Annotated in this window: 62 protein-coding genes (2 of these 62 running past the window's edge); 37 read left to right on the top strand and 25 right to left on the bottom strand. The window is 66.6% G+C overall.

The window, feature by feature from the left end:
* Positions 1 to 522, top strand: the 3' portion of a protein-coding gene (locus ACFQZV_RS07375; RefSeq protein ID WP_378750193.1) for a type 1 glutamine amidotransferase domain-containing protein. The gene continues 27 nt to the left of window position 1, outside the view; 522 of the gene's 549 nt are visible here — the last part of the coding sequence; its start codon lies beyond the left edge, outside the window; the stop codon is at positions 520 to 522.
* 69 nt (positions 523 to 591) lie between these two features.
* Here ACFQZV_RS07375 and ACFQZV_RS07370 read toward each other — a convergent pair whose 3' ends face one another.
* Entirely contained in the window at positions 592 to 1086 is a 495-nt protein-coding gene (locus tag ACFQZV_RS07370) for a hypothetical protein (RefSeq protein WP_378750195.1), read from the bottom strand.
* A gap of 183 nt (positions 1087 to 1269) precedes the next feature.
* Here ACFQZV_RS07370 and ACFQZV_RS07365 point away from each other — a divergent pair, with 183 nt between their 5' ends.
* The 3 genes from ACFQZV_RS07365 (at position 1270) to ACFQZV_RS07355 (ending at position 3433) form a co-directional block, all read left to right on the top strand.
* The gene (locus ACFQZV_RS07365) at positions 1270 to 1782 is read left to right on the top strand and encodes a DUF421 domain-containing protein (protein ID WP_378750197.1); all 513 of its coding nucleotides are present in this window, start codon (positions 1270 to 1272) and stop codon (positions 1780 to 1782) included.
* Between the two features lie 74 nt (positions 1783 to 1856).
* The gene (locus ACFQZV_RS07360) at positions 1857 to 2240 is read left to right on the top strand and encodes a hypothetical protein (protein ID WP_378750199.1); all 384 of its coding nucleotides are present in this window, start codon (positions 1857 to 1859) and stop codon (positions 2238 to 2240) included.
* Positions 2237 to 3433, top strand: coding sequence for a saccharopine dehydrogenase family protein (locus ACFQZV_RS07355; protein WP_378750201.1), 1197 nt, complete (start codon positions 2237 to 2239; stop codon positions 3431 to 3433). The genes ACFQZV_RS07360 and ACFQZV_RS07355 overlap by 4 nt, the downstream gene beginning before the upstream one ends.
* Positions 3434 to 3495: 62 nt before the next feature.
* Here ACFQZV_RS07355 and ACFQZV_RS07350 read toward each other — a convergent pair whose 3' ends face one another.
* The 5 genes from ACFQZV_RS07350 to ACFQZV_RS07330 form a co-directional block, all read right to left on the bottom strand.
* Positions 3496 to 4383 carry an aldo/keto reductase gene (locus ACFQZV_RS07350; RefSeq protein WP_378750203.1) on the bottom strand — a complete coding sequence of 296 codons (888 nt, stop codon included), beginning with the start codon at positions 4381 to 4383 and terminating at the stop codon, positions 3496 to 3498.
* Positions 4380 to 4706, bottom strand: a complete 327-nt coding sequence (locus ACFQZV_RS07345; RefSeq protein ID WP_378750205.1) for an ADP-ribosylglycohydrolase family protein — start codon at positions 4704 to 4706, stop codon at positions 4380 to 4382. The genes ACFQZV_RS07350 and ACFQZV_RS07345 overlap by 4 nt, the downstream gene beginning before the upstream one ends.
* Positions 4707 to 4748: 42 nt before the next feature.
* Positions 4749 to 5402: an alpha/beta fold hydrolase gene (locus tag ACFQZV_RS07340; RefSeq protein WP_378750207.1), complete on the bottom strand. Its 654-nt coding sequence runs from the start codon at positions 5400 to 5402 to the stop codon at positions 4749 to 4751.
* 9 nt (positions 5403 to 5411) lie between these two features.
* Positions 5412 to 6182, bottom strand: a complete 771-nt coding sequence (locus ACFQZV_RS07335) for an EI24 domain-containing protein (protein WP_378750209.1) — start codon at positions 6180 to 6182, stop codon at positions 5412 to 5414.
* An 88-nt stretch (positions 6183 to 6270) separates the two neighbouring features.
* Entirely contained in the window at positions 6271 to 7542 is a 1272-nt protein-coding gene (locus tag ACFQZV_RS07330) for an MFS transporter (RefSeq protein ID WP_378750211.1), read from the bottom strand.
* A gap of 162 nt (positions 7543 to 7704) precedes the next feature.
* On the opposite strand from ACFQZV_RS07330, the gene mdlC reads away from it, so the two are divergent.
* From mdlC to ACFQZV_RS07315, 3 genes are all read left to right on the top strand, one after another.
* Positions 7705 to 9360: a benzoylformate decarboxylase gene (gene mdlC, locus ACFQZV_RS07325; RefSeq protein ID WP_378750213.1), complete on the top strand. Its 1656-nt coding sequence runs from the start codon at positions 7705 to 7707 to the stop codon at positions 9358 to 9360.
* Between the two features lie 102 nt (positions 9361 to 9462).
* Positions 9463 to 10419 (top strand): class II glutamine amidotransferase, encoded by a 957-nt coding sequence (locus tag ACFQZV_RS07320; RefSeq protein WP_378750215.1) that lies wholly within the window; start codon positions 9463 to 9465, stop codon positions 10417 to 10419.
* Between the two features lie 52 nt (positions 10420 to 10471).
* Positions 10472 to 11761, top strand: a complete 1290-nt coding sequence (locus ACFQZV_RS07315; RefSeq protein WP_378750217.1) for a recombinase family protein — start codon at positions 10472 to 10474, stop codon at positions 11759 to 11761.
* On the opposite strand, the gene ACFQZV_RS07310 is transcribed toward ACFQZV_RS07315, so the two are convergent.
* Positions 11758 to 12486, bottom strand: a complete 729-nt coding sequence (locus ACFQZV_RS07310) for a hypothetical protein (RefSeq protein WP_378750219.1) — start codon at positions 12484 to 12486, stop codon at positions 11758 to 11760. The genes ACFQZV_RS07315 and ACFQZV_RS07310 overlap by 4 nt on opposite strands.
* 273 nt (positions 12487 to 12759) lie before the next feature.
* Between ACFQZV_RS07310 and ACFQZV_RS07305 the strand changes: the two genes are divergently transcribed.
* The 11 genes from ACFQZV_RS07305 (at position 12760) to ACFQZV_RS07255 (ending at position 21792) form a co-directional block, all read left to right on the top strand.
* Positions 12760 to 13053 carry a hypothetical protein gene (locus ACFQZV_RS07305; protein WP_378750220.1) on the top strand — a complete coding sequence of 98 codons (294 nt, stop codon included), beginning with the start codon at positions 12760 to 12762 and terminating at the stop codon, positions 13051 to 13053.
* 177 nt (positions 13054 to 13230) lie between these two features.
* The gene (locus tag ACFQZV_RS07300) at positions 13231 to 13446 is read left to right on the top strand and encodes a hypothetical protein (RefSeq protein WP_378750222.1); all 216 of its coding nucleotides are present in this window, start codon (positions 13231 to 13233) and stop codon (positions 13444 to 13446) included.
* Positions 13443 to 13805 (top strand): hypothetical protein, encoded by a 363-nt coding sequence (locus tag ACFQZV_RS07295; protein ID WP_378750224.1) that lies wholly within the window; start codon positions 13443 to 13445, stop codon positions 13803 to 13805. Before ACFQZV_RS07300 ends, ACFQZV_RS07295 begins: the two co-directional genes overlap by 4 nt.
* Entirely contained in the window at positions 13802 to 14119 is a 318-nt protein-coding gene (locus ACFQZV_RS07290) for a hypothetical protein (protein WP_378750225.1), read from the top strand. Before ACFQZV_RS07295 ends, ACFQZV_RS07290 begins: the two co-directional genes overlap by 4 nt.
* Complete coding sequence (locus tag ACFQZV_RS07285) at positions 14116 to 14841, top strand: bifunctional DNA primase/polymerase (protein ID WP_378750227.1); 726 nt, start codon at positions 14116 to 14118, stop codon at positions 14839 to 14841. Before ACFQZV_RS07290 ends, ACFQZV_RS07285 begins: the two co-directional genes overlap by 4 nt.
* Positions 14838 to 16073, top strand: a complete 1236-nt coding sequence (locus ACFQZV_RS07280) for an AAA family ATPase (RefSeq protein WP_378750229.1) — start codon at positions 14838 to 14840, stop codon at positions 16071 to 16073. The genes ACFQZV_RS07285 and ACFQZV_RS07280 overlap by 4 nt, the downstream gene beginning before the upstream one ends.
* Positions 16070 to 16267, top strand: a complete 198-nt coding sequence (locus ACFQZV_RS07275) for a hypothetical protein (RefSeq protein WP_378750230.1) — start codon at positions 16070 to 16072, stop codon at positions 16265 to 16267. Before ACFQZV_RS07280 ends, ACFQZV_RS07275 begins: the two co-directional genes overlap by 4 nt.
* A 198-nt stretch (positions 16268 to 16465) precedes the next feature.
* On the top strand, positions 16466 to 17041 hold the full coding sequence (locus tag ACFQZV_RS07270; RefSeq protein ID WP_378750232.1) for a hypothetical protein: 576 nt from the start codon (positions 16466 to 16468) through the stop codon (positions 17039 to 17041).
* 369 nt (positions 17042 to 17410) lie between these two features.
* Entirely contained in the window at positions 17411 to 18100 is a 690-nt protein-coding gene (locus ACFQZV_RS07265) for a recombinase family protein (protein WP_378750234.1), read from the top strand.
* Positions 18101 to 18165: 65 nt separating this feature from the next.
* Complete coding sequence (locus ACFQZV_RS07260) at positions 18166 to 21174, top strand: Eco57I restriction-modification methylase domain-containing protein (RefSeq protein ID WP_378750236.1); 3009 nt, start codon at positions 18166 to 18168, stop codon at positions 21172 to 21174.
* A 174-nt stretch (positions 21175 to 21348) separates the two neighbouring features.
* The gene (locus ACFQZV_RS07255; protein ID WP_378750238.1) at positions 21349 to 21792 is read left to right on the top strand and encodes a hypothetical protein; all 444 of its coding nucleotides are present in this window, start codon (positions 21349 to 21351) and stop codon (positions 21790 to 21792) included.
* A gap of 114 nt (positions 21793 to 21906) precedes the next feature.
* Here the strand turns inward: ACFQZV_RS07255 and ACFQZV_RS07250 are convergent, their stop codons facing one another.
* Positions 21907 to 22128: a helix-turn-helix domain-containing protein gene (locus ACFQZV_RS07250; protein ID WP_378750240.1), complete on the bottom strand. Its 222-nt coding sequence runs from the start codon at positions 22126 to 22128 to the stop codon at positions 21907 to 21909.
* Positions 22129 to 22198: 70 nt separating this feature from the next.
* Here ACFQZV_RS07250 and ACFQZV_RS07245 point away from each other — a divergent pair, with 70 nt between their 5' ends.
* The 3 genes from ACFQZV_RS07245 to ACFQZV_RS07235 are packed head-to-tail and all read left to right on the top strand — an operon-like array spanning position 22199 to position 23991.
* The gene (locus tag ACFQZV_RS07245; protein WP_378750242.1) at positions 22199 to 22693 is read left to right on the top strand and encodes a hypothetical protein; all 495 of its coding nucleotides are present in this window, start codon (positions 22199 to 22201) and stop codon (positions 22691 to 22693) included.
* Between the two features lie 18 nt (positions 22694 to 22711).
* Complete coding sequence (locus ACFQZV_RS07240; protein WP_378783295.1) at positions 22712 to 23077, top strand: LysM peptidoglycan-binding domain-containing protein; 366 nt, start codon at positions 22712 to 22714, stop codon at positions 23075 to 23077.
* Positions 23078 to 23130: 53 nt separating this feature from the next.
* Positions 23131 to 23991 (top strand): hypothetical protein, encoded by an 861-nt coding sequence (locus tag ACFQZV_RS07235; protein WP_378750246.1) that lies wholly within the window; start codon positions 23131 to 23133, stop codon positions 23989 to 23991.
* Between the two features lie 35 nt (positions 23992 to 24026).
* Here ACFQZV_RS07235 and ychF read toward each other — a convergent pair whose 3' ends face one another.
* Positions 24027 to 25097, bottom strand: a complete 1071-nt coding sequence (ychF, locus tag ACFQZV_RS07230; RefSeq protein WP_378750248.1) for a redox-regulated ATPase YchF — start codon at positions 25095 to 25097, stop codon at positions 24027 to 24029.
* Positions 25098 to 25201: 104 nt separating this feature from the next.
* Between ychF and ACFQZV_RS07225 the strand changes: the two genes are divergently transcribed.
* Positions 25202 to 25798: a 3'-5' exonuclease gene (locus tag ACFQZV_RS07225; RefSeq protein ID WP_378750250.1), complete on the top strand. Its 597-nt coding sequence runs from the start codon at positions 25202 to 25204 to the stop codon at positions 25796 to 25798.
* A 14-nt stretch (positions 25799 to 25812) separates the two neighbouring features.
* Here ACFQZV_RS07225 and ACFQZV_RS07220 read toward each other — a convergent pair whose 3' ends face one another.
* Positions 25813 to 26418: a GyrI-like domain-containing protein gene (locus ACFQZV_RS07220; RefSeq protein WP_378750252.1), complete on the bottom strand. Its 606-nt coding sequence runs from the start codon at positions 26416 to 26418 to the stop codon at positions 25813 to 25815.
* Between the two features lie 74 nt (positions 26419 to 26492).
* Here ACFQZV_RS07220 and ACFQZV_RS07215 point away from each other — a divergent pair, with 74 nt between their 5' ends.
* The gene (locus tag ACFQZV_RS07215) at positions 26493 to 27776 is read left to right on the top strand and encodes a DNA recombination protein RmuC (RefSeq protein WP_378750419.1); all 1284 of its coding nucleotides are present in this window, start codon (positions 26493 to 26495) and stop codon (positions 27774 to 27776) included.
* 5 nt (positions 27777 to 27781) lie between these two features.
* On the opposite strand, the gene ACFQZV_RS07210 is transcribed toward ACFQZV_RS07215, so the two are convergent.
* The gene (locus tag ACFQZV_RS07210; RefSeq protein ID WP_378750254.1) at positions 27782 to 28006 is read right to left on the bottom strand and encodes a UDP-N-acetylmuramyl pentapeptide phosphotransferase; all 225 of its coding nucleotides are present in this window, start codon (positions 28004 to 28006) and stop codon (positions 27782 to 27784) included.
* A 106-nt stretch (positions 28007 to 28112) separates the two neighbouring features.
* Positions 28113 to 29102 (bottom strand): class II fructose-bisphosphatase, encoded by a 990-nt coding sequence (gene glpX, locus ACFQZV_RS07205; RefSeq protein WP_378750256.1) that lies wholly within the window; start codon positions 29100 to 29102, stop codon positions 28113 to 28115.
* A gap of 193 nt (positions 29103 to 29295) precedes the next feature.
* On the opposite strand from glpX, the gene fbaA reads away from it, so the two are divergent.
* Complete coding sequence (fbaA, locus tag ACFQZV_RS07200; protein WP_378750258.1) at positions 29296 to 30327, top strand: class II fructose-bisphosphate aldolase; 1032 nt, start codon at positions 29296 to 29298, stop codon at positions 30325 to 30327.
* Here fbaA and ACFQZV_RS07195 read toward each other — a convergent pair whose 3' ends face one another.
* The 3 genes from ACFQZV_RS07195 to ACFQZV_RS07185 all read right to left on the bottom strand — a co-directional run bounded on the left by ACFQZV_RS07195 (position 30328) and on the right by ACFQZV_RS07185 (position 32577).
* Positions 30328 to 30927 (bottom strand): MOSC domain-containing protein, encoded by a 600-nt coding sequence (locus ACFQZV_RS07195; protein WP_378750260.1) that lies wholly within the window; start codon positions 30925 to 30927, stop codon positions 30328 to 30330.
* Between the two features lie 67 nt (positions 30928 to 30994).
* Positions 30995 to 31540 carry a DUF6264 family protein gene (locus ACFQZV_RS07190; protein WP_378750262.1) on the bottom strand — a complete coding sequence of 182 codons (546 nt, stop codon included), beginning with the start codon at positions 31538 to 31540 and terminating at the stop codon, positions 30995 to 30997.
* The gene (locus ACFQZV_RS07185; RefSeq protein ID WP_378750421.1) at positions 31537 to 32577 is read right to left on the bottom strand and encodes a 4-hydroxy-3-methylbut-2-enyl diphosphate reductase; all 1041 of its coding nucleotides are present in this window, start codon (positions 32575 to 32577) and stop codon (positions 31537 to 31539) included. The genes ACFQZV_RS07190 and ACFQZV_RS07185 overlap by 4 nt, the downstream gene beginning before the upstream one ends.
* Before the next feature lie 99 nt (positions 32578 to 32676).
* On the opposite strand from ACFQZV_RS07185, the gene xseA reads away from it, so the two are divergent.
* The 7 genes from xseA to ACFQZV_RS07150 are packed head-to-tail and all read left to right on the top strand — an operon-like array spanning position 32677 to position 39116.
* The gene (gene xseA, locus ACFQZV_RS07180; RefSeq protein ID WP_378750264.1) at positions 32677 to 33984 is read left to right on the top strand and encodes an exodeoxyribonuclease VII large subunit; all 1308 of its coding nucleotides are present in this window, start codon (positions 32677 to 32679) and stop codon (positions 33982 to 33984) included.
* Between the two features lies 1 nt (position 33985).
* Positions 33986 to 34225: an exodeoxyribonuclease VII small subunit gene (locus ACFQZV_RS07175; protein ID WP_378750265.1), complete on the top strand. Its 240-nt coding sequence runs from the start codon at positions 33986 to 33988 to the stop codon at positions 34223 to 34225.
* Positions 34225 to 34875 (top strand): DUF4245 family protein, encoded by a 651-nt coding sequence (locus tag ACFQZV_RS07170; protein WP_378750267.1) that lies wholly within the window; start codon positions 34225 to 34227, stop codon positions 34873 to 34875. Before ACFQZV_RS07175 ends, ACFQZV_RS07170 begins: the two co-directional genes overlap by 1 nt.
* Before the next feature lie 32 nt (positions 34876 to 34907).
* Entirely contained in the window at positions 34908 to 35519 is a 612-nt protein-coding gene (locus ACFQZV_RS07165; RefSeq protein ID WP_378750422.1) for a carbonic anhydrase, read from the top strand.
* Positions 35520 to 35552: 33 nt separating this feature from the next.
* On the top strand, positions 35553 to 36947 hold the full coding sequence (locus ACFQZV_RS07160) for a class II fumarate hydratase (RefSeq protein WP_378750269.1): 1395 nt from the start codon (positions 35553 to 35555) through the stop codon (positions 36945 to 36947).
* A gap of 46 nt (positions 36948 to 36993) precedes the next feature.
* Entirely contained in the window at positions 36994 to 38463 is a 1470-nt protein-coding gene (locus ACFQZV_RS07155) for a sensor histidine kinase (RefSeq protein ID WP_378750271.1), read from the top strand.
* On the top strand, positions 38460 to 39116 hold the full coding sequence (locus ACFQZV_RS07150; RefSeq protein ID WP_378750273.1) for a response regulator transcription factor: 657 nt from the start codon (positions 38460 to 38462) through the stop codon (positions 39114 to 39116). Before ACFQZV_RS07155 ends, ACFQZV_RS07150 begins: the two co-directional genes overlap by 4 nt.
* A 63-nt stretch (positions 39117 to 39179) precedes the next feature.
* Here ACFQZV_RS07150 and ACFQZV_RS07145 read toward each other — a convergent pair whose 3' ends face one another.
* The 4 genes from ACFQZV_RS07145 to ACFQZV_RS07130 all read right to left on the bottom strand — a co-directional run bounded on the left by ACFQZV_RS07145 (position 39180) and on the right by ACFQZV_RS07130 (position 43478).
* Positions 39180 to 39851, bottom strand: a complete 672-nt coding sequence (locus tag ACFQZV_RS07145; protein WP_378750275.1) for a hypothetical protein — start codon at positions 39849 to 39851, stop codon at positions 39180 to 39182.
* 140 nt (positions 39852 to 39991) lie between these two features.
* The gene (locus tag ACFQZV_RS07140; protein ID WP_378750277.1) at positions 39992 to 41347 is read right to left on the bottom strand and encodes a PhoH family protein; all 1356 of its coding nucleotides are present in this window, start codon (positions 41345 to 41347) and stop codon (positions 39992 to 39994) included.
* 174 nt (positions 41348 to 41521) lie between these two features.
* Positions 41522 to 42640 carry an aminotransferase class V-fold PLP-dependent enzyme gene (locus tag ACFQZV_RS07135; protein WP_378750279.1) on the bottom strand — a complete coding sequence of 373 codons (1119 nt, stop codon included), beginning with the start codon at positions 42638 to 42640 and terminating at the stop codon, positions 41522 to 41524.
* Between the two features lie 52 nt (positions 42641 to 42692).
* On the bottom strand, positions 42693 to 43478 hold the full coding sequence (locus tag ACFQZV_RS07130; RefSeq protein ID WP_378750281.1) for an isoprenyl transferase: 786 nt from the start codon (positions 43476 to 43478) through the stop codon (positions 42693 to 42695).
* Between the two features lie 165 nt (positions 43479 to 43643).
* Here ACFQZV_RS07130 and trhA point away from each other — a divergent pair, with 165 nt between their 5' ends.
* A complete protein-coding gene (gene trhA, locus ACFQZV_RS07125; RefSeq protein WP_378750424.1) occupies positions 43644 to 44333 on the top strand; it encodes a PAQR family membrane homeostasis protein TrhA in 690 nt (229 codons plus the stop codon).
* A gap of 13 nt (positions 44334 to 44346) precedes the next feature.
* Here trhA and ACFQZV_RS07120 read toward each other — a convergent pair whose 3' ends face one another.
* Entirely contained in the window at positions 44347 to 44664 is a 318-nt protein-coding gene (locus tag ACFQZV_RS07120) for a hypothetical protein (protein WP_378750283.1), read from the bottom strand.
* 77 nt (positions 44665 to 44741) lie between these two features.
* Between ACFQZV_RS07120 and ACFQZV_RS07115 the strand changes: the two genes are divergently transcribed.
* Both ACFQZV_RS07115 and greA read left to right on the top strand, forming a co-directional pair.
* On the top strand, positions 44742 to 45134 hold the full coding sequence (locus tag ACFQZV_RS07115) for a DUF4307 domain-containing protein (RefSeq protein ID WP_378750285.1): 393 nt from the start codon (positions 44742 to 44744) through the stop codon (positions 45132 to 45134).
* Positions 45135 to 45203: 69 nt separating this feature from the next.
* A complete protein-coding gene (greA, locus tag ACFQZV_RS07110) occupies positions 45204 to 45695 on the top strand; it encodes a transcription elongation factor GreA (protein ID WP_378750287.1) in 492 nt (163 codons plus the stop codon).
* Positions 45696 to 45707: 12 nt separating this feature from the next.
* Here the strand turns inward: greA and ilvA are convergent, their stop codons facing one another.
* Positions 45708 to 46955 (bottom strand): threonine ammonia-lyase, encoded by a 1248-nt coding sequence (gene ilvA / locus ACFQZV_RS07105; protein WP_378750289.1) that lies wholly within the window; start codon positions 46953 to 46955, stop codon positions 45708 to 45710.
* Positions 46952 to 48166 (bottom strand): AI-2E family transporter, encoded by a 1215-nt coding sequence (locus ACFQZV_RS07100; RefSeq protein WP_378750291.1) that lies wholly within the window; start codon positions 48164 to 48166, stop codon positions 46952 to 46954. The genes ilvA and ACFQZV_RS07100 overlap by 4 nt, the downstream gene beginning before the upstream one ends.
* Positions 48167 to 48242: 76 nt before the next feature.
* Between ACFQZV_RS07100 and ACFQZV_RS07095 the strand changes: the two genes are divergently transcribed.
* From ACFQZV_RS07095 to ACFQZV_RS07085, 3 genes are all read left to right on the top strand, one after another.
* A complete protein-coding gene (locus ACFQZV_RS07095) occupies positions 48243 to 49562 on the top strand; it encodes a winged helix-turn-helix domain-containing protein (RefSeq protein WP_378750293.1) in 1320 nt (439 codons plus the stop codon).
* A 9-nt stretch (positions 49563 to 49571) separates the two neighbouring features.
* Positions 49572 to 50477, top strand: coding sequence for a hypothetical protein (locus tag ACFQZV_RS07090; RefSeq protein ID WP_378750295.1), 906 nt, complete (start codon positions 49572 to 49574; stop codon positions 50475 to 50477).
* Between the two features lie 222 nt (positions 50478 to 50699).
* Positions 50700 to 53147: a CocE/NonD family hydrolase gene (locus tag ACFQZV_RS07085; protein WP_378750297.1), complete on the top strand. Its 2448-nt coding sequence runs from the start codon at positions 50700 to 50702 to the stop codon at positions 53145 to 53147.
* A 101-nt stretch (positions 53148 to 53248) separates the two neighbouring features.
* On the opposite strand, the gene ACFQZV_RS07080 is transcribed toward ACFQZV_RS07085, so the two are convergent.
* The 3 genes from ACFQZV_RS07080 to ACFQZV_RS07070 form a co-directional block, all read right to left on the bottom strand.
* Positions 53249 to 54139 (bottom strand): M48 family metalloprotease, encoded by an 891-nt coding sequence (locus ACFQZV_RS07080; RefSeq protein ID WP_378750299.1) that lies wholly within the window; start codon positions 54137 to 54139, stop codon positions 53249 to 53251.
* A 29-nt stretch (positions 54140 to 54168) separates the two neighbouring features.
* Positions 54169 to 54738 carry a LemA family protein gene (locus ACFQZV_RS07075; protein WP_378750301.1) on the bottom strand — a complete coding sequence of 190 codons (570 nt, stop codon included), beginning with the start codon at positions 54736 to 54738 and terminating at the stop codon, positions 54169 to 54171.
* 82 nt (positions 54739 to 54820) lie between these two features.
* Positions 54821 to 55465: the final stretch of a D-arabinono-1,4-lactone oxidase gene (locus tag ACFQZV_RS07070; RefSeq protein WP_378750303.1), read on the bottom strand. It continues 666 nt past the right edge of the window; only the last 645 of its 1311 coding nucleotides appear in the window; its start codon lies beyond the right edge, outside the window — the gene reads right to left on this strand; it ends in the stop codon at positions 54821 to 54823.

The following is a 55465-nucleotide window of genomic DNA, read 5'->3' as shown; positions in this document are numbered from 1 at the left end:
GCTTTCCTTCTCACTGACGGATTCGAAGACAGCGAACTGACGTCGCCGTGGACTGCGGTCGTCCAAAGCGGCGCATCCGCCACGCTCGTCTCACCGGCCGAGGGCCAGGTGGAGGGAAAGAACGGTCACGTCCAGGCGGTCGATCTCGCCTCAAGCGGGGCCGTTGCCGACGACTTCGACGCACTCGTCCTTCCGGGCGGTGTCGTCAACGCCGACCACCTTCGTCTGGATGAGGCTGCCGTCGCTTTCACGCGCGACTTCTTCGCTCATCACAAGCCCGTGGCAGTCATCTGCCACGGCGGGTGGATCCTCACTGACGCCGACGTGCTGCAAGGCCGAACGGTGACGAGTTACCCGAGCCTGAAAACCGACCTCCGAAACGCAGGTGCGACATGGGTGGATGAAGAAGTGGTCGTCGACCAGGGACTGGTCACGAGTCGCACTCCGGCCGACCTTCCGGCGTTCAACGCAAAGCTGATCGAGGAGGTCGCGGAAGGAGCCCACGCGGGCCAGACCACGTGAGCCGGTGCGGGCGGGGCGATCCGAGCGCTCCGCCCGCCGCTCCTGCAACAGGGGTGAGCGCGAGTGTGGTCAGAGGTGATGTTGCATCGCGATCGAGCGAATCGACTGGGCGGTCAGCTCCGGCCAGGACAGGGCCAGATCGCTGCGCTGTGCGACCGGGGCGCTCACGGCGGCGCCGATGCGCTCACGCAGGAGCTCCCCGTTCTCGCATCCGGTGATGTCGATCGCGACGACGTCGACGTCACGTCCCAACTCACGCTCAAGCGCGACGTGAAGTTTCATCGCAAGACGCGCGGCGTTGGGCAGGCAACTGCCCGGGGGCATCGCCCCGCGGTGTGTGTAGGGGATGAAGAGGTGCACCAGTCGATCGTCCGCACGCGCGATGCCGCTGACGTCGGCGAACGCCTGCCGCAAGTGACGTTTGACCGCGGTGCGAGTGGCACACTCGCCGAGGTCGATCCCCCAGACGAGGGCGCGTGGTGCAGCCGTGGCCTCGGCTTGATCGACGGTGAGTTCCGTGAGTGCGGGCAGATGGTCGCCCCGCACGAGAATGTCGGATGACATCGGCGGTATGTTCCTCCTCGATCACCGACCGGATCGCGTCTTTCCTGCTCGATCTGCCCGCATCGGGCGGCAAACCGCATCTGAGCATACGCCTTCCCGAAGCCATCACGGATCACCACACCACATCGCGATCCCGCCGCAAGCCCATGGGCGGTTGCACGGCCACGGTCTATCGTTGCGGGCATGTGGTTCGACACCTGGTCCGACGTGCTCCGCGTGCTGCTCGTGGGGGTCGCCGCCTACCTGTCTCTGCTCGTCCTGATCAGGATCTCGGGCAAGCGCACGCTCGCCCAGTTCAACGCGTTCGATCTGGTGGTCACGGTGGCCCTCGGTTCCACCCTCGCGACGATCCTGCTGACCTCCGACGTCTCGTTCGTCGAGGGCGCCGTCGCCCTGGCGCTGCTGCTGGGGTTGCAGGTACTCATCGCCTTGGCAGTGACGTTCTCGCGCCCTCTCCGCCGGGCGATCACCGCACAACCCACACTGCTGGTCTGGGAAGGGCGACTGGATGCATCGGCGATGCGTGCTCATCGAGTCTCGCGCGGTGATGTGCTGCAGGCGATCCGGCAGGGTGGGCACGGCGATCTCGCAGACGTCGGTGCGGTCATCCTCGAGAGCAACGGCAGGATCAGCGTCATCGCCGCAGGAGCCATCGGCGATGGATCGAGCCTCGAAGGACTCCTCCCTCACGAGTGAGCGCGGGCTGTCAAGCCCCGTGTGCGAGCGGAGACGACGCTGCACAGTGGAGATGGCAAGAGAGGAGCGCAGGAATGAACGATTCACGCCACGACCCCCACGGCCCCGCCCGACTGCCGGATGAACAGCCGCCCGATCCGACAGACCTACGCAACCAGTCGGCCTTGCAAGCCGGCTCGACCCGCCGCTGGCTCATTCCCTCTGCGGTGCTCGCCGTCGTCACGATCGTGCTGTTCTGCCTTGCCTTCCAGCTACAACCGGTGCTTCCGCTCGTCGGGATCGTGTTCGTCATGGGGATGTGGATCGCCATGTTCGTCGTCGCGCGCAAGGGGGGTCGCGGTGTGCGGACCAACCGCATACTCGCCTGGCTCATGGGCGGTCTCGCTGTCGGTGCGCTCCTGGTCGCGATCGGCATCTACCTCGTCGAAACGCTGAGCACGCTCTCGGGGCCCTCGTGAGCAACTCCCGCGACCATGACATCGTCCTGCTGGGTGCAACCGGGTTCGTCGGCAGGTTCACGGCCAGTCACCTGGCACGGTCGGCTCCGCGGGGAATGCGCATCGCGCTCGCGGGGCGTTCCACCGAGCGACTGCGACGGCTGGCTGAGGAGCTCGGTATCGACTGGGAGCTCATCGAGGTCGACACGTCCGACGACGTCGCGGTGACGCGGTTGGCAGAATCCGCGTCGGTCATCGCCACGACGGTCGGGCCCTACCTGCGGTACGGCGTGGCGGTCGCCGAGGCCTGTGCGCGCGCAGGAACCTCCTACACCGACCTGTCAGGTGAGAGCGTTTTCGTCGCGCGGAGCATCGCCGGCAACCACGCCGCAGCCGCCGACACCGGGGCGCGTCTCGTGCACTCGTGCGGTTTCGATTCCATCCCGTCCGACCTCGGCCTCGGCTTGGCGCATGCCGCCGCCGGCGGGGTCCCCCTGGTCGCCGCGACGTTGCGCGTCCGCTCGCTGCGCGGCGGCGTCAGCGGAGGCACGATCGACTCACTGAGACAACAGATGATCGAGGCGGGATCGGATGCCGCCGCACGACGCATCGTCAGCGATCCCTACGCGCTGACGCCCGGGCCGACTGTGCGACTGCCCTGGCGCGCGGGCAGTGGGTGGGGCAAGGAACAGGGACGGTGGCAGGCGCCCTTCGTCATGGGGCTCTACAACCAGCAGATCGTGCAGCGCTCGAATGCATTGAGCGGATGGAGTTACGGCCAGCTGTTGCGCTACCGCGAGGTGGTGTCGACGGGGCGCGGACCGGCCGGCGCGATACGCGCGGCCGCGGTCACTCTGGGAACCGGAGCACTGGTCGGAGCACTGTCCTTGCCGCCGACGAGGGCTCTGCTCGATCGTGTGTTGCCTTCCCCGGGCGACGGGCCCGACCAACGAGCTATCGCGAACGGACGCTTTGCAGTGGAGATCGACGTCTACCCGGTCGAGGGAGAGCCCGTGCGCGCCCGCGTGGCGGCCCCCTATGACCCGGGGTATTCCGGTACGGGCATCATGCTCGCCGAAGCCGCACTGAGCCTCGCCTCTGACGATCTGCCGGCCCGGTCGGGCGTCCTGACGCCGATGGTCGCGATGGGTGAGCACCTCGCGTCACGCTTGCGCACAAACGGCTTCACGATCGATGTTTCGCCCCTCGCCTGATCGACACTCGCGACGGCATCGACGCGCTGAGCCGACGGCACGTCGATACGGCGGCGTGAAGGTCAGTCGAAGATGCCGACGGATTCGGAAAGTCGGACGACCTCTTCCGGCGAGAGGTCGAGCTCGGGGGCCCGCGCCGAATCGATGATCGATGCCGCCCGTCGCGCCCCGGGAATGGGGATCACGTGGGGGTCGAGTGCCAACTCCCACGCGAGGACGACGCGCTGCGGGCTGACGCCGTGTCGCTCGGCGAGCTCGCCGAACACGGGGTACCGGTCGCCGACCTGTCGGGCTCCTCCACCGGTTCCACCGAGGGGGCTCCAGGGCAGGAACGCGATGCCGTGGGCGCCGCAGTATCGGAGTTCGTCGACGCTCCCCGGGTGGCGCGGAGAGAATTCGTTCTGCACGCTCACGAGTCGGTCGCCGAGGACGCTCTGAGCGAGCGCGATCTCTTCGACGCTGGCGTTGGAGATGCCGACGGCGGCGATCACACCGTCGTCGTGAAGGCGCGCGAACGACTCCATCACGTCGCCGTAGAGGCGCGTGCGGTCGGGGCGGTGGTACTGGTACAGGTCGATCGTCTCGACGCCGAGGTTCTCACGCGAGCGATCGGCCGCGCGCCGAAGATAGTCGTCGGACCCGTCACGTCCCCACACCTCACCGTCGCTGCGGGTGATGCCACCCTTCGTCGCAACCAGCACCCGCGAGGCATCCCCGTTCCAGGTGCGAAGGCCCTCGGCGACGACGCGCTCGTTGTGGCCCATCTGGTCCCAACTCGGGGCGTAGCAGTCTGCCGTGTCGATGAAGGTGACGCCCGCGTCGAGCGCCGCATGCACCGTGTCGATGGCCTCGTCAGCGCCGGGGACCTGGTTGTCGTTGTTCATCGACAGCGGCATCGCCCCGAGGCCTATCGCAGACACAGGGCGGCCGGCCAGCGTGCGCTCGATCATGGTTTTCCTCTCGTGGGTGACGATCCATCTTCGCAGTCCGACGACGCGACAGCGCCGTTCCGCGCGGCGAGACCCGCCCGCTGCGCGAGGGCATCGAGGATCGGCATCGCCATCGTCGTGTCATCGGTCCACTCCCCCGCCTCGTGGCCGAAGACCCCGACCCCGAACTCGGGAACGATGTGATCCGCCAGCGCCGGGCCGAACTCGTACTGCGAGCCGAGCGCATCTCCGGCAGCCATCCCGACGACGGCTCCGATGGCGCGGTCCACCTGTGAGTCGCTCGGGCTCAGCGAAGACCGTATGGGACAGTCATCCGTCGTCATGCGGCCATGATGGCACGCGCATCGGACACAAAGCGGAGGGGCTCAATCCCAGTCGAGGTAGTCCTCGATCGCCCACGACGTCGCCACCACATGCGTGGCCGGAAAGAAATGCGCCGCGTGTTCGACGTCGACGACGCTGACCAGGTCCGGAGCAGAGGCGCGCAGGGCCTCGCCGTTGGCGGGCGGCAGGACGTCGTCATCCGCTCCCTGCACGACAAGCACGGGGACGTCCGCGGCGACGGTTGCCGGGACAGCCCATGCCGCGCGCTGCATATCCGCGATTCCGCCGTCGAGGAAGCGAGCGGCAACACCGGAGAGGTCGGGCTCGGCAGGCGCTTGAGCCTCGACGCCGAGCAGCAGGACGCCGTTCACACGATCGTGGTGGTCCAGGGCGACGACGCGGGCGACGGTTCCACCGAACGCATGCCCGCCGACCCACGCATCGGCGATGTCGAGGTGGTCCATCAGATCGACGACGTCGCGAGCGAGGTCGTTCATCGTGACTGCGGCATCCGTGGCACGCCGCGAACCGACCCGCACGACGCGGAAGTCCTCCTCAGAGACCGAATGCGCGAGCCCCCCGAGGTACGTCGGATTCAGCCCGGCACCCGCGATGAGCACGAGGGCGGGACCGTCGCCTTCCACCGTGTAGGGGATCGCGCGGCCATCGGGTTCGAAGATCTGCGTCTCGCTCACCCCGGAATCCTATCGATCGTGCTGACCTGACGCGTGCGCTGCTGCGCCGGTCACTCCCGCATCCGGGAGCGAGCGCGCGAGCAACGTCGCCCCGGCGACGGCAGCGGGCATCGTGACGATCGCGCCGAGGGGCACGAGGAAGCACAGCTGAGTCGCGACGCCGAACCCGAGGACGCGCCCCCGCCGAGCGCGACGCATGGTGCGGCGGGTCCGCCGGTCGATCCCGCGCGCGGTCAATGCCCGTGAGGTGAGTTCGTCTGCGAGGATCCATCCCGTCAGGAGCACGCCGATGGTGCCTCCGACGACGGACCCGACGACGGGGATGAACCCGAGCACCGCTGCGAGCAGAGCCACCAGCACGCCCCGGACGATCAAGCCCGCCCCGTCACGCACTGCGCGCCAGAACCCGTACTCGGCATCGAACTCGGTGTCGCCATGGTCGGCTTCGACCACCCGCCACACGCGTTCGTAGAACGGATCGCCGATCGTGAGGCTGAGCGCCGTGAACGACACAGCGACGAGTGCGAGTGCCGCCCCGAAGACGGCGGTACCGGCAGTGATCCGCGCGATCGTCACCCACACCGGTGCCCATCCATCCGCGAAGGGCGTCAGCGCTTCGGCGACCGAGGGCAGGAAGGCGGCCAACGTGATGAGACCGGCGAAGAACACCACCCCGACGATCGCCGCGGGCACGAGTCCCCACGCCATGACCCCTGGATGCCGACGCCATTGCGCGAACCCGCGCCCCAGCATCCCGACACCCACCACGAACTCCCGCACGGCGTCAGCCTACGATGCCCTCCGAGATGATGCGGGCTCGCCGAGTGCCCCAGGCCGTCGCCTGCTGCATCGATCACCCCGCGGAGGATCACCCGGGAAGGGGCCGCCTGCGCAACAGCGGAAGCCGGACGAGCATGGCCACCAGCATGATCCCGGCTGCCAGTGGCGGGAGGGCTCCGTAGCCGAGTGCGCCGGCGAGGAACGACGGTGCGATGGCACCGACGATCGCCCCCGCGGCGACGGCACTGTTGAACAGCCCCATCGCGGACCCTTGTCCGTTGAGCGTCAGTTCGGCGGCGAGCATTGTCGCGCCCACGTAGTTGAAGGGGTATCCCACGGCAACGAGCACCAGCCCGGCCGGTCCGAGGAGGTGCTCGGAGGGAAGATGCCACAGCCACGTGGCCGTCATCAGCAGGAATCCTGCGAGGGTGATCACCATCCCCAGCGCCAGCGCCCGTGCGGCGGTCGATCGCGCGGCGAGCACACCGGCAACCGGATACAGCAGCGCACCGGCCAGCGAACCCACGAGGTAGAAAGTCGCGGTCGACGACGGTGGCACGTCGAAGGCATGCTTCATGATCAACGGCATGACGTTGAGAATCGTCTGCACGGCGACCATCGCGAGCAGCCACGTGAGCAGGAACCGCCCGAACGGGCCGCGCAGTTCGGACGCGAGCCCACCGGAAGGGTGAGGGGATGCCCCAGCCGGCTGATCGTCCGCGACGGAGGACTTCGCACCGGGTGCGAGCGACGGCGGGCCGGCGACGGGCACCCGGTGATGCCCCGTGTTGTTCGGAGCGCTCAGATGAGGCAGGCCGAATCGACCCAGAACGACGCCGAGCGCGATCACCGCTCCACCGACGTACCAGCCCATGTCGACGTTGCCGTCGGCGAAGACGGCACCGATGGCAAGCCCCACGACCTGGCCGAGGCCGAACGTCAACCGGAACCAGCCGATGCGTTCATCCCATTCCGAGGGCGGGTGCCCTTCGACGATGAAGACACTGCCTGTTGTCTGGGCCGCCCCCGCCGACACACCGGCGACGAGCGCGGCGACGATCCACCACACCAAGGAGTCGGCGAGGCCGAATCCGATCGCCGAGACCGACATCGCGGGGAACGCCGCGAGGAAGACCACACGCTGACGTCCGGTCCTGTCGGCGTACGAACCGATGACAGGGGCGGTGAGTTGACCGACGAAGAACGCGGAGATCACGACGGCGACGGCAACGGGGCCCTGGCTCTCGACGCTCAATGGGATCAGCATCGGAACGAGGGCGTTGACCAACAGACCTGCCAGCGCGTACGCCGAGTACCAGGGTGCGAGCCAGCGCGTGGCTCGGCGAAGCGGAGAAGTCATCGCACAGCATCTTCGTGGGGCGAAGGGAGCCCCGCAAACCGCCGACCGGCGGGGGCGAGGCCCGATGGTGTGATGAACGCCGCGCCAGAGGCACTCGTGGAAGAGTGGAAGTCCGTCCGGCCGCGACCGGGCATCCGCTCCGTAATCGTGAAGGAGATCGACGTGAGCCACAGTCCCGTGCGCACCGTGAGAGCCGCGACGTTCGACCTCTTGCGAGACCTGCAGATCACGACGGTGTTCGGGAATCCCGGCTCGACCGAGGAGACGTTCCTGAAGGAGTTCCCGGCCGATTTTCGCTACGTGCACACGTTGGCAGAAGCCTCGGCGGTCGGTGCGGCGGATGGATATGCCCAGATCACCCGTCGACCTGCCCTGGTGAACGTCCACACTGCCGCGGGCCTGAGCAATGCGATGTCGAACATCATGACCGCGTCCATGAACCGCACTCCCCTGATCATCACCGCGGGCAATCAGACACGCGAGATGCTGCTGATGGAACCCTGGCTCACCAACGTCGAGCCCACGGAGTTGCCGAAGCCGTGGGTGAAGTGGAGCTATGAACCCGTTCGCGCAGACGATGTTCCGGCCGCGTTCATGCGCGCGTATGCCATGGCCACGCAGGCACCCGCGGGGCCGGTGTTTCTGTCCGTCCCGCTCGATGACTGGGATCAGCCCTTCGACGGCGAGGTCATCGCACGCTCGACCTCGACGCGCTATGCACCCGATCCGGATCGCATGGCGGAGTTCGCATCGCGCCTGTCGGCAGCGAAGAACCCGGCATTCATCTTCGGGGCAGCCGTCGCTCGGGGTGAAGGGTGGGAACACGCGGTGCGCCTCGCCGAGAAGCTCGAGGCCCCCGTGTGGGCGGCTCCCGCATCCGAGCGCGCTCCGTTCCCCGAAGACCACCGCCTCTACCGGGGTGGCCTGCCGTTCGCCATCGGTCCGCTGAGCGAGAAACTCGATGGGCACGACCTCGCGATCGTCATCGGCGCACCGGTGTTTCGGTACTACCCCTATGTCGCGGGAGACTACCTCCCGGCGGGGCTGACCTTGCTGCACGTCTCTGACGACCCGAGTGAGACGGCGAAAGCACCGGTCGGCGACAGCACCGTCGGTGACGCGGTGCTCGCCATCGATGCGCTCATCGACCTCGTCCATGTCCCCGCGTCCCGGGCGACGCGCGACGCCATCGAAGCGCAGCCGCACCGGCTCGCCCCGCATCCGCCCGCGACCGCCGTGTCGGGGAGTTCCGCTGACGCGACGCCGCTCACCGCGCAGCGACTGTTCGATGTGCTGCGCGAGGTGTCTCCCCCGCAGACCGTGCTCGTCGAGGAGTCACCCTCGAATCTTGCCGAGTTGCACACAGCGTGGCCTGTCGTGCGACCGGACTCGTTCTTCACGATGGCCTCGGGCAGTCTCGGGTTCAGCTTGCCGGCTGCTGTCGGTATCGCTCTGGCCGAACGTGAGCGAGACGCCCCGCGCCCGGTGCTCGCTGTCATCGGAGACGGGTCGTTGCAGTACTCGGTGCAGGCGCTGTGGACCGCCGCGAGAGAACGGCTCCCTCTCGTGGTCGTCGTCCCCTGCAACGCGGAGTATGCGATCTTGAAGGCGTTCGCAGATCTCGAACAGACGCCCGGTGTGCCCGGCCTCGACATCGCCGGTATCGACACGGCCGGCATCGCACGAGGCTACGGATGCACGGGGGTCGACGCCGCGACGGAAGACGATGTGCGCGCCGCGGTCGACGAAGCCTGGAAACGCCCAGGACCCACCGTGATCGCAGTTCCGATCCAGCCGACGGTCCCACCCCTGGTCTGAGCGAGGCGCTTGGCACCCCACCGAGGCTCCGCCGAACTGCTGGCCGCAGCACCGGCTCCGAGCAACGAGGGTAGGGTTACGGCAGCCCAACGAAGGAGACCCATGTGCCGCGTGCTCGCCTACCTCGGTCCTGAGACACCGCTGGAGAACCTTCTCCTCAGGCCAGAGAACAGCCTGATCAACCAGGCACTCGATCCCGAACGGCACCCTGAGCTCCAGTTGGCCGGATGGGGATTCGGGATCTGGGGCAAGCACCTGCTGAAGCCCGAAGAACCCTTCATCTATCGCCGCCCCATGGCGGCCTTCTACGACGACAACGCCAGCCGGATCATCCCCAGCCTCCAGGCCAGCACGATGCTGGCGCATGTGCGAGCCGCGGCGTACAACTCGAAGGTCGTGATGGCCGACGAGAACTGCCACCCGTTCTCCTTCGAGGAGACCCCGTGGATCGTCGCCCAGAACGGCTACCTGCCCAACTGGCAACTCCTGCAGCGCGAGCTGCTGCAGCACTGCGAGGATCGGTATCTCGCACAGATGCGCGGGAACACGGACACCGAGTTCATCTACGTGCTCCTCCTCTCGCTGCTCGAGGGTGACGGCAACGAAGACGTCCAACGAGCGATCGAGAAGCTCATCGAACTGATCGCCCAGGCCATGAAGGACCTCGACCTCGGCGCTCTGACCAAGCTGAAGATGGCCCTCGTATCGGCCGACCGCATCGTCGGTATCAACGTCGGCCTCGGTCACCACGGGGAGACCAGCCCCGCCGGCGACTGGGAGGAGCTGCGGAAGTCAGCCCCCGACAGCGACGACTTCGCGCTCTCGATGCTCCTCGAGCCGATGTACCTGCTGATGGGGCGCAACTTCGACCACGATGCAACGACCTACGACTTCGAGGAGTGCGGCGAAGATGACGCGACCGGCGTCATCTTCGCCTCCGAACCCCTGACCGAGGCTGACGACTGGTCGCAGCTCGAGTTCGGCGAGATCGTCTTCCTCGAAAAAGACGGGGAGCGCATCACCAGGACCATCAACACACTGAACGTCTCCGCGCGCTAGTTGTTGAAGCGGAACTCCACCACGTTACGTTACTGTGCGCCATTATGGGTACATGCCCAAGCGCGCCGCTCTGTACCTCCGTCAGTCCAAGTCCGATGATGAGGGAATCGAGCGCCAAACCGAGCGCACGACGGCACTCGCTACGGCTCGCGGCTGGCAGGTTGTGGAGACGTTCATAGATGATGACGTCACGGCGAGCAAGCCGCGCGGGCCGAAGACTGCGTGGGGGCGCATGCTGGCCGCGTCCGAATCCATCGACGTGGTGATCGGCGTGGACCTCGACCGCGTGGTGCGCTCCACTCGCGACCTGAACACCCTGATAGACCACGGGCTGATGCTGGCCACGGTTGACGGCGAGATTGACCTGACCACGGCTGACGGGGAGTTCCGCGCGTCTATGTTGGCAGCCATCGCCCGGTTCGAGGTACGCCGCAAAGGCGAGCGCCAGTCTCGCGCCAACGCACAGCGCGCCGCCAAGGGCGGGGTGCCGAAGGGCGTGCGATTGAAGGGCTACACGACCGACGGCAAGCTGCTCCCCAAGGAGGCTGACACAGTGCGCGCACTGTTCGACGGCTTCAGCACTGGCCTGACACTGCGCACGCTGGCCCGCGACTACGACCTGACACCGAGTACGGTGCGTACGATCCTGACGAACCCTCGCTACGCTGGCCGTCGGATGTACAAGGGCGAGGTCGTAGGCACGGGCGACTGGGAGGCCATCGTGACGGAGGAGCTGTTCGACAGCGTAAACCGACGCCTTGCTGACCCCGCTCGCAAAACGAACCGCACCGGCAGCACGGCGCGTAAGCATCTGGGCACCAGCTTGTTCCGCTGCGGTGAGTGTGACGATCACCCCACGGTGCGCACGGCTGGCAGTGGTGGCCGGTACACCTGCCCCGCATGCCGGATGAATCGTACCGCCGCGCCCATCGACGACTTCGTGCTACGGCTGGCGGAGGCGCGCCTGACGCAACCGGATGCACTGGCAGCCCTCACCCCTGATTTGGACACCGACCCGCTGCACAACGAGCACGCCGCCCTGACAGAGCGCAAGGCCACACTCGCGGGCCTGGTGGCTGACGGCACAATGACCCGCGCCGACGTGAGGGATGCCGTTGAGCGGCTGAATGCACGGCTGACTGAGATTGACCGGGCGCTGGCAGGTGCTGATCGTCCAGCCGTGATGCTCACCGAGGACGAGCAGCGGGCAGGCGTGGCAGCGCTGAACCTGGATCGGCAGCGGGCGCTGATCGACGTCTTAATGGGGGTGCACCTCGTGCGCGTGCCGCGTGGCAAGCGGGGCTTCGACCCTGACACAGTGCAGGTGCTCTGGAAGGGCTAATCTGCGGGCGTTTCCGTTTCAGCAGGCTCCTGCGGGAGATCCACGACCAGCCCGTTCGGTCCATACCAGCGGACCTCTCCAGTCGTGAATGTCACCTTGCCGACCAGGCGAGCGCTGAGCTGCCACTCGGAGAGGTCGGGCTCGTCCTTCCCCTCCGGCTTGTAACCCCAGACGCGGCGCTCTTCTCGGCGCACGTCCGGAGCGGGAAAGTGCGGCGGCACAGGGTCGCCCTCGCTAACTGCGCACAAGGACCGTCGTACGTACTCGATGTAGTTCAGCAAATCGCTAGCGTCGCGCCGTCGCAGGTCTTCAGTGCGCTCCTCTTGCTTCGACTGGTTGAAGCGGACCATCCAAGTCAGTGCATCCCATCGCTCGCGCAGTTCTTCGGGAAGAGCATGCGCATGAGTGGACGCCGCTTGCAGCAATGCAGAGGCGCGCCCGTTTCGTTCCCGGTGAACGTCCGCCGTTGCAGCGATTCGCACGAAGGCTGCCGAGCGGTCCCCATCGTCGCGGTTGACCGTCACGAAGTCCGCGAGTGCCGCAATCAGCTGGTCAGCCGCGAGTGTTCGCCGACGCTCCTGGTCCGCGCGCTGCGCTTCGCGCCGCTCCCCCGCCGCAAGGTCGGTCTCGTGCTTTAGGACCTTGGCTGTCTGTCGCGATCCCACCCATGCGGAGAGAGCGCCACCCACAATCGCACCCAGGAGAGCAGCCAACATCTCAGTCATGATTAGGACGATAGCCAAGGGCACGGACAGCGCTCGTCGGCCGCGCGGAGTTCTACGCCGACCCGGGCGACCTACTACCACCCCGCCGACCCCACCTAGCGCCCCGGCACCCCGGTCGGGCAGGCAGTCGCTGGCGTCGGTCAACACGCCGAGGCGCAAGAAATTCTTGGCGGGAGATATATGTCGGCTGACCGGAGAATTGCCCCAGAAAGCGCCGATTAGCGCTGATTTCCCCGATTTCACGACGGCCTGGGGGTGCGTAGCATTGGCCACATGCCAAACGTCCCATTCGTCGTCAAGGTCATCTGCAAAGGCACCGCCCAGCAGGCGCACCCGAAGCGACGCCTTGCCCGCTACCAGTGGGCTGAGGATGAGGGCGTGTGGGTCCGTGTGGACCAGCACGGCTCCGAGGGCGACTGGTTCCCGTATGTCACAGCTCCTGGGCTAAAGGCAGCACCGCGCACGACGCTCATCTGCCCCACCTGCGAGCAGCAGCATGTCTACGATCACGACACGTTGCAGGCCATGCTCCGGCAGGGGGCAGGCGACGGCGCGCTTGTCCTGTAGCATCGGCAGCAGCTTCACAACTTCACACCGCTGGTGATCGGCGGCATATAAGTCAGGGTCACATTCCAAGGCATTACAGCCGGTGAGCGCCGTCCTACGAGGCGGACACATTCCCGGTGCCTAGACCACTCGGTCGAGCCCTCAGCGGGGTCTTCGCATTCCGCATGAGGAGACCCCGTGGCTACCAAGCTACTCACCCCGCATCAGGCGGCTGGCCCCGTGGCCGTCGCTGTCCGCCTCAAGGACCCCAAGGCCGAGGCCGTCGCTCGCCGTAACCTGGCCGAAGCGAAGATCGCCGCTGCCATTGAGAAGGCACTGGCGGTCGCACCCCCGCTCAACAATCAGCAGATTCACCGGCTGACCGCGCTGCTGCGGACCGGGGGTCAGCGATGAGCGCACGTAAGCCGTGGACCGTGGAGGCGGATTACCCCGGCAAGAAGACGCTGACCGAAGCCGAGGCGACGAGCCACCTGCGCCACGGTCCGAAGCTGGCATGGTTCATGCCGTGGCTGCGGGAAACCCCGCTGCGGTTCCTGGGCATGCGCAAGCGCGGCGGATACGGCTACGCGCACGTCTCCGGCGGCAGCGAAGGCCCGTACAAGATCGACGTCCGCACGTTCTGGGACGAAGAAGGGCTGCGCTGGGGTCTGGACACCCTGCACGGGCTGCGCGGTCACTGCACCGATGATTGTGACGGCCTCTATTACTGGACGCCCGACACGGTCGTCTCGGGGCCGGTGATCCGGCCATGAGCGCTCTCAATGACAAGCGCATCCGAGTGATGCTCGGTGACGGCAGCATCCAGCGCGAGGTCGTGCGCCGACTCGCAACCGTCCTCGCCAAGTACCCCGCCAACCCTGCCGACTGGTCCGCCGTCCACGAAGCTCATGTGCGCCTCGCGGTGACGGTCACGCTGAAGGCCATCCATGACGAGTTGGAGGCCCGCCCCGGCTTGACCTACGACGAGAGCGTGGCGCTCGACGCGTTGCTGGGGCAGCGCTGGATCAACTCGGTGATGACCCGTCTGCGCGAGCTAGGGGCAATCGTGCGGGAGGCGACGTCATGAGCCGCATGCTGCGCGCCGCGCTGGACCTGGCTGCCGCCGGATGGGCGGTGCTCCCGATTGACGGAAAGCGCCCCATTACGGAACACGGGCACCACGACGCCACGACCAGCCCAAGGCAGATTCGTGAGTGGTGGCGAGCCGGCGACTGGAACGTCGGTTCCCCCGTGCCCGAGAACGTGGTCGTGTTCGACATCGACCGGCGTAATGGTGGCTCGCGCCGTGCTCTGGAGCGTGCAGCCGGGGTTCCGCTCGCGCGCACCCTGACCACGAAGACCGGATCGGGCGGCTGGCACCTGTACTACGTGCGCCCGTGGGAGCGCGTCACCGGGACGAAGCTGCCCGCCGGTATCGACTTCAAGGCGAACGGCTACATGGTGATGCCGCCGAGCATCCACCCCACCACGGGGCAGCCGTACAGGTGGAACCGCCGACCGATCGCACACATGTCGCTCGAGTTGGCGCGGCTGGTGCTTGAGACCCCTACTGAACGCGAGCGCCGTGAGAACGGCACCTACGACATCGGCGGGCTGCTCACTTGGGTGCGCGCATTGCAGCCGGGCGACCGTCACAACGGGCTGCACTGGGCCGCGCGCCGCGTACACGAGTCGGGCGGCACCGCACGCCACGCCGAACAACTGATCGAGGCCGCTGAGGACATCGGCTTCACCCCGTCCGAGGCCCGCCGCGTGGTGGAGTCCGCAGAGAAGGGATCACGAAAGTGACCGCCAGCAAGACCCCGAACAGGCCTGCCCGTAGGCGTCGGCCCATACCCAAGGTCACCAGTGAGGCCGACCCCACGTTTGACGACGGCGTTGCCGAAGCGATCACGAACCCCGCGCCGAAGAAGGGCAGCGACCTGCTAAAGCGGACGTTCCCGAAGCTCGACTGGATCGTGCCGGGGATGGTGCCCGACGGTTGCCACCTGCTGATCGCCGCGCCGAAGATCGGCAAGAGCCTGCTCACTCTCGACCTCGCGATTGCCTGCGCCGAGGGCGGCAAGGCGTTGGGCGTGCTCAAGGTGCGACAGCGCCCGGTGCTGGTGCTCGATCTGGAGTCGGGCGAGCGTCGGCTTCAGAACCGGCTGGCGTCGCTGCTCGGTGATCGGGCCTTGTCGGATGCGTTCGAGTACCACACCGACCCCGACACCGCGCTCGCGGTGCTGCATACGTTCCTGGAGCGGCACAAGGGGCGGTCGCCGCTGGTGATCCTCGACACGCTCTCCGGCGTGATGGGCAGCCGCCCCCGCGACATGACCCAGTTTCAGCATGAGAAGACCACCCTCCAGCCGCTGCAGAAGCTGTGCGCGGACGACCCCGGCGCGTCGATCATCGTCGTGCATCACAACCGCAAGTCCAAGGAGGGCGACAGCGTTGATGCTTCGTCGGGCACGCACGGCCTGACTGCCGCCGTGGATGGGATCATCGCTCTGAACCGCCCGGAACGCCGCGAGCCTGCCGCCACGCTGATCTGCGAGCTGCGCGACGTGGAAGGCGACGAGTACGCGATCCTCCTGGGGGTCGATGGGTGGGCGCTTGACGGCCGGACCCTGGAAGAAGCCCGCCGCAACGCGATGGAGCGCCACCGCCAGGAGAAGGTCGCGAAGCAGGGTGACCTCGGCACCGAGCTGATGGACCTGCTGCGCCTGCACGGCCCGATGACGCCCGCCGTGGCGTTCGAGGTCTACTCGCGTGACCCGAAGGCGACTGCCACCAAGCAGGGCATCCGCAATGCGCTGTCTCGGCTGCATCGGCGCGAACTCGTCTCCAAGGACGACGCGGGCAGGTACGCGCCAATGGGTGTAACCCCTGAGTTGCCTGAGTTGCGAGTTGACCCTGCACGCGCCGGTAACCCCCCAGATGTCAGTACCTCTGATGTGTGTGATGTGGGGGCCAACCCAACTCAGGCAACTCAGGGAACCAGTACCAAGCGCACGACGCGCAGGAGGCGGCGATGAACCGCCGCGAGCGCCGAGCACTGGCCAAGGCTGCACGTCTTGATGCGCGCGCCGTTGATGCTGCCAAGGCGTATCAGTGCCCCGACTGCGCTTCCAGCACCCGCCTGCAAGTGGACGAGCACGGCGTCACGCACCTGCACGTCTTCCACGACGACACGTGCCCCTGGCTGACATCGAGGGGTGGCACGAAGTGACTGAGACCTCTGCGGCTGTGTGGCCGAACCCCGAGCACCAGCGGTGGAAGAGCCGACGCCAGATGTGCGCCGCACTCCGCCACGGAACGTGCGATCCGCCAGGTCTCTGAGACCGGCAACCACTAATCACCTGAAAGCAATCAGCCCCCGCCGACCGGACGGCATCCGGCATCCATCCTCGAGAGTAAGGAACACATCATGACCATCAAGAGCACCCCGCTCAGCATCGAGAACGAGCTCAAGGGCAAAGTTGAGGGCTTCCACGCCCGCGCCAACGCGATCAAGCAGACGTACCACGAGCAGCGCCAGGATATCCTCAAGGACGACCGCCTCAACGACGCCGCCAAGACCGGCGATCTGGCCGCACTGGCTGACGCCACCAGCACGGAACTCAAGGCGATCAAGGCCGAGCAGATTAGCTACGTGGCAGGGCTGCGCACGCGGCTGGAGAAGGAGCTGGCCGGTAACCAGCCCACCGACGCCAGCTCGGTTCTGTTGCGCCGCGATGCCAGCGAGCGCGCCCGCAACATCGAGGACGAGCGCACGGCACTGGCCGCGCTGCAAGACGCCATCGCGAACGACGACGCCAGCATGGCGCACGCCATCGGGGCCAAGGGTCGCCGCTCCGGCTGGTTGAACGTGTCCGAGGCGTGGCAGTCAGCTCACCCCGGCACGGCTGGCGTCGCGGAGGCCCTCGACTATGTGGAGGGCTACACGACGAGCGGCGCATACAACCTGGCGAACAGCATGTCGTTCAGCGACCCGGCTGCGTAAGCCTCACGAGCGGGCGGCAGGGTCTTTCTGACTCCTTTCAACCTGCCGCCAAGTGCTGGGAGTTGTGACCCAGCGCCCCCGACCCCTGGCCGACCCGCATAGGCCCGGGGTCTTTGGGGTACTTGGGGGTCGGCCCAGCCCTGCCGTTCGGCCCAGCGACCGTCTAGGCCCGAATGCGCCGATGACCTACCCCAGCGCGTGCCCGCTGCCAGCGGCAGGGCCACGGCACATCCCGTGACCGGTACTCAATCGCCGTCTTGCGACAAGGCAGCCCTTCCGGCTAGCTTGCTCAAACTCGAATGCATGTTCGATGCACGCCCTGCAAGGAAGGTTCCGCACCATGCTCAACAGCCCGAAGGAGCAGCACCGATGACCACGATGATCGGCTATCTGCGCGTGTCCACCGAAGAGCAAGCCAGCAGCGGTCTCGGTCTTGATGCGCAGCGCGACACCATCCAGCGCTACGCCACGGCGCACGGTTGGAATGTGCTCTGGTACGAAGACGCGGGCCTCAGCGCGAAGTCGCTCGCACGCCCCCAGCTACAGGCCGCGCTCGATCGGCTGGATACCAGCCCTAAGCGCCGCGACGTCGACGGCATCGTGGTGGCCAAGCTGGACCGCCTGAGCCGTAGCGTTGCCGACTTCGCACGAGTGCTGGAACTGGCCCGCTCACGCGGCTGGGCGCTCGTCGCCATCGACCTGGGAGTGGACACCAGCACCCCGACCGGCGAGCTTGTGGCTAACGTGATGATGTCGGTAGCCCAGTGGGAGCGCCGGGTCATCGGTGAGCGCACCAGCGCGGCGATGCAGGCAGCGAAGCGCCAGGGGCGACACATGGGCCGAGTGTCGGTACTCTCATCCAGCACTGGTGCCCGCTTGCTAGCGCTCAGGGCGACGCACACACTCGCCGCGACTGCCGCGCAGTTGGAGGCCGAGGGCCACAGGACCGCCTCAGGTGCGGCGTGGTCGGCGAATACAGTCGCGAAGGTGCAGAAACGCCTCCGTGCCGCTGATGCGTTCTCTCCCGAGGAATGCGACACTCTACCCGCGACGGCGTAGCGGTTGCGAATCATGTATGGGTTCTTGCGAAGCCCTGCGGACTCCGGCTCGGCTATTCTGCCAGGATGGCCAGTCTTTTCGGTGAATTTCAGTTGCGCGAGCTAGCGGCCGATCTGCCGATCCCCGATCTGGCCGACAGAATCGCGATCCTGAAGACATGGCAGAACGACTACCACAACGGCACGTTGAAGTCCGACAACGAAACGTCTCGGGAGCAGGCGTACAACCGGGACATATTCGGAAAGGTGCTCGGGTATGTTGACAAGCCCGCGTCGCCCTTCAGCTTCGAGGCGAAGTCGTCAACCGACACAGGACAGATTCCGGATGCTCGGATCGGGTGGTTCGACTCCGTGGCGCAAGAACAACGAACGATCGCAGTGGTCGAGCTCAAAGGTGCGTCGATCTCGCTGGATAGACCACAGAAGAACCACGGCAACCTGAGCCCCGTGCAGCAAGGCTTCAAGTATCGCCCCCAGTATCGGGGTTGCGAGTTCGTGATTGTCAGCAACTTCTTTGAATTCCGGCTCTACAACGACAATCAGCTGGACTATGAGGCCTGGACGCTTGACGACCTCGTGGACCCTGCCGACGACTACCTGACGTTTCGAATCTTCTACCTACTGTTAGCGAGTAGTCGCTTCGTGTCGCCCGCAGGCAAGACGCCGACGCAGGAGATGCTCCTAGACATCCGCGGCAAACAAGAGGAGATCGGCCGTCAGTTCTACTCGGATTACCGGGATACTCGCGCGCGTTTGATTAGCAGCATCTGGCTGCTAAACGGCGACCGCGGATTCGAGTCCGCCGTAGTTATCGAGAAGGCGCAGAAGGTCGTGGACCGGATCGTGTTCGCGTGCTTCGCCGAGGATCGCGGCCTGCTTCCCGAAAAGACTGTTGCCCGGGTGCTCCGCGACGGAGAGGCCAGCTCGTTCGGAAGCCTGTGGTCGATGTTCCGTTCGTTCTTCGAGGCGATCGACCAGGGCAGCGCGAAACTGGGAATTGCGAGTGGCTTCAACGGCGGCCTTTACGCAAAAGACGACGTTCTCGATTCAATGAAGATCGGCGACGCTGCTCTCCGGGATCTCGCCAACTTGAGCCAGTACAACTTTGTCGAGGACCTTAGCGTCTCGATTCTCGGCCACATCTTTGAGCAGTCAATCAGCGACCTTGAGCTCATCCAAAGTGCCGCCGCATCCACGGGTTCTCTCGCAGAGTCGAGCTTGTCCCAGCGGAAGATGGGTGGGATCTACTACACACCCGAAGCGGCGGTTCGCTCCATCGTCGATGAATCTCTGGGAAGGTACCTCCGCGCAGCTGAGGAGCGCTTCATCCGGGACAACAATCTTCGTGAAGGCATCGGGGACAAGAAGTACGCAGAGCTTGAGCGTGTTGCGTACACGCAGTATCAGGAGTTTCTGCACAACATCCGCGTACTTGACCCCGCTTGCGGCTCCGGCGCCTTCCTTGTTGGAGCGCTCGACTATCTCGCCGCCGAGCATCGGCGCATCGCTCAGATTCTCGGCGCGGATTTGCTTGCGGGAGAGGACTTCATCAAAGAGATTCTCCAGCAGAACCTATTCGGCGTGGATGTCAATGCAGGTTCGGTCGAGATCACGAAGCTGAGCCTGTGGCTGAAGTCAGCGCGGAAGGGCCAGAAGCTCACCACGCTGGACGCGAACATACGCTGTGGCAACAGCCTGATTACGGACCCTGCGGTCGTCGGAACTCATGCTTTCGTTTGGGAAAGTGAGTTTTCCGGCGTCTTCGGCGACGGCGGCTTCGATGTAGTCATCGGTAACCCGCCGTATGTCGATTCCGAGACGATGGTTCGCACCTCCCCACTGGAGCGCACGTTCATCACGGGCGCGTTCACCTCGGCGAGTGGCAACTGGGATCTATTCGTGCCGTTCTATCAGCGAGCATTCGACCTCACGAAAAGTGGAGGGATATGCTCCATGATCGTCCCCAACAAGATCGTCAGCGCCCCATACGCCCGAACCCTTCGTGAGTACATCGAACAGCACGGGTCCCTTGTTTCGATCACGGACGTGTCCCGCGATGGAATCTTCGACGTGGATGTTTACCCGGTGATCGTCACGACCTGTAAAGCACCGTCGACGGAATCGGTGGAAGTTGCGTCTGGTCTGGGCCCTCACAACGAGGTCGTCCGGGTTAAGCTTCCGGGCGACGGCAACTGGGCTGGCCTGTTTCATGAAGCGCAGTCCACCGCAACTCGACCGCTCTCAGCGATCGCGGTGGTGCACTCAGCGGCTGCGGTCGCAGAGGCCTACGCGCTGAAGGACGTGCTCGAAGACGACGCGGGGTCCGCGACGAAACTCAAGGTCATAAACACAGGCACCATCGATCCGTACAGCGTCGACTGGGGACTTGGGCCCATGAGATACATCAAGCAGGTCTACACCGCTCCGGTCGTCTCGGAAGCCGACTTGCCCAAACCGAAATCCTGGCTCAGCGAGCCAATGGTCGCTGTTGCAGGGATGGCTCAGCGCGTCGAAGCTGTGGTTTCCGAGGCGCACACGTATCTGCCCGCAAAATCAACCGTCGTCGTCGTTCCGCTCAGCGAACTCGACGCATACGGTCTGGCGGCACTCTTGAATTCGACGCCCCTCAGTGAACGATTCATCGCGGCGAATCAGTTCGGCGCGATGGCAGGTGGCTACATCAACATCACGAAGACGAACCTGGGAATCGCGCCGATACCGGCCGATTTGTCGAGTGTGGCGAGTGAACTCAATCGCCTTGGCCGAGTTGCAACTGACCAGCGCGACGAGCTGTACAAGATGACTGCGACATTGCGGTCAGTGCTCTTGTCTGAGTTCGGGGACATCGCCTGGAGCAAACGACTTCTGCGCTGGTGGGAGCTCGACTTTTCAGAGTACGCGGCAGCGATCGGCGTCAGTATGACGTTGAATCGGAAAGCGGAACTCGTAAAGTTCCACGCTGACACACGCAGGGAAGCACTCGTGCACGCACGCGCGTTCGAGCAGGCGATTCTCGAGATCGATGCGACGGTGGAGCGGGCGTACTCGGCGGCCGCCGAGCAGGGAGCAGCCTGAAGCACTTCTGGTCGTCCGCGCAGCCGTCGCCTTAGCCTGAACGGGACCGTTCCCGACAGTACGGCAGCGGTCTACACGCCGTGGCTGAGGCCGGTCTTGGATGCCGTCGGGACGGTGATACATGGTTCAAGTACCGAACACACGTTCGACTCACCGCCAGAAGGGTTCCACATCATGGCCAGCAAGCCCACCGACCCCAAGTCCCTCACGCCCGTCGAGACCGTTGAGGCTGCCGCCTTCGAAGAAGCACTTGAGCCCATCGAAGCGGCCATCCAGGCCGTCGTGGACACGTTCGGCGTCACGGTGCAGCGGGCACGTCTCAAGGGCATTCGGGCGCTGGCCTATCAGGCGCTCGTTGAGAGCATCGAGGCCGGCGATCTGGACGCGCTCACCCAGCGCGCTATCGCCAACGTCGGCAACCTGCCCACCGGCTGGACCGTCAGTCCGCCCAAGCGTGCCCCCAAGCCCGAGCGCGCCGCCAAGGCCACACCGAAGCCCTCCAGCCAGACCAACGTCCAGAAGGCGGCTGCCACTCGCAAGCCCCGCGCCACCAAGGGCAGCACCGTCGCCACCGCCGAGGGCGTCGTCATCACGGAGCAACGCCACGTGGACGCGTAGCCCGACACGGCAGCCCCGTAGACGACCCCTGGCCGAGCGCTGGGGGTCTTCTGCCGTATGGGGTCGGGGCACACGCGTTCGCTCGCCAGCGGTCGCCCCAGTTCCGCCAGCACCCTACGCGCGCTCGGCAAGGAGGTCAGCGGCGGACACATCGAGCGTTCCGGCAAGGCGGTAGATGATGTCGAGCGTCGGGTTCCGCCTGCCGCGCTCGATGCCGGAAACGTAGGTGCGGTCGAGGTCTGCACGGTGGGCGAAGTCTTCCTGCGACCAGCCGCGCTCGACTCTGAGCTCACGCACTCGTGCGCCGAAGGCAGCGCGGTGGGTTGGAACGGGCACCTATCCACGCTCCGACTATGCTGACGATGAGTCAACGGACTATGAGTCACATTGCCGAAGGAGTGTTCGCATGCCCGAGCAGCCACCCCAGTCCCCAGCCGCGCCGAAGAAGGCGTGGTATCTCAAGTGGTGGGTCTGGCTCATTGCGGCGATTGTCGTCATCGGCGGTATCGGCGCGCTCATCAATCCCGAGGACAGCGGCAGCCCATCGGGGGCAACCCAGCCGACACAGCCAGCCCCCGCCGAGCCATCTGAGACCCCTGCCCAAGTTGCCCCGCTCGATCTGGAGGCGTTCCTTACCGAGTCGGGCATCGCCTTCGAGAGCGCCGAGCTATCCGCACGCAAGGCGTACATCTATGTGCCAACAGAGACGACCAATGAGCAGGCTCAGCAGATCGCCACCGACGCGATGCTGTACATCTGCGACCACGCGGCACAGGGCGGAGACAGCTTCCCAGCAGCCAACCGGGTTGAAGTCTCCGACGGAGTCAGCCCGGCCACGCCCGGCTACGACGTGGACGAGCATCCGTCGGGCTTCGCCAACGACGATGTCTGCGACGGCTGACCCATGCGCAGTATTGCCATGACCATTGCTGTGCTCACGCTGGCCGCTACCGCACTCGCCGGATGCACGGGATCGACCGAGGCGGCTCCCAGCACATCAGCTGACACCGCCCCGTCGCCCTCTGCGTCTGCCCCGACTCCCAGCGCCACGCCAACGCTCGACCCTGAGCCTGACGTGCCCTGCGACAACGGACCCAACGATTCAGCTACCGGCACGGTCGAGACCAACGAGAGCGGAGTCCCCATCGCGTACATCGTTGAGGCAGGCGACACTATGTGGGGTATCAACAATCGGTTCTGCCTGGACGATGTCGCAGAACGCAACGGCATCAACCCCGGTCAGATCTACCCCGGCGACCGGCTCACCCTCGAAGCCAGGGGCTAGACCCAGTAGCGCGCCTCACACCGCTGTCGGACGGCGTCTCTAGGCTGGCTCTTATGAGCGTATGGCGACCTTGGGATGCGGATGACGACGAGTACGAAGAGCGCTCGCTGATCCGCGAACTCTTGCCGCCCGCACTGCACGCGCCCGTTGTTGCCTGGATACGCAAGGAGCTTAGGCCGACCGGCATGTACGCGCACGTGGACATGAGCCGCGTCCATGAACTCCAAAGTGGCCTCCAGGTCGACTTCCGTCAACCTCGCTTCGTTGAGGCGGACGACATGGTCCGAGCGATCACACAGAAGGGCGAACAGTTCGTATCGCGCGTGGTCGACTTCTTCCTGTCCTACTACGAGGATGACCACCTCGGCCGGATGCCGAGCGACGTAGAGAACCTGAAGTGGCACTTCGACAGCACCGCGTCAGCGGCTGACATCGCCCTTCAGGATGGCGTATATCGGCTGAGGCGACGGGTCCCGGAGGGAGTGGAGGAGCTAGCGGAAGCCAGCAAGCAGTCCGCCCCAATGCTCGCTGGTCAACATCTGGGAAAGGCATGGAGCGAGGCGTACGCGCTGACGCCGAACACTAGCCTCGTGATGACAGAGGCGATCAAAGCAGTCGAGGCGGCGGCGCATCCTGTTGTGAGTCCGACCGCTAAGAAGGTCAGGCTCGGGATGATCACTCAGACGATCAAGGATCAGCCCGGATGGGCTCTCGTGTTCCCGAACCGCGACGACGGGCACCCAGATCATAAGGCCGTCATAGTGGGCATGCTGGAGACACTCATCATCGCCCAAGCTGACCGGCACGGCGGAGTTGCACCGTCCGTGATCGAATCTCAAGGGCACGTCCAGTTGGCCTCGACCCTTGTGCAGTGGTTCTCATCAGGCGTAGTCGTGCGTCAGTCAACTGCCTAGCAACGGTCGGCTACTGGTTTCGCGTATCCACACCGCTAACTGTGACGGAACTCCACGACGTCGCCGTCCTGCATCACGTAATCCTTGCCCTCCAGCCGCGCCTTCCCGCGCGAGCGAGCCTCGGCGACCGAGCCGGCGTCGACGAGATCGTCGAACGAGATGACTTCGGCCTTGATGAAGCCCTTCTCGAAGTCCGTGTGGATGACGCCGGCCGCTTGCGGCGCCTTCCAGCCCTTGCCGATGGTCCAGGCGCGAGCCTCCTTCGGCCCGGCGGTGAGGTAGGTCTGCAGCCCCAGCGTGTCGAAGCCGATGCGGGCGAGCTGGTCCAGACCCGATTCATCCTGCCCCGTGGATGCGAGGAGTTCCGCAGCATCCTCCGGATCCAGGTCAATCAGCTCCGACTCGATCTTCGCGTCGAGGAAGAGCGCCTTCGCCGGTGCGACCAACGCCGCCAACGCCTCGCGGCGCGCCGCATCCGTCAAGACGCACTCGTCGACGTTGAAGACGAAGATGAAGGGCTTCGCCGTCAAGAGGCCGAGCTCCCGGATCGGTGCCAGATCGATTCCCGCAGCCGACAGCAACTCACCCCGCTGGAGGGCGTCGCGCGCATCGATCGCCGTCTGCAGGACGAGCGGATCAAGCTTCTTGCCGCGCACCTCTTTCTCGTACCGGGTGATCGCCTTGTCGAGGGTCTCGAGATCGGCCAGCTGCAGCTCGGCGTTGATGGTCTCCATGTCGTTCTGCGGGTTCACCGCGCCGTCGACGTGCACCACATCATCGTCGGCGAAACCACGCACCACCTGGGCGATCGCATCGGCCTCGCGGATGTTCGCGAGGAACTTGTTGCCGAGTCCCTCGCCCTCCGATGCTCCGCGCACGATGCCAGCGATGTCGACGAACGACACCGCTGCGGGCAAGATCCGCTCCGAGCCGAAGATCTCGGCAAGGGTTTCCAGCCGAGGATCCGGCAGGTTCACCACACCGATGTTCGGCTCGATCGTCGCGAACGGGTAGTTCGCCGCGAGTACCTGGTTCTTGGTCAGGGCGTTGAAGAGGGTCGACTTGCCGACGTTCGGGAGTCCGACGATTCCGATGGTGAGAGCCACGGGTGACGAGTCTAGTTCGTCAAGGATGCCGCATCCCCCACGTATGCGCGGCGGTCGCGGCGCGCCTGCGTGCGCGATCGCGCAGCCACGGTGAAGCTGGGCGCGTGGCCCTGGACTTCACCGCGATCGATTTCGAGACGGCGAACTCCAGCAATGCCTCGGCATGCGCGGTGGGACTCGTCCGAGTCCGCGGCGGAGAGGTCGTCGCGAAGACAGGATGGTTGATCCAGCCCCCGCCCGGACACGACGCCTTCTTCGAGCTCAACACCCGCATCCACGGCATTCGCGCAGAAGACGTCATCGACGCACAACCGTGGACAGCGCAGCTCGATGCGCTCGCCGCCTTCGCCGGCGCCGACGTCCTGGTCGCCCACAACGCCGGATTCGACATGGCCGTGATCAAGCGGGCGTGCGAAGCCACCGGCGACGACTGTCCGCCCTACCGCTACGCCTGTAGCCTCCAGGTGGCACGGAGCGTCTACTCGCTTGAGTCGTACCGGTTGCCGTTCGTCGCCGCCGAAGCGGGATTCCCGGATTTTCCGCATCACAACGCGACGGCGGATGCCCTCGCGTGCGCGCACGTCATGATCGATGCGGCGCGGCGCGTCGGCGCGACCGACATCGCGGATCTCGCCGAGCGGGCAGGTGTGCGCGTCTCGCAGATCAAAACGCCCGTCGAACCCCGCGTCGTCGCGGCCTGACCGCGTTCTGTTGTTCAGCGAGGCGTGATCGGCTGTCGTAGCACCGTCCGGAGTTTCTCCGGCGCCGTGCGGCGCGGGTCGGCGAGGTAGATCTCGTGGTGCGGACCGTTGAACGTCACCCCTTTGGCCGGCATGAGCTCATCGTGCAGCCGCTGGAGCGTCGGCGCCTCGTCGTCGTAGCTGCCCACGTGCAGAATCTGCAGGCAGCGTCCTTCTGAGAGCACCCGGACCTCGACCGGCGGCAGTCGCGGCTTCTTCTTGCGCGCGGCAGCGAGCCCCGCTGCGACGTCTTCCGGGTCGACGGCATCCGGGATCGGGATCAGCATCGTCCACTCCCATGCGCCCTTGTCACGCGTGACGAACGACCCCGGATCGGCGCTCGACCACAGACCCTCCAAGGGGCCGACGACGAACATCGTTCCGCGCGCCTTCGACTGTGCGCGGATCGCGTAGGCGGTCGTGAACAGTGCTTCGACGGCCTCGGCGTACGCCGCCGACGCGTTGGGGTCGCCGCGCCCATCCACCGCCAGATAGGTCATGTCGGGCACATCGACCTCGACGAAGTCATAGGCCGGTGGCGCATACAGGTCCTTAAGATCCTTCTTCAGGTCGATCGTCATGGCGCCTCCTTCATCTGCGACCAGTATCGTCCTTGCCCCCGACGATGTCCGAGGCCCCGTGCATGATCGACGACATGGACGCCCTCACGGTATCGATCCTCGTCATCCTCGCCCTCGCGCTCGGAGCACTCGCCGGGTGGGTGGCCGCGCTCGCACGGGTAGCGGGCCGCACGGCACGTCTCGAAGGCGAATGGCGGGCCACAGCGGCGGTCGCCGAAGCCGCGCGCGACGGGCTCCAGGCGCAACTCGATCATCAGACGGCCCTCTACCGCGACCTCTCCGCCCAGTCGCGCGCCGATCAGGCCTCTCGCGAAGAACGCGACCGTCGCGAGCAGGCCGTGTTGCGCGCCCTCTCGCCGGTGCAGGATGCGTTGCAGACCATGCAGGCGAAGGTCGAATCGCTCGAGCACGACCGGCACACCCAGTTCGGCGCCGTGGCCGAGCAGCTACGCCGCACACACGACAGCGAGGAGGCCTTGCGGGCCACGACGGCATCACTGGCGGGCGCTCTCCGTTCCGGTGCGACGCGGGGCGTCTGGGGTGAGACCCAGCTCCGTCGGGTCGTCGAGGCGGCGGGGATGACACGTCACGTCGACTTCGACCTGCAGGCGTCGATCACCACGGACTCAGGCGCCGGGCGCCCCGACATGGTGGTGCGGTTGCCCGGAGACAAGGCGATCCCCGTCGACGCCAAGGTGCCGCTCGACGCGTACCTCGAGGCCAGCGCCATCCCCGCCACCGCAAACCCGACCGAGCTCGCGCGACGGGACGAACTGCTCGCCGCCCATGTCAAGGCGGTGCGCGCCCACGTGGCGGCGCTGTCGAAGAAGGCGTACTGGGCCGGTCTGTCAAGCAGCCCCGAGTTCGTCGTGTGCTTCGTTCCGAGCGAATCACTCCTGGCCGCCGCACTCGACGAGGACCCGACGCTTCTCGAGTTCGCGTTCGGCAAGCGGGTGGCCCTCGCCTCGCCGGTCAACCTCTGGGCGTTGCTGAAGACGGTCGCCCTCACCTGGACGCAGCAGGATGTCTCGCAAGAGGCGCGCACGCTGTTCGATCTCGGAGTCCAGCTCTACGAGCGGCTGGGATCGCTCGCGGGCCACGCGGACGATCTGCGCAAAGCCATCGAGCGCACAGTCGACAGCTACAACCGGTTCGCGGGTTCGCTCGAGTCCCGCGTGCTCGTCAGCGCGCGTCGCTTTCCCGGCATCGACGAGACCAAGCTCGACTCGCTCACCGAGCCGGCCACGATCGACACGTCACCGCGGCGGCTGACCGCACCCGAGATGTTGTCAGGTCTCGAGGGCTCCCACACAGCCGATGTGGGACAACTGCGTCAGCGGCTGTCGGCCGACGACTGAGTCGGTCAGGCCCCGCCGGGGATGAAGCTCATGAGGGCGATGACAGCCGCGGAAACGAACACGAACGCGCCGATCATCCACCAGGCACTCGGTTCGTGCCCTTCATCGCGCCGCACGCGCAACAGCACGTCGGGGCGCCGCGCAGGATCGACCGCGTCGGCCACGACGGCGTGTGCACCGGTCTGCGGCCCGGATGAACGCTGCCCTGAGCTCTGGGCGGATGCGGACATGACGAGTCCTCCTCGAGGTGGGTGACGGCGGCTGATCGCCGCCTGCGCCACGTCCGATTGTGCCAGACGTGTCGACGGATCGCCGGGATCCGACGTCAACTGCGCGTCAGAGCCACTTCGACGTCAGGTGCTCCGACGAGATCCGGCGGAGCGTTCCGGACGCGCCGCGCAGCACGACGCTCTCGGTGTAGACGTACCCGCCTTCGCGGCGGACACCGGCAACCAGCTGGCCGTCGGTCACACCGGTCGCCACGAAGATCGTGTTGCTGCCCTGCACGAGGTCATCGGCTTCGTAGACGTGATCGTCGACCTTGAGCCCGGCGTCGATGCCCTTCTGCGTCTCGTCGTCGTCCCGCGGCCACAGGCGACCCTGGATGTGTCCGCCGAGCGCCTTGATCGCGCATGCCGTCACGATCCCCTCCGGACTTCCGCCGATGCCGACACACATGTCCGTACGCGCGTTGTGTCGCGCCGCGTTGATGCCGCCGGCGACGTCGCCATCGGACATCAAGCGGGTGCCGGCACCCGCCTCACGGATCTCTTCGATCAGCTGCTCGTGGCGCGGACGGTGCAACACCGAGACCACGATCTCATCGACCGGCTTGCCGAGCGCCTTCGCGAGCAGACGGATGTTCTCGCCGATCGGCAACCGGATGTCGACGACGCCGACACCCGCCGGTCCGGTGACGAGCTTGTCCATGTAGAACACCGACGACGCGTCGAGCATCGTGCCGTGCTCGGAGACGGCGATCACCGACAGCGCATTGTTGCGCCCGGCGGCCGTGAGTGAGGTGCCGTCGATCGGGTCGACGGCCACATCGCACCGTGGACCGCGGCCGTTGCCGACACGCTCGCCGTTGAAGAGCATGGGGGCGTCGTCCTTCTCCCCCTCGCCGATCACGATCGTGCCGTCGAAGTTGACCGTGGTGAAGAACGCCCGCATCGCGTCGACGGCGGCGCCGTCGGCATCCTCCTTCCGACCCCGCCCGATGAACGGCACCGCACGGATCGATGCGGCCTCCGTCGCGCGGACCAGCTCAAGTGCCAAGTTTCGATCGGGATGCAGCGGACTCATGTCTGCGGTCAGACTCACCATGGCGCCCAGCCTAGTCAGCCGGGTGCAGGAACGACGGTGATTCGGAGCACGAGACGCCGAAGGAATCGCCCTTCTTTCGCTGGGGGCTCCCTGCGCGAATTCCGTGGAGTTCGCAGAGTCTTCCAGCCGCCGACGTCGCGACGCCTTCGCTAGAGTCGGTGTGAACGAGAGCCGATCGAAGTCAGGAGCACTCATGCCCGTCGCCACTCCAGAGCAGTACGCCGACATGCTCGACCGCGCGAAAGCCGGCGGCTTCGCGTACCCCGCCATCAACGTCTCGAGCTCGCAGACGATCAACTCCGTGCTCCAGGGCCTGACCGAGGCAGGTTCCGACGGCATCATCCAGGTGACGACCGGCGGTGCCGACTACTTCGCGGGTCAGACCGTGAAGGCACGTGCGACGGGGGCACTCGCGTTCGCGCGATACGCCACCGAGGTCGCCAAGAACTACCCGATCACCGTCGCCCTCCACACCGACCACTGCCCGAAGGAGGCGCTCCCGAACTTCGTGATGCCCCTCATCGAGGCCTCCGAAGAAGAGGTGCGCGCCGGACGCAACCCGATCTTCCAGTCGCACATGTGGGACGGCTCGGCCGTGCCGCTGGACGAGAACATCGAGATCGCGAAGGACCTCCTGCCGCGGATGAAGAACATCAACGCGATCCTCGAGGTCGAGATCGGTGTCGTCGGCGGCGAAGAAGACGGTGTCAAGCACGAAGGGTCGAACGAGGCGCTCTACACGACCGTCGCAGACGTGACGAAGGCGGTGGAGGCGCTCGGACTCGGCGAACACGGCCGCTACATCTCCGCCCTGACGTTCGGAAACGTCCACGGCGTGTACAAGCCGGGCAACGTCAAGCTCCGTCCCGAGCTGCTCGGCGAGATCCAGGAGGGCATCGCGGCGAAGTTCGGCACGGGGCCGAAGCCGCTGGACCTCGTCTTCCACGGCGGCAGCGGATCGACCGAGGCCGAGATCGCACTCGCCGTGGCCAACGGCGTTGTGAAGATGAACATCGACACCGACACTCAGTACGCGTTCACTCGTTCGATCGCCGGCTACATGTTCTCGAACTACGAGGGCGTGCTGAAGCTCGACGGCGAGGTCGGCAACAAGAAGCAGTACGACCCGCGTGCGTGGGGCAAGGTCGCCGAGACGGCGATGGCCGCGCGTGTCGTCGAGGCGACGCAGCAGCTTGGGTCGGCAGGTCAGTCGCTCGGCGCCTGATCACGCTCCCATCGGCCGCTCTCCGTTGCGACGGAGGGCGGCCGATGCGCGTTGCGGGCCCCGATAGATGTCGAGGATGGTGGGAGCACCCTCGGGCCGATGGGTGACGGTGATCTCGTCGTCCGCGGCGACACGACCCGTCACAAGCACCCGCAGATACGGCCCGAGCCGACGCTCTTCCGAGAAGCGTCGCACCCACCCTCGCTCATCGGCCCCGCCGACCCACCGGGCGAAGGTCTGACACGGGGTGCGGGGCATCGTCACCTCGACCTCGACGCGGTCCCCGATGCGCCACCGCTCCCCCACGAGCGCCGCATTGACATCGATGCCTTCGGTGCGAAGGTTCTCGCCGAACCAGCCCGGCGGAAGGTCACGTCCGAGCTGCTCCGCCCAGTACGCGGCATCCTCCTCGCCGTACGCGTACAGCGCCTTGTCGAGGCCGCCGTGGTGTTTGCGGTCGGCCTGCACGTCGGCGTACACGCCGTAGCTGCCGATCTTCACGGCGCCGTCGACGACCACCTTGTCGATCGCGGTCACACCGACGGCGCCCGCGTCGGATCGGAGGCGGTTGACGGCACAGACGGCGACGAGTCTCGGCATCCCGTCATGATAGGGACCCGTCACCGGCGGCGCATCGCCGCACCCGCGCGAGGTCGGCGTGGCGAGGTCAGCTCAAGGATGTGACGTAGGCGGTGAACGCGGGGTCGCCCAGCAGCGGAACCGACAGGCAGACACTGACGATCACGTAGGTCACGACGGCGCCGACGAGCGGGATCCACCAGGAGGACCGCCCCGCGCGCAGGCGTCGCCACGCGAGCACCGCCGTCAGAACGAACCCGCCCACCATCACGGCTGCGGAGACCGCACCCCACGTCTGGGCTGCGGCGATATTGGTGAACTCCCCGGGAACGCCCATGAGCTCGAGGGTGCGCTCGATCGACGAGGCGAGATCGAGATACCCGATGACCGAGAACAGCACGTTCGCCGCCCCGACCGCCAACAGCAGGATCGTCGCGAGTCGATTCGCGCCACCCGCCGGCTTCGGCGTCGGCGCGGCCATCACAGGCGTCGCTGCGGGGGCTTCGTCGGGAGCGCCTCCGGTCGACAGCAGATCGGTCACCTCAGGCTGTCGGATGCGCGAGCGCTGCTCCTCCTCCGAGGCGTACTCACCGAAGCGCGGGCGCGGGCGCGCCGCCTCATCGCCGACGGTCACGAGCGTGTCCGTCCGCCCAGTGCCCGGTCGTCTCGCTTACCCGCGGCATCCTGACGCAGCTCCTTGGGCAACGAGAACATGAGGTCTTCCTCGGCCGTGCGCACTTCTTCGATGTCGCGGTAGCCGGCCCCTGCCAGGTCGTCGAGCACCTGCTGCACGAGCACTTCGGGAACGGACGCGCCGGAGGTGACCCCCACCGTCTCGACCCCATCGAGCCAGTACTGCTCGACCTCATCGGCATAATCGACGCGGTAGGCGGCCTTTGCCCCGTACTCCAGCGCCACCTCGACGAGGCGGACGCTGTTGGACGAGTTCGCCGAGCCGACGACGATCACGAGGTCGGCATCCTTCGCGACCTTCTTGATCGCCACCTGACGGTTCTGCGTCGCGTAGCAGATGTCGTCCGACGGCGGGTCCTGGAGCTGCGGGAAGCGCTCGCGCAGGCGCCGGACGGTCTCCATCGTCTCGTCGACCGACAGGGTCGTCTGTGAAAGCCACACGACGTTGGACGGATCGCGCACCTCGACGGTGTCGGCGTCCTCAGGAGAGTTGACCACGGTGATGTGATCCGGCGCCTCGCCGGCGGTCCCCTCGACCTCTTCATGTCCGTCGTGACCGATCAGGAGGATCTCATGGTCGGTCTTGGCGAACCGCACGGCCTCCCGGTGGACCTTGGTCACCAGCGGACAGGTCGCGTCGATCGCCTGCAGACCCCGGTCGGACGCGGCGGAAACCACCGCGGGCGACACCCCGTGGGCGCTGAAGACCACGTGCGCGCCCTCGGGGACCTCATCGACCTCCTCGACGAAGATCGCTCCACGCTCTTCGAGTTCGGAGACGACGTGGATGTTGTGGACGATCTGCTTGCGCACGTACACCGGCGCCCCGTAGCGTTCCAGCGCCTTCTCGACGGCGATGATGGCGCGATCGACCCCGGCGCAGTAGCCGCGCGGGGCTGCCAACAGCACCTTCTTCTGTCCGGGCACCGCGATATCCTGAAGCGGTTCGCGCCGCCGAGGCACGCGGGGCACGGGCATGCGGACAGCAGGGGTTGCAGACGCGACGCTCACGATCCCGATTCTACGGGCGCGGCCCTGGACGAAGGCCGAACCCGGCGCGACGAACGAGAGGAACGGATGACGACCTTCCACGCCGCTGAGGTGCCGGGCGAGGCGCCGCCCGCTGATTCGGTGCATCCACGCGATTCGAACGTCGACACGCCCACATCGATCGCGCGACTCAACGACACGATCCGCGGATTCGTCCAGAACTGGGGATCGGTGTGGGTCGAAGGTGAGATCACGTCATGGAACAATCGCGGCGGGCACGTGTTCGGCCGGCTGAAGGACGTGAGCGCCGACGCATCGATCGCCTTCCGCGTGTGGTCCTCGACCCGTCAACGGATGCCGGCGGACCTCGCCGTCGGCGACCACATCGTCGCGTGCGTCAAGCCGGACTATTTCTCCAAGACCGGAGACTTCAGCTTCACCGCCTCCGCCATCCGACACGTCGGTCTCGGCGATCAGCTCGAGCGCCTCGAACGTCTGCGGGCGCAGCTTCGTCGCGAGGGGCTGTTCGATCCGGCTCGCAAGAAGCGTCTGCCCTTCCTTCCCCATCGCATCGGCCTCATCACGGGCGAGAACTCGGATGCCGAGAAAGACGTGCGTCGCAACGCAGAGCTTCGCTGGCCGCATGTCCGCTTCCGCACCCGCCACGTGACGGTGCAAGGCGAACGGTGCGCACCCGAGACGGTCGCTGCGCTCGCCGCGCTCGATGCCGACCCCGAGGTCGATGTCATCATCATCGCGCGCGGCGGGGGCGATCCTCAGACCCTTATGGGTTTCAGTGACGAGAAGCTCGTCCGCGCGGTGGCCGCGGCGTCCACCCCGGTCGTGTCGGCCATCGGCCACGAGAACGACCACCCGCTGCTCGACGACGTCGCCGACCTGCGCGCGTCGACACCCACCGACGCCGCGAAACGGGTCGTACCGGACGTCGCCGAACAACGAGCGGCGATCGGTCAACTGCGCTCGCGTCTGACGACGCGTCTCACCCAGCGGGTCACGCACGACATCGCGCAGCTCGAGCAACTGCGCTCCCGCCCGGTGTTGCGGACGCCCGAGTCGCTGCTCACGGCGCGTGCCCACGAGGTCTATCTGCTCTCTTCTCGCGGTCGTGACCACGTCGATCGGCGTCTTGCCGCGCAACAACAGCGCACCGCGGAACTGCGCGCGGCTCTGCGCGCGCTGTCGCCGGCATCGACCCTCGCCCGCGGCTACGCGATCGCCCACCTCGCCGACGGCACGATCATCCGCGACGCGACCGCAGCCCCGGACGGCACACCCGTCACCGTGACGGTCGAGTCGGGCCGCTTCGCCGCGATCTCGGAAGGCCCTCTCGAGGGCAGCACGTCACCGGCGGGACCCGCCGATGAGCCGAACTAGGATGGACGGCATGACCGAACAGGTGACGCCCGACGTCGACGGGCTCTCGTTCGAGCAGGCGCGCGATGAATTGATCCAGGTCGTCGCGGAGCTCGAACAGGGTGCCCCGACCCTCGAGCAGTCCCTGGCCCTGTGGGAGCGCGGTGAGGCGCTGGCCGCCCGGTGCGAAGACTGGCTCCTCGGCGCCAAACGCCGACTGGATGCTGCGCGCGCCGACGGCGAGCCGGGTGCAGGCGACTGATGGCCGCACGCAGTCCTCGGGTCGTCGCCGAACTCGGGCGCCCCGAGACCGCCGATGAGACCGCCGCGCGCAAGGCGGAGTCTTCTCGCGTCTACCGCTCCAGTCAGACCGCCCGCAACCTGATCGCCGCGCTGATCGTGACCGTCGCGATCGTTGCGGTGATCATCTTCGCGGTACCGCGTGGAACGCCGACCGAGCAGCCCGAGATCGACGTGGCGGCCGCCGCAGACCGCGTGAGTGAAACCGAGGGCCGTGGGGCGCTTTCGCCGAGTGTCTCGGAGGATTGGATCGTCAACCGCGCCTCCGTCGACGGCGATGGGTCCGTCCGCGCCTGGACCATCGTGTACGCCCCCGAAGGCGAAGAGGAACGCGGCTTCCTCCGCGTCGCGCAAGGATTCGAGGCCGACGCCGGCTGGACGGCGCGACTTCTCTCGGGCGCGGCGCCCACCTCGCAGACCACGATCGACGGAGTGGTGTGGGATCGCTACGACGTGGACCCTTCGCGTAGCGGGAACATCTCAGTGGCACTGTCGACCGCTCTCGGCCCCGACACCGTCATCATCTACGGCATCGCCGACGAAGAGCAGCTCGACGACCTTGCGACCGCGGTCAGCGCTGAGGTTGCCACGCTGAGGGAGGACGTACCGTGACAGAACCCACCCCCCAGGTGGTCTGGGACCACATGCGCAGCGGCAACGCCCGGTTCGTCTCGGGAGAGCCGCTCCACCCGCGTCAGGACGTCGAGCGTCGGCACCAGCTGAGCAGCGGACAGCGTCCCCGCGCAGCGCTGTTCGGGTGCTCGGACTCACGGCTGGCCGCGGAGATCATCTTCGATGAGGGTCTGGGAGACCTCTTCGTCGTCCGCAACGCAGGCCAGGTCATCTCCGACTCTGTCGTGGGAAGCCTGGAGTATGCCGTCGCAGTGCTCGAGGTGCCCCTCATCGTGGTGCTCGCCCACGATGAGTGCGGCGCCGTCGGTGCGGCGATCGACAGTACGCGCCTGGACAGTCCGGAACTCCCGATCCACATCTGGCGACAGATCGCACCGATCGTTCCGGCCGCGCGACGCGTCATCCGGGAGTCGACGGTGAACGGCGTGGTGCCCAAAACCGTGGACGCCGAACTTGTGGGCCGCGAGCATCTGCGCGCCACCGTCGCCGCACTCCTCGACTCGTCCGACCTCATCAGCGACGCCATCGCCAGAGGTCGGCTGGGGATCGTCGGGGCGAACTATCGACTTGCCGAAGGCACCGCGATCCCCTCCATCAGCGTGGGCGTCGAGTCCGACGCCTGACGAATCCACCACGAAACGACAAGGAACGACGACGTGACCGAGATCGACTACCGCATCGAGCACGACACGATGGGCGAGGTGCGTGTGCCTCGCGACGCCCTCTACGCTGCACAGACGCAGCGGGCGGTCGAGAACTTCCCGATTTCGGGAGACCGCCTCGAACCCGCACAGATCATCGCACTGGCCCGCATCAAGAAGGCAGCCGCTCTCGCGAACAAGGGCCTCGGAACACTCGACGGATCGATCGCCGACGCCATCGCGCGCGCCGCGGACCGCATCATCGCCGGCGAGTACGCCGATCAGTTCCCGATCGACGTCTACCAGACCGGCAGCGGCACCTCGTCGAACATGAACATGAACGAGGTGCTCGCGACGCTCGCCACCGCCGACCTCGGCAGCACGGTGCACCCCAACGATCACGTCAACGCCTCGCAGTCCTCCAATGATGTGTTCCCGACATCGGTGCACATCGCCGTGACGCAGGAGATCATCGACGACCTGATCCCCGGTCTCGATCACCTCGCGGTCGCGCTCGAGGCGAAGGCCGAGGAGTGGAAGGAGGTCGTCAAGTCCGGCCGCACCCACCTCATGGACGCGACGCCCGTGACCCTCGGACAGGAGTTCGGGGGCTACGCCCGCCAGATTCGGCTCGGCATCGAGCGAGTCCAGGCGGTGATTCCCCGCGTGGCCGAGGTTCCGCTCGGCGGCACCGCGGTCGGCACCGGCATCAACACCCCGATCGGTTTCCCGCAGAAGGTGCTCGAGCTCATCGTGGCCGATACCGAGCTGCCGATCACCGAAGCACGCGACCACTTCGAAGCGCAGGCCAACCGCGATGCCCTGGTCGAAGCATCCGGCGCGCTGCGGACGATCGCGGTGTCGCTGACGAAGATCAACAACGACATCCGCTGGATGGGGTCCGGCCCCAACACCGGACTCGGCGAGCTGCACATCCCCGATCTGCAACCCGGCTCGTCGATCATGCCCGGAAAGGTCAATCCGGTCGTGCCCGAGGCGACGCTGATGGTGTGCGCGCGGGTCATCGGCAACGACGCGACGATCGCGTGGGCAGGCGCGTCGGGTTCGTTCGAACTCAACGTCGCGATCCCCGTGATGGGCTCCGCGCTCCTGGAGTCGATCGAGCTGCTCGCGAACGCGTCGCGACTGCTCGCCGACAAGACGATCGACGGACTCGCGCCGAATCTCGATCGCACCGCCGCGTACGCGGGCATGTCCCCCTCGATCGTCACGCCGCTCAACAAGCTCATCGGCTACGAAGCGGCGGCGAAGATCGCGAAGCACTCGGTTGCGCACGGTGTCACTGTCCGCGAAGCCGTCATCGACCTCGGCTATGTCGAACGGGGCGAACTGACGATCGAGCAGTTGGACGAGAAGCTCGATCTGCTGTCGATGACCCACCCGGGCTGACCGCGCTCCTCCCACGGCGAGCGGTGTGGCGCGTCATAATCGGATTGTGGCCCGAACACCACGTCTCGCCTCGGCCAGGGTTCGCATCCTGGGTGCCGTGCTCGCTGTCGCGGGCGTCGGTCTCGCCGTCGTGGGGAGCATTACCTTCCTCGTCCAGCGCGAGTCGGTCCTCGCCGACGTCGACGCACGGTTGACCTCCCAAGTCGAGGCGCTCCAGCAGGTGGCCGACACGGCAGTCGACGGAACGGCGGCGTCGGTGGAGTCCTACCTCAACGATGCCGTGCGGCTCCTGGTCGCGGGTGAGAACGAGGCGAGCGTCGCCGTGGTCGACGGTGTCGCGCGGTTCCGCCCCTCGACCCTCTCGGGCTTCGACATCTCGGACGACACCGCGTTCATCGATCGCGTCACGGCGGAAGTCACCGCAAAGGATGCCGCCGTCATCGGGACGGCGGCGACCGACCACGGCGCGTTGCGATACGTCGCCGTCCCGATCCGTATCGAGGGCGACGAGAGCGTCGGCGTGTACGTCCGCGCAGTCGATCTCAGCGCAGAGCTCGGTCCGGTGGTCAAGGCGACGATCACCTATACGGTCGCCTCGTGCCTCGTGCTCGTCGTCGCCGGTATCGTCGGGTGGTTCGTGACCGGACGGCTGCTGTCACCGATCCGGCACCTTCGCGACACCGCCGACTCCATCACGCTCACCGACCTCTCGCCGCGTCTTCCCGCGGAAGGCAACGATGAGATCGCGGACCTTTCCCGCACGGTCAACTCGATGCTGGACCGACTCGAGGCGTCCGTGGACGTGCAACGGCAGTTGCTCGACGATGTGCGCCATGAGCTCAAGACGCCGATCACGATCGTCCGCGGCCACCTCGAGCTCATGGACCCCCGGGACGCCACCGACGTCGAGTTCGCCCGCGACCTCGGAATCACCGAACTCGACCGCATGACGCGTTTGGTCGAGGACATCGATCTGCTCGCGTCCGTCGAGGGCGGCTCGTTCGCCACCGATCCGATCGACCTCGCGGCGTTGACCGCGCGCGTCGGAGAACTCGTTGCCGTCATCCCCGGGCATGCATGGCACGTAGAGCGCGCCGCATCGGGCCGGTTCTCGGGAGATCAGGACCGGCTCCTTCAAGCATGGTTGCAGCTCGCCGACAACGCGGCCAAGTACACCCCGGAGGGTTCTCCGATCGAGCTCGGCAGTGACCACGACGGCGACGGGATCCGCCTCTGGGTACGCGACCACGGCGCCGGAATTCCCCCGTCGGCGCGACGGACGATCTTCCGTCGCTTCGATCGCGCGCACGGCAAGCGCACGGTGGGCGGTTCCGGGCTCGGGCTGGCGATCGTCGAGGCGATCGCAAAGGCCCACGGTGGGCATTGCGCCGTGACGGACTCATCCGGCGGTGGCGCAACCTTCACCATCCACCTGCCTCCGCCTGTGGGCGCCGCGGCGCTTCCGGAGCCCGTGCGCGCGGGCGATGTCGTCCTTCAGAGAGAGGCCGCAGGATGACCCACATCCTCATCGTCGAAGACGAACCGTACATCGCCGCGTTCATCAGTCGCGGTCTGACCGAGGCCGGCTACGAGACGACGATCGCCGATGACGGTGCCGCCGGGCTTGAGATCGCGCTCTCGGGCGGGCCTGACATCGTCCTGCTCGATATCGGCCTCCCCACGATGGACGGGTTCGAGGTGCTTCGCGAGCTTCGGGCGCGAAACACGACCCTCCCCGTGATCATGCTCACGGCCCGCTCGAGCACGCGCGACACGGTCGAAGGTCTCGACGCCGGGGCGAGCGACTACATCGCCAAGCCGTTCACCTTCGAAGAACTGCTCGCGCGCGTGCGGTCCCGCCTGCGCGAGACGGCACCGCAACGCAGCGTCGTCCTCACGCAGGGCGATGTCGTGCTGGACATCCTCGCGCGCAAGGCGAGCGTGGCCGGTGTCGAGGTCGAACTGTCGGCCCGTGAGTTCGCCCTCGCCGAGCAGTTCCTGCGGCATCCCGGGACGGTGCTGACCCGTGAACAGCTTCTCAGTCGGGTATGGAGCCTCGATTTCGATCCCGGATCGAACATCGTCGATGTGTACGTGCGCTACTTGCGCGGCAAGTTGGGCGCGCACCACATCGTCACCGTGCGAGGCACCGGCTACCGCTGGCAGTGAAAGGAGGAGCCCCCGGCGCTGGGGGACGCCGGGGGCTCGGGCCGGTCGCAAGGACCGGCGGTGTCAATCACCCCGGTCTGGGGAACCGTGTGATCGACCTTCGACTCCATCGCGCTGGGCGGATCGCCCATCGCGGGAGGTGATGCCCGAGGGGGCGGGCATGGGCCCGGCGTCGTCGCCAGGCTTCGACCACGAGCGACGGTCATCGCCGTGCTTCTCGTGGAGTTCAGTGGTGAGTTCTTGGTTCGTCGCGTGCTCTGCGCCGTGCGACGGGGGCGGGGTATCGGTCTCGCCCTTCCAGGAGCGGAACCACTCCCGGATCTGCGCGCCGCTCCAGCCGTATTCGTCGGCCCAGGCGGCCACGAGGCCCCAATCCTCGGCGGCGAACGCCGCAACGACCTCGTCGTACTCGGGCGTGTGCTCGGGGACCGATTCCGTGTCCTGAGCCGGACGGCCAGGGCCCGGAACGATCACCGGCGCCGGCGCCGTCACGGTCTCGGTGGGCGGTGTCGGGCCGGGGCGCGCCGATGCCGCGACATCCGCCGTCACCGCGGGCGCCGGCGTGGCCGGCGCCACGCGCGGTGCAGCGGTGATGTCCACTCGCGGACCCAGGATGGTACGCCCCGGTGAGTCGGCGAGGGCGGCGGCGTTCGTGGCGAGCACAGAGCCGAGCGCGATGGCGGCGACGACGAAGGCTGATCCCCCGCCGAGCGCAAGACGCGTACGACCGTCCATGTGCGCCTCCGTCCATCAGCCCGCGGATTTTCCGCTCCCCATGCGGCGATGTGCCATCTCTATGGTGACAGGCGGATGAGGCTCGGACGGCGTCAGGGGATGAGACTTCTCTCATTCATGCGTATCGAGGGATCAGGGTTTCACGCGAGCTCGCCGGCCTCCAAGAGGTCGGTGACGAGCGCAGCGATCGCCGAACGCTCCGAGCGGGTCAGGGTGATGTGCGCGAAGAGGTCGTGCCCCTTGAGCGTTTCGATCACCGACGCCACGCCGTCATGGCGGCCCACCCGAAGGTTGTCCCGCTGTCCGACGTCGTGAGTGAGGACAACGCGGGAGTTCTGGCCCATGCGACTGAGCACGGTCAGCAGGACGTTCCGCTCGAGGGACTGCGCTTCGTCGACGATCACGAACGCGTCGTGCAGCGAACGCCCGCGGATATGGGTGAGCGGAAGGACTTCGAGGATGCCGCGCTCGATCACTTCATCGATGACGTTGCCCGAGACGACAGAGCCCAGCGTGTCGTAGACCGCCTGACCCCACGGGTTCATCTTCTCTTGCTGGTCTCCCGGGAGGTACCCGAGCTCTTGGCCTCCGACGGCGAAGAGGGGTCGGAACACGATGATCTTCTTCTGCTGCTGCCTCTCCAGCACCGCCTCCAGTCCCGCGCACAGAGCGAGCGCAGACTTGCCGGTTCCCGCCCGTCCGCCGAGCGAGACGATGCCGACGTCGGGATCGAGGAGCACATCGATGGCGATGCGCTGCTCAGCCGAACGCCCGTGCAGACCGAAGACTTCGCGATCGCCCCGGACGAGCGAGAAGGCGCCGTCACCGGTGACCCGGCCGAGGGCGGACCCTCGCTCTGAGTGGATGATGAGCCCCGTGTTGGCAGGCAGACCGCGCACGTCGTCGTTCGACGCGACCTCGCTCTCGTACAGATCGCTCATGTCGTCGCCCGAGATATCGATTTCCGCGATGCCGGTCCACCCCGAGTCCACCGCCTGCTCCGCGAGATATTCCTCCGCGGTCACGCCGATCGATGCGGCCTTGACTCGCATGGGGAGGTCTTTCGAGACGACTGTGACGTCCTGCCCGTCTTGAGCGAGATGCATGGCCACCGAAAGGATGCGGGTGTCGTTGTCGCCCAGGCGCATCCCCGAAGGCAAGACCGATGCGTCGGTGTTGTTCAGCTCGACTCGCAGGGTTCCCCCGTCACCGGCGGGCACGGGAAAGTCGAGGCGACCGTGCTCGACACGTAGGCCATCGAGGTGGCGCAGCGCCTGTCGCGCGAAGTAGCCGATCTCGGGATCGTGTCGCTTCTTCTCGAGCTCGGTGATCACGACGACCGGGATCACGACGTTGTGCTCGGCGAAACGGAAGAGCGCCCGGGGATCGCTCAGGAGGACCGAGGTATCGAGCACGTAGGTGCGCAGATCCTGCTCCACCCCGTCGATCGTCTCGGTGTTCCGACTGCGCTGCTGCTGTGGTGCTCGTGTGGTCACAACCCGCTCCCGCCCCGGGTGTCTCACCCGGCAGTCACGAGTCGACCAGGGGTCACGAGTCGCGATCCGAAAGGCCGACTCGAACAGGCGCTTTGCCCGTTGCCATGACAGTACGACGTTGCTCCGACATCGATGAGATGCCCGATGCGGCGTGTCGGTTACGAGTGCGTGAATTCACCAGACACGGGTGGCGGCGAACGCCGCGAGCGCGTCCCCGAACAGTCGCAGGGTGTTCGCGCCGCTACCGACGTGCGGGGCCACCCGGACGAGGTTCGCGCGCACCGTCACAGTGATCCCGTGGTTTGCAAGGGATGCCGCCAGCGGCGCGGCATCCCTCACCGCCGGCGCCAAGGTGACGATGCCCGCGCGCGACTCCGCTTCGCGCGGCGTGAGGACGGGCACTTCGTAGCGGTCGGCCATGAACATGACGTCACCGGTGCGTTGCGCGAGTTCGCGTTCGATGACGTCGACGCCGACGTCGCGCACCTCGCGGAGGGCGGTCGCCAATCGCGCGGCAGCAAGCGCGTCGGGAACCGAGATCGTGAAGGCCTGCGCCGAGGCGACGGGCGGAGGCACGTCGCCGGACCCATCGTCGGGTTCGGCCCCGGTCACCCCGGAGAGCACCGGAACGAGTCGCTCGAGGGCTCGCTGACCGAACCATGCGAAGCCCGTGCCGCGGCCGGCGCGCAGCCACGTCGAGCCGCTCGCTGAGACGACGTCGGCGGCGGAGAATTCGGCCTGCAGGGTTCCTGCCCCCTGGGCGGCATTGACGATGAGCAGGCGGTCTCCGAGAACCTCGCGCAGTGCGGTCAGGTCGACGCGGTGTCCGGTGCGGGCATCGACGAGACTCACGGCGAGCGCGGTGGTGTCGTCGGTCAGTGCCTCGCGCACCACCTCGGCCGTGACACGCCCGTCGACCGGGTCGAGCCACTGCAGATCGAGGCCCCGAGCCTCGGACGCCCGAGCGGCGGTGACGGTGAGCGACGCGTGTTCCGCGCGCGAGAGCATGAGCGTGCCGGACAACCCGTGGATCGCCTGCATCAACCCGATCGTGGTCGAGGGTTGCAGCGTCACCTGCGCCGCATCCACCCCCCACAGCTCCGCCACGAGTTCCTGTGTGTCGCGAGCGTGCTCGGCGACGAGGTCGATGCTCGAGCGCCTCCCCGATCCCAGCAACTCGGCGTCGGCCGACGACTCGGCCCGCACCGCCGGCGACAGCGGCCCGAACGACGCCCAGTCGAGATAGCCGGGTTCTCCGTCGAACGACTGCTGATAGGGCTCGAGGTCGATCACCGTGTCATTCTGGCAGAAGCCCGCTGACGGCGGCGCGGTGCCGCGACCCGGCTCACCCCCCGTAGCGCCGATCGCGGTCCGCGTAGTCACGAATCGCGCGGAGGAAGTCGACCTCGCGCAAGTCAGGCCCGAGCGCCTCGACGAAGTAGAACTCCGAGTGCGCCGACTGCCAGAGAAGGAAGTCGCTCAGTCGCTGCTCTCCGCTGGTGCGGATGACGAGGTCCGGGTCGGGGAGCCCGCCGGTATAGAGGTGCTCGCCGATCTGCTCGGGGGTGAGGCTTTCGGCAAGTTCTTCCAACGAGCCCCCGGACTTGTCATGATGCGCGATGATGCTCCGCACTGCGTCGACGATCTCGCCTCTCCCGCCGTACCCGACCGCGAGATTGACGTGCAGGCCGGTGTTTCCCCGGGTCCGTTCCTCGGCGTCCTTGAGCACGCCGGCGAGATCGTCGGGGAGTCCCTCCATGCGTCCGACGTGTTGCACGCGCCAGTCCCTCTCACGCGAGAGCCCCTCGACCAGATCGGCGATGATCTCGACGAGGTCGTCGAGTTCGCGCGAGTCCCGCTTGAGCAGGTTGTCGTTCGACAAGAGGTACAGCGATACGACCTTCACGCCGATGTCATCGCACCACTCGAGGAACTCCCGCATCTTCGCTGCGCCGGCGCGGTGGCCGTGTGCCGCGGATTCGTAGCCGAGCTGCCGCGCCCAACGCCGGTTGCCGTCGATCATCATGGCGACGTGCTGCGGGACGGCGCTGCGATCGATCCGTCGCCGAAGCCGGCTGATGTACAGCCGGTAGAGGGGGCCTCTGCCCGCGTTCGACGAGTCGCGCGCCACGGTCCTACGCTACCGTGACGACGCGGCGTGCATCCTGTGAAACTGCGTCTCATCAGGTGTGAGACTCGGCATGTGCCCCCATGGGCATGTGGGGCGGCCTACCCTGGAGTCGTGAGCCGCCGCACCCGCCTTCCTTCCGCCCCCGAGGTTCCCGTGCTTCCCCTGATGGAAGCCGCGGACGACGATGCGGCCATCGCCGAGATCAAGCCCACATGGCGCGGGTGGATCCACGCGGCGACCTTTCCCGTCGCCATCGCCGCCGGCATCGTCCTGATCGTGCTGGCCGACGGCGCCCCGGCCAAGTGGGCAGCCGCGGTCTTCATGGCGACGTCGTTGCTCCTGTTCGGCAACTCCGCCCTGTATCACCGCTTCAACTGGTCCCCGAAAACCAAGGCGGTACTCAAGCGCATCGACCACGCGAACATCCTGCTCCTCATCGCGGGAACGTACACGCCGCTCGCGACGCTCGCGCTTCCACCGGATCAGGGCATCCTCCTGCTGTCGCTGGTGTGGGGCGGGGCGCTCCTCGGCATCCTGTTCCGCGTCTTCTGGATCGACGCGCCGCGTTGGCTGTACGTCGCCCTGTACCTGCTTCTGGGCTGGGCAGCGGTGATGTACATGGTGCCGTTGTTCCAGGCGAGTGTCCCGATGATGATCCTCGTGATCGTCGGCGGACTGCTGTACACCGTGGGCGCCGTCGCCTACGCACTCAAGCGCCCGAACCCGTGGCCGGGCCACTTCGGTTTCCACGAGATCTTCCACGTGTGCACGGTGCTGGCGTTCCTGTGCCACTGGACCGCGTGCTTGATCATCGCGCTCGCACCGCTGTCACCGTCGTTGGGGATTCCGAGCTGAGCACGGACGCGCCTCAGCGCGGGTCCGACTCACCGCCGGCAGGGCGCTCGGATTCACCGGGCTCCCCCGGCTCATCCGCATCGTCCTGGGCCGCACGCGCGGCTGCGGCATCCTGCTCGGCACGCAGCTCGTCACGAAGGTCGGCGCGAACGCGGCCGCGGCGGATGCGGCGCATCATGTCGAGGACCAGCAGGATCACGACGACCGTGATGATCGCGATGATCGCGAAGCCCAGCGGACCAGGGGTGACGAGTTCCGGGTCGACCGTCATCGACGGTGTCGGCACAGGCGTCTCGTCGACGCCGGCGATCAGAGCGATCGCGTCGTACATGCTGTCCTCTGTTCCGCGCTCGAGCGCATAGCCTGGAGTCTCCAGCCTAATCTTCCGCGCCACGAGAGACCGACCGCATGACGACCCAGCAGATGCTCGACGAACGCTACGGCCGGCGTCGCGCTTCGTCCGCGCGGTGGGTCATCGTCGTCGCGATCGCGGTCGGTGCGGTACTCACCGGCCTCCTGGCGTGGAGCACGATCTCGTCCGCTCTCGAGTCGGTCGACGTACGCACGACCGGGTACGAGATCGTCGATGAGCGCACCGTCGTTCTGAACCTTCAGTTCACCGCGCCGACCGGCCGCGGTGTCGCCTGCGCCCTGGAGGCACAAGACGAGGAGCACGGCGTCGTGGGATGGAAGATCGTGGAGTACGAGCCCTCGGACCAGCATGCGCGCGCCTTCGAAGAGGTCATCCCCACCACCGCTGAGGCGACGTCGGGTTTTGTCAACTCCTGCTGGGTGACGTAGTCTGTTGCGAACGACGCCCTGGCACGTGCCGGGGCGTTCTCCGTATCCCCCAGACGAGGAGAGATCGACGTGTCCAGCGATGCCCCGGTGACCTTCCTGACCCAGGATGCCTACGACCGCCTGCAGGCTGAGCTCGAGCAGCTCACCACGGTCGGGCGTGAAGAGATCGCCAAGCGCATCGAAGCGGCGCGCGAAGAGGGTGACCTCAAGGAGAACGGCGGGTACCACGCCGCCAAGGACGAACAGGGCAAGCAGGAGGCCCGCATCCGCACCCTGCAGCAGCTTCTGCGCGACGCACAGGTCGGAACAGCCCCTGCCAGCAACGGAGTCGTCGAGTCCGGCACGGTCGTCACGGCACTCGTCGCGGGGGGCGAAGAGGTCTTCCTCCTCGGTAGCCGCGAGATCGCCGCGGGTTCGGAACTCGACGTCTACAGCGAGGCTTCGCCGCTCGGTGCGGCCATCCTCGGCCTGAAGGAGGGCGAGAAGACGACGTACGAGGCCCCGAACGGTCGCGAGATCGCCGTCGAGGTCGTCAAGGTCGAGACCTACTCGGGCCAGTGACGACTCGCCGACTCAGTCGGCGACGACGGTCGGAGCGAACCCGGCCGCATCCAACACCGAGATGACGTGGGCTCGGTGCTCTTCGCCGCGCGTCTCGACACTCAGCTGCAGGATCACCTCGCTGATCTGCAGGCCTTGGCCGTGACGCGTGTGCAGTACCTCGATCACGTTGGCGCCCGCTTGAGAGAGCAGTTCCGACACCCGCGCCAGCTGCCCGGGGCGGTCCGGCAGCGGGATGCGCAACGTCATGTAGCGACCGGATGCCGCAAGCCCGTGGGCGACGACGCGCTGGAGGAGCAGCGGGTCGATGTTGCCGCCGGAGAGGACACTCACGACCGGCCCCTCGGCCTGCACCTTACCGGCCAGAATCGCCGCAACTCCGGCGGCGCCCGCCGGTTCGACGACCTGCTTGGCCCGCTCCAACAGCACCAGGAGCGCCCGGGCGATGTCGTCGTCGCTGACCGTGACGACCTCGTCGACGTGCTCGCGGATCATCTCGAACGGCAGGTCTCCGGGACGGGCGACCGCGATACCGTCCGCGATCGTGGGTCGGGTCTCGACTTCGATCGGATGACCGGCGGCGAGAGACGACGGATAGGCGGCGGAGTTCTCGGCCTGCACGCCGATGATCCGCACGGTCCGCCCCGCGGCCGCGGCACGTGCCTTGATCGCTGCGGCGACACCGGCGATGAGTCCCCCGCCACCGATGCCCATCACGACGGTGTCGAGGTCGGGCACCTCGTCCCAGAGCTCGAGACCGAGGGTTCCCTGCCCCGCGATGACGTCCGGGTGGTCGAACGGATGGATGAACACCGCGCCGGTACGCTCGGCGAACTCGGCGGCCAGCCGCAATGGCGTCTCGACCGTGGCGCCCTCGAGGATCACGTCGGCACCGTAGCCGCGCGTGGCAAGGAGCTTGGGAACGGGAACGCCGAGCGGCATGAAGATGGTCGCCGCAATGCCGAGTTCTTGCGCCGCGAGCGCGACGCCCTGCGCATGGTTGCCGGCGGATGCTGCGACGACGCCACGCGCACGTTCTTCGGCGGTCAACCTCGACAGGCGGTACGTTGCTCCGCGCACTTTGAACGAGCCGGTGCGCTGGAGGTTCTCGAGCTTGAGGTAGGCCGGCACGCCGAGAATGTCGCTGAGATGCTGCGACGGTTCCAGCGGAGTGCGTGAAGCCACGCCTGCCAGGGATGCCGCCGCATCCTCGAAAGACGTGATCGTCGGTGGGGTGAGCCGGGTCTGCGGGGTCGTCACGCGGTCTTCCTCCTCGGGCGGGGAACGGTGCTCCAGATGTAGTCCCCTGTCGGCGGTGCGGCGGATTCCCATCCGCGTTTGCTCAGGTACACCGCGACGACGTTGACGAAGGCAGCGAGCGGAACGGCGAACAGCGCGCCGGGGATGCCCGCGATCATCGCGCCTCCCGCAACGACGAGTACGACGGCGAGGGGGTGCACCTTGACCGCCGACCCCATCAGGAGCGGCTGGAGGACGTGCCCTTCGAGCTGCTGGACGCCGAGCACGACGACGAGCATCCACAGCGCGATCCACGGGCCGTTGTAGACCAGCGCCAAGAAGACGGCGAGCGCACCGGTGATGATCGCGCCGACGAACGGGATGAAGGCACCGAGGAACACCAGGACGGCCACCGGGATCGCCAGGGGGACTCCGAGGAGGAACGCGCCGAGGCCGATGCCGATGGCGTCGATCGTCGCCACCAGCAACTGGGTGCGGGCATAGTTGACGACGGTCTTCCACCCTTGTTTGGCAGCCCCGTCGACCGCCGGCCGCGCGGCGCGCGGGAAGATTCGTGTCGTCCACCTCCAGATGCCGGCCCCATCGGCGAGGAGGCAGAGCAGGATGAACAGCGCGAGGATCGCCCCCGTGACGACGTGCCCGAGGGTCGTGCCGATGGCGAGGGCCCCCGACAGCAGCAGTTCGGCCTGCTGCTGGAGGAACATCCAGGCCTGATCGAGCAGACCGTCGATCTGTCCGGCGGTGAGGTGCAGCGGCCCGTCGATGAGGTACTGCCGGAACTCCGTCATGGCGACCACGGTGCTCTCTTGCACCGACGACCATTGGCGGGTGATTTGCCACACCGCCAGCCAGAACAGGCCCGTCACGACCGCGATCGCGGTGAGCACCGCGATGATGATCGCGAGCCACTTGGGCACGCGGCGGCGAAGCATCCACGTGAATCCGGGCCACAGCAGTGCGGTGACGAGGATCGAAATGAGCAGCGGGATGACGAGGAGCTTCAGCTGGATGATGAGCCAGATGAGCACGGCGGCTGCGGCGGCGATGACGATGAGCCGCCACGAGTAGGCGGTGGCGACGCGCAGACCGCGCGGAACGCTGGCTGCCGTGTCCGTCGTGACGACGCGGCTACGATCGCGAAGGGCGTCGAAGATCGACCCGCGCGATGTGGCGCTGGCGCGCTCGCCGCGCTCGGGCTCGGTACCGCTCATCCGGCCAGTCTAGGCGCGGCGCATTCCCTCGCGGGGATACACCGCGAGGTCGGAGGTCGTGGCTAGGCTGACGCGCGTGACCGCGACCCGCGCCTCCCTCTCCCCCGGCCGAGCCGGTGCTCCACTTCACCTTCGCGGTGCCGAAGCACGACGCATCGCGTTGGCAGCACAGGGATTCTCGCGTCCGCGTCCGACCGCCGTGGGAACGCGACAGCTGAACCTCGCGCTCGCGCGCATGGGCGTGCTGCAGATCGACTCGGTGAATGTCTTCGCCCGGTCGCACTACATGCCGCTCTTCTCGCGGCTCGGCGCCTACGAAACCGCGGCCCTGGACCGCCTCCTTTTCGCACGTCGCGCGCCGTACGTCGAGTACTGGGCGCACGTCGCGTCGTTCATCCCGGCCGAAGACTGGTCGCTGTTCGGTTTCCGCATGGAAGAGTTCCGAGCACGCCACGCCTCGTCCGACGGTGACTGGATGACCGCGCACCGAGACGTCGTCGCTTGGGTGCGCGCCGAACTCGCCGACCGCGGCCCACTGCGACCCGCCGACATCGAGCACGATGCGCGGCGGGCCACGCGCGGACCGTGGTGGGACTGGGACGCCGTCAAACAGTCACTGGAGTACCTGTGGCTGTTCGGCGAGGTCGCGATCGCGGGGCGGCGTGGGTTCGAACGCCGGTATGCCCTCGCCGAGCAGGTCATCCCCGCCGACATCCTGGCGACGCCGGTGGCACGCACCGATGCGATCCGCGAACTCATCCGTCGCGCTGCGCGCGCGTACGGCATCGCGACTGCATCCGATCTCGCCGACTATTGGCGGATCCGCGACCGCCGCGCCGTGCTCAGCGCGCTCGACGACCTCGTCGACGCGGGCGAAGTGGTTCCGGCGCGCGTCGAGGGGTGGACCTCTGCCGGTCGCCCCGCGAGAGCCTGGCTGCACACGGATGCCGCGCGCCCCCGTCGTGTCGACGCCGCGGCCATCCTCACGCCGTTCGACCCGATGGTGTGGTTCCGGGACCGTGCCGAGCGCCTGTTCGATTTCGAGTACCGCATCGAGATCTACACCCCCGCAGCTCAGCGACGCTTCGGGTACTACTCACTCCCGGTGCTCATCGGCGATGACGTCGTCGGGCGTGTCGATCTCAAAGCCGATCGTGCCTCTTCGCGCCTGCTCGTGCAGTCCGCATGGTGGGAGAACGGGCACCCCGCCGACGCCGCGGAGCGGTTGGCGGACGAGCTCACGACGGCAGCTCGCTGGCAGGGCCTGGAGAGCGTGTCGATCTCGCGATGGGGGACGGCCACCGACGACCTCGCCGCCGTCATGCCGGATGCGCAGCGGCACGAGTCGACCGGCCCCGAGCCGACCCCGCTCGCTGACGATGAGCTGTCGGGCTAGCGTGGGTGTGTGAACCGCCGCGCGATCGTCCTCACCGCGATCATCGCCGTCGTGGTGATCGCGGGCGGTGCGCTGACGTGGTGGGCGCTCTCGCGGCCACCGTCGGCGCGGGACGCGGCAGAGACCTACCTTACGGGGCTGGCCGACGGTGATGTCGCGGCGATAGCTCCGGTTCTTCCCGCAGATGCCGATCGCGACGCGCTCGAATCGATGTTCGCAGAGGCCACGGGCTACCTCAGCGACCCGACATTCGACGTCGTCGATGGAGAGGGTTCTGCCGCGGTCACAGCGGAGGCGATCTTCGACGGCGAGCGGGTCATGTTCGGGTTCACCGTGGAGGATTCCACCGGCTCCTGGCTCGTCGCAGAAGACGCCCTCGGTGGGCTCGATGTGCAGACCAGACGAGGTGACTCGGCCGCCGTCGGTGGTGTCGTGCAGCCCATCGACGCGACGATCCGGGTGCTGCCGGCCGTGTACACGGTCGCGGCCGCGCCCACCGGGATCCTCGATGACGCCGCGATCGTCGCGGCACCCCCGGGCACGCCCGTCGCGGTGGCCCTGGAGCCGTCCCTCACCGACGCGGCGACCGCGCTCGCCCAGGAGCAGATCGATCTGTACGCGGCGGAGTGTGCCTCGGCGACCGATGCCGTTCCCCCGTCGTGCGGCATCCGCATCCCGTGGGAGGCCGATCTGGCGACCTTGGACTCCGTCGCCTTCCGCATCGAGGCCACCCCGGCCGTCGAACTGACAGCTGACGCCGAGACGTTCGCCGCGACGGGCGGCGCGGTGGTCGCGACCGTGACCGGAACGACACGCGGCGGAGATACCGCATCCTTCACGTATCAGACCGACCAATGGAGCATCCGCGGCCACGTGCGCTTCACCGGCGACGAGATGCGGTTGCTCGTGGGCTGACCGCGCGTGATTCCGTTGCACCAACGTGCACGGTAGAACGTAGCCTGATGAAGCATTTTCGGCGCCGAAACGGAGTGCGGGCCATCACTAGTTGAAGAATCTTCCGCGCGAATGTTGTCCGAACACTAGGCGATATACCTGTGGACACGCTATGCATTGCATATGACGCATCCCCCATCCCCCTCACCGACACAGTCGGTGCGACGCCTTCGCACGCTCACAGTGCTCGCGACGTCCGCGGCTCTTGCCGTTGCCGTCCTCACGCCGACCACCGCCTCGGCTACCTCCGGCACGATCCTCCCCACACTCGCGAGTGCGACAGAACCAATCTCGGACTATGCCTCGGCGATCCGGGAGAGGATCTTCATCCCAGTGCCGGGAGTCGACCAGGACCTGGATGGCGAAACGGACGTCACAGCGATCGACATCATCAGACCGATCGAAACCGCCGGTGATCTGAAAGTCCCCGCCATCATCGATGCCAGCCCCTACTTCACCACCGTTGGGCGGGGCAACGAGTCTCAGCAACTCCGCGATCTGGACGGCGATGGGGTCACCGACCTGTTTCCGCTCTACTACGACAACTACTTCGTGCCACGCGGCTATGCAGTGGTACATGCGCAGATGAATGGGACGGGCTTTTCGACCGGATGTCCCCTGCACGGAGGTTCCGGCGACATCGAGAGCATGAGAGTCGTTGTCGATTGGTTGAATGGTCGCACCCAAGGCTTCGATTCACAGGGGAATCTTGCAACGGCCGCCTGGCACACCGGAAAGTCCGCGATGATCGGAAAGTCGTATGACGGAACGCTCGCGAACGGCGTTGCTGCGACCGGCGTGGAGGGCCTGACGACGATCGTCCCGATTGATGCCATCAGCGACTGGTACAAGTACTCGCGAACGAACGGCGTCCGCCACAACACGAATTACCCCGGAAGCCTCGCCAACACTGTGACGAATCCGGATCGCCGCGCACTATGCGCGCCAACACGTGCAACGATGAACGAGGTCGACGGCGACGAGACTGGCGACTACAACCCGTTCTGGGATGAGCGCGATTACACTCGCGACGTCGCCAACATGACAGCGTCCGTCTTCGCGATCCATGGCCTCAACGACGACAACGTTCGTATGAGCCAGTTCGCCGACTACTGGGATGCGCTTGGCGAACACAACGTCCCCCGCAAGGTATGGCTGCCTCGGCTCGGGCACATCGATCCGTTTGATTTCCGTCGCGATGTCTGGGTCGATACCTTGCACCGCTGGTTCGATTACTGGCTGAAGGGAATCGACAACGGAATCATGGCCGAACCGCAGTCCACAGTCGAGTTCGGCCCATCCGAGTATGTCGACGAAGCGTCCTGGCCGGCGCCCGGTACGGAATACGTGGACTTGAGCCTCAGTGGAACCACGTCGGGCGCACCGGGCTCTCTCGGCTTCCGACCCGCCGACGGCGCAACGACGCTCGACATCGTCGGTGGCTCCAACTCGCCGTCGGAGGCTTCCCTCGCCTCCAATCCCGAAGCGGCCCAATCGAACCGACTCGTACTCCTGTCCGAGCCGCTCACTCACGAACTACGAGTTTCGGGCACCCCGATCGTGCGACTCGACGCGTCCCTCAGTCAGGAACAGTCGAATCTGTCGGCCCTCTTGATTGACTACAGCACGGCGACACGTACGCCGAGATCACCAGGGGACGGAATCCAAACTCTCGAGGAACGGACCTGTTGGGGGGCGGAGAGCCAGTTCGACAGCGGTTGCTACTTTGAGACTCAACGGCGCGCGAGTGAATCACCGTACTGGCGTCTGTCGCGCGGCGTGCTGGACTCGTCCAACCGTGAGTCGCTCCAAGAGGGCGCAGCGGCTCCGGTCGTGCCTGGGCAAGAGTATGACTTCGACTGGAAGATGGAACCGTACGACCATGTCTTCCCCGCCGGTTCGCGAATCGGCGTCGTACTCTCCACCAACCTCTCCGGATTCGTGGCGGGTTCGCCGAATGCCACCATCACGTTGGATGCGGTGACCTCGTCGATCTCGTTGCCGATCGTCGGCGGCGCTCGCGCTGCATTCGCCTCGGGCGGACTGGGGATCCCGTTCGAAAGCAACCGCCCCGTGACATCACTCGTTTCACCGACGTCGACTGCGCCAGTCAACGTCCTCAATATGCAGGTAGATGCAACAGACGACATCGGGATAAGTCGCGTTGTCGCGAACATCTACAAAAACGGCGCACTTGTGAAATCGACGCAAACCGCGGGGAACGGGTCCACGGCAGTCAGTCACTCAACGAAGGTGAGCTTGCCCGACGGTGTATACACGGTGCGGTACAACGCGCAGGATGTCGCGGGCAACCTGTCACTGACACGGGAGTTTACGGTCACGATCGACGCGACCGCTCCCTCAGCGACCGTCAAGCAGGGCGCCTCATTCACAGTTGGCGACGAGGGGACATTCTCCCTGGTGAGTTTCAAACTCCATGATGCGGGTCGGGTCGACAAGATCACACTCAACGGCATCGAGAAGAACCTCACCGACAACATCTGGTCCGATGTGAACTACATCAAACCCGGTACGTTCGGAGCGCAACTTGGTGAGAACACGCTGAACGTGTACGACGTTGCAGGCAACGTTCAGACGACGGTGTTCACCCTCGTAGCACCAACGAACTGATCACGCACGATCGAGCGCTCCGCCTCATCCAGGGGCGGAGCGCTCTCGCCGGGCCAGGGGATCCAACTCGGCACACGAACAAGCGTGAGATCTTCTGCAGGTCAGAATCGTCCGCCCATGGTCTGCAGCCGTTCTATGCGGTCGGGGATCGGCGGGTGGGTGGCGAACATCCGGGAGAATCCGGCGGGCCTCAGCGGGTTGGCGATCCACAGGTGTGCCATCGAGGTGTTCGTGCGTGCCAGCGGTCGGGAGTTGTCAGCGAGTTTCGCAAGCGCCGACGCGAGGCCGTCGGGATCGCGCGTGGTGAGCGCCCCCGTGGCGTCGGCAAGGTATTCGCGCTGCCGCGAGATCGCGGCCTGCACACCGCCCGCCAGGAGCGGCGCGACGATCGCGGCGACGACACCGAAGATGAGGAACACCACCTGCATCTGATTGTTGCCGCCGCCGCTTCGCCGCCCTCCGAAGAACGCGACCCGCATCACCATGTCGGCGATGATCCCGATCGCGACGACGAGGCCGAAGACGATGAGTGAGACGCGGATGTCGTAGTTGCGGATGTGTGCGAGTTCATGCGCGAGCACCCCTTCGAGCTCGCGATCGGTCAGCAGCTCGAACAGTCCGGTGGTGACGGTGATCGACGCCTCCTCCGGCTTGCGACCGGTGGCGAACGCGTTGGGAGACGGGTCATCGACGACGTAGAGGCGCGGCATCGGGGTGCCGGTCGAGATGCAGAGGTTCTCGACGAGCCGGTAGTACCGCGGGGCCGTTGCGGCATCGACCTCGACCGCCCCCGCCATCGCGAGAGCTTCGCGATCGGCCGCGAAGTACTGCACCGTCGCGTAGCCGGCCGCGAAGATGAGCACGGCGGCGGTGATCCACCAGTTGTTGCCCGCCAGCCACCCTGCGAGCACGCCGATCGCGCCGAGGAACAGCACGAAGGCCGTGAGGATGAACCACGTGTTGCGCTTGTTGCGCGCGATCGCCGAGTACACGGTGCTTTACCGCACGACGGTGGCGTGCGTCAGAACTGCACGCGCGGCGGCTCGGAAATCGCGGCGCCGTCAACGACCTCGAAGAATTCGCGCTCGTGGAATCCGAGGTTGCGCGCGAACAGGTTGTTCGGAAACACCTTTATCTTCGTGTTGAGCTCGCGTACGCCCCCGTTGTAGAACCGGCGCGACGCCTGGATCTTGTCCTCGGTGTCGACGATCGCCTGCTGCAGCTGCAAGAAGTTCTGGCTGGCCTGCAGTTGCGGGTACGCCTCAGCGACGGCGAACAAGGACTTCAGCGCCTGCTGCATGTGTCCCTCGGCCACTCCTGCCTCGGCGGGTCCGGCGGCCGTCAGGCTCTCGGCCCGCGCACGCGTGACGTTCTCGAACACCGCCTTCTCGTGTGCGGCGTAGCCCTTCACCGCCTCGATGAGGTTCGGCAGCAGGTCTGCGCGACGCTTGAGCTGGATCGTGATGTCACTCCAGGCCTCGTCGACGCGCACATTGAGCTGCACGAGCGAGTTGTACGTCACCCACAGGTAGATCCCTATGACGACGATGAGCCCCACGACGATGATGACCGGAATCAGCCATTCCCACATTGTCAGTCGTCCCCCTCCGAAGTTCCCCTCATCCTAGCGGCGACCCCCGACAGGGCACTCCCCGATCGGGCGGACTCTCAGGCTAGACGCCGAGCACGCGCGTCAGGTAGGCGTTGCCGAACACGCGGCCCGGATCCAGCCGATCGCGCAGTGCCACGAAGTCGTCGAACCGCTCATACCGCGTGCGCAGCTCCGCCGCATCCAACGAGTGCATCTTGCCCCAGTGGGGGCGACCGCCGTGCGAGAGCATGATCTGCTCCACGGCCGTGAAGTACTCCGCAGGATCCTCCCTGAAGTAGCGGTGCACGGCGATGTAGGCGGATGCCCGGCCGTGCGCCGTCGAGAGCCACCGGTCGTCGGCCGCGGCGAATCGCACCTCGGCCGGAAAAGAGATCCGCCACCGCTTCTGGGCGATGAGTCGCCGCAAGGACGCGAAGGCCTCCCCGACGGCGTCGGCCGGGAGGGCGTACTCCATCTCACGGAACCGCACGGTGCGGCGCTGGGTGAACACGCGAGGCGAGCGGTCGGTGTATTCGCGGCTTCCGGTGAGCTTGACCGCCAAGCGTGAGATGGGCGGGGTGAATGCCGGGATCACGCTGCCGAGCGCGCATGTCGCGCGATACACGCCGTTGGCGAGCAGCGTCTCGTCGACCCACTTACCCACCCGTGGCAGCGGGGCACGCACGGCACTCTCGGGCAGGCGCGTGTTGGTCTTGGTGAGCGCGAC

Source organism: Microbacterium koreense (assembly GCF_042677105.1).
GTDB classification, from domain to species: domain Bacteria; phylum Actinomycetota; class Actinomycetes; order Actinomycetales; family Microbacteriaceae; genus Microbacterium; species Microbacterium koreense.
Note: the sequence above shows the minus strand (reverse complement) of the source record. Positions and strands in the feature narration are given on the sequence as shown.

Bases quoted from the DNA above. Each gene is read 5' to 3' on its own strand.
- ACFQZV_RS07210 (WP_378750254.1), bottom strand. From the start codon at position 28,006: ATGTCCGCATCCGCCCAGAGCTCAGGGCAGCGTTCATCCGGGCCGCAG.
- ACFQZV_RS07310 (WP_378750219.1), bottom strand. From the start codon at position 12,486: ATGACTGAGATGTTGGCTGCTCTCCTGGGTGCGATTGTGGGTGGCGCT.
- ACFQZV_RS07145 (WP_378750275.1), bottom strand. From the start codon at position 39,851: ATGGACGGTCGTACGCGTCTTGCGCTCGGCGGGGGATCAGCCTTCGTC.
- glpX (WP_378750256.1), bottom strand. From the start codon at position 29,102: ATGGTGAGTCTGACCGCAGACATGAGTCCGCTGCATCCCGATCGAAAC.
- ACFQZV_RS07170 (WP_378750267.1), top strand. From the start codon at position 34,225: ATGGCCGCACGCAGTCCTCGGGTCGTCGCCGAACTCGGGCGCCCCGAG.
- ACFQZV_RS07120 (WP_378750283.1), bottom strand. From the start codon at position 44,664: ATGTACGACGCGATCGCTCTGATCGCCGGCGTCGACGAGACGCCTGTG.
- ACFQZV_RS07235 (WP_378750246.1), top strand. From the start codon at position 23,131: ATGAGCGTATGGCGACCTTGGGATGCGGATGACGACGAGTACGAAGAG.
- ACFQZV_RS07260 (WP_378750236.1), top strand. From the start codon at position 18,166: ATGGCCAGTCTTTTCGGTGAATTTCAGTTGCGCGAGCTAGCGGCCGAT.
- ACFQZV_RS07195 (WP_378750260.1), bottom strand. From the start codon at position 30,927: ATGCCGAGACTCGTCGCCGTCTGTGCCGTCAACCGCCTCCGATCCGAC.
- ACFQZV_RS07115 (WP_378750285.1), top strand. From the start codon at position 44,742: ATGACGACCCAGCAGATGCTCGACGAACGCTACGGCCGGCGTCGCGCT.
- ACFQZV_RS07365 (WP_378750197.1), top strand. From the start codon at position 1,270: ATGTGGTTCGACACCTGGTCCGACGTGCTCCGCGTGCTGCTCGTGGGG.
- ACFQZV_RS07285 (WP_378750227.1), top strand. From the start codon at position 14,116: ATGAGCCGCATGCTGCGCGCCGCGCTGGACCTGGCTGCCGCCGGATGG.
- ACFQZV_RS07315 (WP_378750217.1), top strand. From the start codon at position 10,472: ATGCCCAAGCGCGCCGCTCTGTACCTCCGTCAGTCCAAGTCCGATGAT.
- ACFQZV_RS07265 (WP_378750234.1), top strand. From the start codon at position 17,411: ATGACCACGATGATCGGCTATCTGCGCGTGTCCACCGAAGAGCAAGCC.
- ACFQZV_RS07330 (WP_378750211.1), bottom strand. From the start codon at position 7,542: ATGACTTCTCCGCTTCGCCGAGCCACGCGCTGGCTCGCACCCTGGTAC.
- ACFQZV_RS07185 (WP_378750421.1), bottom strand. From the start codon at position 32,577: ATGCCCGTGCCCCGCGTGCCTCGGCGGCGCGAACCGCTTCAGGATATC.
- trhA (WP_378750424.1), top strand. From the start codon at position 43,644: ATGGAAGCCGCGGACGACGATGCGGCCATCGCCGAGATCAAGCCCACA.
- ACFQZV_RS07305 (WP_378750220.1), top strand. From the start codon at position 12,760: ATGCCAAACGTCCCATTCGTCGTCAAGGTCATCTGCAAAGGCACCGCC.
- ACFQZV_RS07240 (WP_378783295.1), top strand. From the start codon at position 22,712: ATGACCATTGCTGTGCTCACGCTGGCCGCTACCGCACTCGCCGGATGC.
- ACFQZV_RS07290 (WP_378750225.1), top strand. From the start codon at position 13,802: ATGAGCGCTCTCAATGACAAGCGCATCCGAGTGATGCTCGGTGACGGC.
- ACFQZV_RS07245 (WP_378750242.1), top strand. From the start codon at position 22,199: ATGCCCGAGCAGCCACCCCAGTCCCCAGCCGCGCCGAAGAAGGCGTGG.
- ACFQZV_RS07255 (WP_378750238.1), top strand. From the start codon at position 21,349: ATGGCCAGCAAGCCCACCGACCCCAAGTCCCTCACGCCCGTCGAGACC.
- ACFQZV_RS07150 (WP_378750273.1), top strand. From the start codon at position 38,460: ATGACCCACATCCTCATCGTCGAAGACGAACCGTACATCGCCGCGTTC.
- ACFQZV_RS07215 (WP_378750419.1), top strand. From the start codon at position 26,493: ATGGACGCCCTCACGGTATCGATCCTCGTCATCCTCGCCCTCGCGCTC.
- ACFQZV_RS07220 (WP_378750252.1), bottom strand. From the start codon at position 26,418: ATGACGATCGACCTGAAGAAGGATCTTAAGGACCTGTATGCGCCACCG.
- ACFQZV_RS07175 (WP_378750265.1), top strand. From the start codon at position 33,986: ATGGACGGCATGACCGAACAGGTGACGCCCGACGTCGACGGGCTCTCG.
- ACFQZV_RS07295 (WP_378750224.1), top strand. From the start codon at position 13,443: ATGAGCGCACGTAAGCCGTGGACCGTGGAGGCGGATTACCCCGGCAAG.
- ACFQZV_RS07270 (WP_378750232.1), top strand. From the start codon at position 16,466: ATGACCATCAAGAGCACCCCGCTCAGCATCGAGAACGAGCTCAAGGGC.
- ACFQZV_RS07275 (WP_378750230.1), top strand. From the start codon at position 16,070: ATGAACCGCCGCGAGCGCCGAGCACTGGCCAAGGCTGCACGTCTTGAT.
- ACFQZV_RS07075 (WP_378750301.1), bottom strand. From the start codon at position 54,738: ATGTGGGAATGGCTGATTCCGGTCATCATCGTCGTGGGGCTCATCGTC.
- ACFQZV_RS07165 (WP_378750422.1), top strand. From the start codon at position 34,908: ATGCGCAGCGGCAACGCCCGGTTCGTCTCGGGAGAGCCGCTCCACCCG.
- xseA (WP_378750264.1), top strand. From the start codon at position 32,677: ATGACGACCTTCCACGCCGCTGAGGTGCCGGGCGAGGCGCCGCCCGCT.
- ACFQZV_RS07320 (WP_378750215.1), top strand. From the start codon at position 9,463: ATGTGCCGCGTGCTCGCCTACCTCGGTCCTGAGACACCGCTGGAGAAC.
- ACFQZV_RS07360 (WP_378750199.1), top strand. From the start codon at position 1,857: ATGAACGATTCACGCCACGACCCCCACGGCCCCGCCCGACTGCCGGAT.
- ACFQZV_RS07350 (WP_378750203.1), bottom strand. From the start codon at position 4,383: ATGATCGAGCGCACGCTGGCCGGCCGCCCTGTGTCTGCGATAGGCCTC.
- ACFQZV_RS07100 (WP_378750291.1), bottom strand. From the start codon at position 48,166: ATGAGCGGTACCGAGCCCGAGCGCGGCGAGCGCGCCAGCGCCACATCG.
- ACFQZV_RS07345 (WP_378750205.1), bottom strand. From the start codon at position 4,706: ATGACGACGGATGACTGTCCCATACGGTCTTCGCTGAGCCCGAGCGAC.
- ACFQZV_RS07370 (WP_378750195.1), bottom strand. From the start codon at position 1,086: ATGTCATCCGACATTCTCGTGCGGGGCGACCATCTGCCCGCACTCACG.
- fbaA (WP_378750258.1), top strand. From the start codon at position 29,296: ATGCCCGTCGCCACTCCAGAGCAGTACGCCGACATGCTCGACCGCGCG.